We start from the raw sequence: 57,671 nt of genomic DNA on the forward strand, positions 1-57,671 counted from the left end.
AAAGCGGCTGGGCATTCCCTGCTACGACAGCCAGATACTTGCAATGGCTTCGAATTACAGCGGCATAAGCAAGGATCTGTTCGTTCAGGTGGACGAAAAGCTGAGAGGCTATCATCTCCTTAAACGGCTGATGAAAACTCCCAACACCGACGAGGTGGTGCAGCCCACCGACAAAAGCTTCATTTCCGACGTGAACCTCTACAACATTCAGGCGAGGATAATCAAGGAGCTGGGAAAGAACCAGTCCTGCATTATAATCGGCAAATGCGCAAATCACGTTCTCCGTGATTATGACAATGTGGTCAGCGTGTATGTGGAGGCTCCCAGGAAGGACTGTGTGGAGTCTATCGTAAATCTCCTCGGAGTCACTGAGGACGAGGCAAACAAGCTCATCTATCAGACCGACAGATACAGGGCTGATTACTACAAATACTACACAGGCGGCGAGAACTGGACAAATCCCGTTCTCTACGATATGACCCTCAATACCGCCCGTATCGGCAGAGACAAATGCGCCGAGCTTATTGTGGAATACCTTAAAATAAAGCTTGGCAGCGACATTCTCGATAAAAAGGGAACTGTGGAAAATGACAAGGCGCTTGCAGCCCTCAATTTAATTTAATTTCGGCAACGGAGCCGACGGAGATGTGGAAAGAGTCTCCGCCGGCTTTTTTGTATATCTGCAATTTGCATTTATAAGGAGAGGAAAATTTATGAAAAAGTTCAGTATGAAAATGATAGCCGCTTTTGCTGCGGCAGGAATGATGGCTATGAGCCTTGCAGGCTGCGGCGGCAGCGCAGGCACATCGTCGGGCGGCTCGGAAAGCACAGGCGGAGCTGCTTCGGGTGAGGATACCGTTAAGGTGGGACTTCTCCACTCTCTCACAGGCTCCATGGCAATAAGCGAGAAGGCTGTAAGAGACGCAGAGGTGCTTGCGATCGAAGAGATAAATGCCGCAGGAGGCGTTCTCGGCAAGCAGATAGTATATGTTGAAGAGGACGGCGCTTCCGAGCCTTCCACATTCGCAACAAAGGCTGAAAAGCTGGTGGACAGCGAAAAGGTAAAGACAGTTTTCGGCTGCTGGACATCTTCTTCAAGAAAGGCTGTAAAGCCCGTATTCGAGGATTACAACTCCCTGCTCTGGTATCCCGTTCAGTATGAGGGCATGGAGCAGTCGCCCAACATCGTTTACACAGGCGCAGCTCCCAATCAGCAGATAGTTCCCGCTATCGAATATCTCATCGACAAGGGCTACAAGAAATTCTTCCTTTTAGGCTCGGATTACGTATTCCCCAGAACCGCAAATATGATAATCACCGCTCAGGTGAATGCCGCAGGCTGTGAGGTCGTAGGCGAGGAATATGCGGATATGGACCAGACCGATTTCGCCGCTATCATCGGCAAGATAGAAGCCGCTCAGCCCGAGGTCATCATCAACACATTAAACGGCACAGGCAACGTTTCCTTCTTCAAGCAGATGGCTGAGAAGAACTACACCAGCGCAAACTATATGACAATGTCCTTCTCCATTGCGGAGGAAGAGGTTGCGACCATCGGCGCAGATATCCTCAAGGGTCATATGGTCTCCTGGAACTACTACCAGACCACCGAGACCGATGTGAACAAGGCATTTGTTTCCGCTTACAAGGCAAAGTTCGGCGATACAAGAGTTACCTCCGACCCCGCAGAGGCAGCATATGACGCTGTTTACCTCTGGAAGGCAGCCTGCGAAAAGGCAGGAAGCTTTGAGGTAGACGATGTGCTTGCAGCTATCCGCACAGGCGAGATCTCCTTTGACGCTCCCGAAGGCACAGTTACCATCAATGGTGAGAACCAGCACCTTACCAAGCCTGTAAGAATTGGCGAGGTAAAAGAGGACGGTCTTATCTACGAGGTATATTCAACGCCCTCCGCAGTTGACCCCGACCCCTATCTCACCACCTATGATTGGGCTGTTGCAGCAGGCATTCAGCCTATCGAATAAAATCTACCGATAAATGTTCCGGGGGGAGCACACCCTCCTTCGCTCCTCCCGGATATTTCATAAGCTTCGGAATAATATCCGATATTTCGGCGCTTATTCCGAAGCTTATGAATTTCCCCCCGAAAGGATGAGTATTTCTATGGAACAGTTTATCACCACCCTGTTCAACGGACTGAGCCTCAGCTCCATAATACTTCTCACGTCCTTAGGACTTGCTGTTACCTTCGGACTTATGAGAGTTATCAATATGGCTCACGGTGAATTTGTTATGATAGGAGCCTATACGACCTATGTGGTGCAGCAGATATTCGTGAAATTTCTGCCCGAAAGCGTAAGGGATATTTACTACATAGTTTCCATTCCTGCGGCATTCGGTGTGGCGTTTCTGCTGGGAAGTCTCCTTGAGAGATTTGTCATCTCAAGGCTTTACGGCAGAGAGATAGACAGTCTCCTTGCCACCTGGGGAATAAGCCTTATCCTCCAGCAGGCGGCAAGAAGCATTTTCGGCACTCAGGGCGTGAATGTCACCGCTCCCTCCTTCCTTAAAGGCGGCATAGAAATAGGCGGCTGCACATTTTCCTATAACCGCATTTTCATTTTCGTAATGGTGCTGCTCTGCCTGCTTATGGTATGGGTTATAATGTACAAGTCAAACTTCGGCAGACAGATGAGAGCGGTTATGCAGAACAGACCTATGGCGCAGTGTATGGGAATAAATTCCAGACGCGTGGATAATATCACCTTTGCTCTCGGCTCGGGTCTTGCGGGAATTGCAGGCTGCTCGGTGGCTTTACTCGGCTCCATTGACTCCACCGTGGGACAAAGCTACATCGTAAATTCCTTTATGGCTGTAGTTCTGGGCGGCGTGGGCAAGCTTGCGGGCACCGTTTTAGGCTCTGCAATTATCGGCTCGGCAAGTATTTTCACCGAAAATTACACCTCGTCCACCATTGCAAAGGCGATCGTTCTTCTTATAGTTATCGTATTTCTGCAGAAGCGTCCTCAGGGTCTCTTCGTTATCAAGAGCAGAAACCTGGACGAATAACAGGGAAAGGAGTTTTCTCACGTGAAAGATATGCTTAAAAAGCAGGGCAGCAATATCTGCTTTGCATTCATAGTTCTTCTCCTCGCCCTGGTTCCCGTAATGTTTTCGGCAGGGCTGATGAACAGCTCAACGGTGCTGTTTCTGGGCAAATGCATAGCGTTTGCGGTGGTGGCAATGGGTCTTGACCTTATCTGGGGCTACACGGGTATACTGAGCCTCGGTCACGGACTTTACTTCGCTCTTGGCGGCTATGCAATGGCGATGTATTTAAAGCTCCAAAGCACAGGCGGTAAGATAACCGATTTTATGCACACAGGCGGACTTGATGAGCTGCCTCTTGTGTGGAAGCCCTTTCTGAACCTTCCTCTCTCCATTATTATGATAATACTTGTTCCTGCGGTCGTTTCGGGGGTTATCGGGTATTTCATATTCAAGAGCAGAGTCAAGGGCGTTTACTTCTCCATTATTTCACAGGCGCTCACATGGGCGGCGTATTCCATGTTCATTGCTCTCTCGCCCTACACCAACGGAAACGTGGGCATTACCGAGATAAAGTCTGTTTTCGGCAGCATCAAGGGTGACGCCAACAGGGGCAATATGTTCCTGCTGTTTTACATCTCCCTGGGCATAATGGTACTTATCTATGCCCTCTGCAAATTCCTTGTGGGAAGAAAATTCGGCAAGCTCCTTATCGCCATCAGAGACGGTGAGAACCGCACTTATTTCTCGGGCTACAGAGTAAGCCGCTACAAGACCTTTGTATATGTTCTGTCCGCTGTTATCGCAGCTGTTGCAGGTGCGGTATTCGTAAACTTCAACGGCAGCATTACCCCTTCTCAGATGACTATAGCTTATTCCATCACCATGGTAATATGGGTGGCTATCGGCGGCAGAGGAACCATAATCGGCGCAGTCATCGGTGCATTTCTCATCAATCTCTGCGAGTATAATCTCAGCTCGGGAGCAATGGTGGAGGTATGGCAGTACCTTATCGGCGCACTGTTCTGCATTACCATTCTTTTCTTTAAGGGCGGCATTGTGGGATTTGTAAAGGACCATTTCCTCGGCGATAAGAAAGCTGCCCCCGCAAAACAGGCAAAGACGGAGGAAGTAAAAGTATGAGCAGTGAAAATATTCTTGAAATAAAAAACATCTCCGTATGCTTTGACGGCTTCTATGCCCTTACAGATGTGCGTACAAACGTGAAGCGCCACACGGTGCATTTCTTCATCGGTCCCAACGGCGCGGGCAAGACCACTCTCCTTGACATTATCTGCGCAAAGACCAAGCCTACCGCGGGAAATATCATGTATTACCCCGAGGGCAGAGAGCCTGTAAGACTTACGGGTATGAAGGAGTACAAGATAGTGGAGGAGGGTATCGGAAGAAAGTTTCAGGTGCCGTCGGTGTTTGTAAATCTTACGGTGCTTGACAATATGATACTTTCCCTCAAGGGTCACAAGGGAATTTTTGACTCCATTTTCGGCAAGCCCTCAAAGGAGGATATGGAGAATATCGACAGCGTTCTCGAAAGAGTGGGGCTTGCGGATAAAAAGGACGTGAGGGCAGGCAGCCTGGCACATGGTCAGAAGCAATGGCTTGAGATAGGTATGCAGCTTGTGTCAAAGCCCGAGATAATCATGCTTGACGAGCCTGCGGCGGGAATGGGCAAGCCCGAGACCTTCCGCACGGGCGAGATACTCAAGGAGATAAAGAAGGAATGTACCGTTATCGTCATTGAGCACGATATGGATTTCGTAAAGCAGGCGGCGGATATCGTTACCGTTCTCCACGAGGGAAAGATCCTTATGGAGGGCAATATTTCCGATGTGCTGGCGGACAAGACTGTTCAGGCGGTTTATCTGGGCAGAGGTGCGGAGTGATCTCACGAATTAAAGTCAAAGGGTTGATTTTTGATGCTGAAAATTCAGAATGTTGATTCATACTACGGCGAGAGCTGTGTTATAAAGGGGCTTTCCTTTGAGGTGCCTAAGGGGAAGATAGTAAGTCTTATCGGCAGAAACGGCGTTGGCAAGACCACTACGCTCAAAAGCATTATGGGACTTGTGAAAACTCCCTCGGGCAGCATTATGATGGACGGGCAGGAAATGATAAAGCTGCCCGCTTACGAGAGAGTACGTCTCGGTATCGGCTATGTTCCCCAGGGAAGAGACATTTTCCCGCAGATGACGGTGCAGGAGAATATTGAGCTGGGACTCCAGCCAAAGGGCGGCAAGGGGACTGTTCCCGATTACATTTATGACCTGTTCCCCATTCTTCCCAAGTTTGCAAAAAGAAAGGGCGGCGACCTTTCGGGCGGTCAGCAGCAGCAGCTTGCCATTGCAAGGGCGCTGGCGGCAGACCCGAAAATAATCATTCTCGACGAGCCTACAGAAGGCATACAGCCCTCCATCATTCAGGATATCGGTGCTGCCATACGGAAGATAAACGAATGGAAGGGGATCACCGTGCTGCTTGTGGAGCAGTATCTTGATTTTGTTCTCGAGAACGCCGAGCAGATATATGTTATGGAAAAAGGCGAGATAGTTTTCAAGGGCGGCAGGAACGATGCCGACCATGATACTGTAAGGCAGCTTATGACAGAATAATTACCAATGCCTTTCTCATCTCGACAGACTGTGACCCGGGAGAATTTTTCTTCCGGGTCTGTTTTTTTTTCTGAAAAAAATTTTATAAAAGGACTTGACAAAATGGTACAAATGTGCTATAATATATTTCAGAACTAAAGTTTCGAATTTATTCCTCTATCCATATGTTCATATCCACAAGTCCCTCTATCCCGTTAACTACTCCCGAGCAGGAATACTGCCACATTTTGTAGTCATAGGTGAAATTGCAGGTGCGGTTGTAGTCCGCAAGCCAGAGGGGTATGTCCGAAAGCTCGCCCATATCATAGCGGAATATGGCGGTGTTGATGGTGGAATAATACATCGGCTCATAGCCCGCTTCTTTCACTCTGTCGCAGAAGGCACGGCAGCAGGCGGTCTGTATCTCTCCTGCCATGCCGTCGGTGCGTGCAGGGTCCTCGTCGGTGGGGAATTCCCAGTCGAACACCACGGGGAAGGTAAGCTCCGCGCCTGTTTCCGAGATGAGGGATATGACATATTCCGCTTCTTCCAGAGCTTCCTCGGGGGTCAGCGCCTGGGAGAAGAAATACACGCCCGTTTCTATCCCGGCTGCCCTTGCGCCTTCGAGATTTCTTCTGAAATATTTATCCTCGGTCATCTTTCCTGTTTCATAACCTCTGTAGCCTATGCGGAGCATGGCAAATTCCACGCCGTCAGCCTTCACCGCCTGCCAGTCAATGTCACACTGATAGGAGGATACGTCAATGCCGAAGCGGCTGCGCTTGTTTCCGCTTTCGTCATACAGGGTCTTATGCTTCTTTTCGTCCGTTTCAAGGAGGGTCATATCATAATCGTTAAACGCTGCGCCCTTTATTTCGGGGTATTCTATTACGTCTATGCCGTTATCGTATATGTAGACCGTGTTTTCATCGCGGACAGCTGCCGTTTCAAGAATAGCTTCCGTTTCGGGAACAGCAGTCTCAAGAGCCGCATTAAGACGGGATATTTCCGCTTCTGCCACAGTTGCCGACGCTCTGAGGCTTTCATTGTCTTTACTTAGCCCTGAGGCTCTGGCGATAAACAGGCAGGTGGTCCCGAGAGTCAGAACGGTCATTGCCGACAGGATAATGCAGGGGGCTGTAAGGGGATTTTTACTCACTTTTATTCTCCTTTTATTTTGATATGGCGATAAGGGGTATGGTCATTTCGTCCTCGGTAAGTCCTGCATGGCTGCCCTTGAATTTTGATTCGGTGTTCACTATCTCTGTATCTCCGATGGCTATGGCGAGGAAATCTCCAAGCATTCTTTCAAGCTTCGGGTGGTTTTGCCCTGTGCCTAAAAGCTGCTTTTGGAGCAGTTCTTCCTTTGTGAGCAGGATAAATTCGTCTCCGAAATGCTCGTTAAATGCCGATCTGAAGCGATCTTTCATTCCCTCTTTTACAAAGAGATCCAATGCTCGGGGCTCCATTGAGGGCATACGAACAAGACATTCGGTGAGGTCGGGGTAATCGGTCAGGAGCTTGTTTTTTATATTTATATGCCCGTGGTCGGCGGTGACTATGAGCAGGGTATCCTCAAGCTCAGCGGCAAGCTGCCGGGTGGTTTTTTCCATATCCGAAAGAAGCTGCGTTATATCCTCGCCGTCAACGCCGCTTTTATGCATTGTGCAGTCAGGCTCGTCCCAGTAGGCATAGATGTAGGTCCTGTTTGGTTCATGGCAATGCTTTTTTATATTGTTGCACAGCTCGCTGTAGGTCTGGGGACGCTCTCCCCAGAATTTTGCAAGGTAATAAGCGCTCACCCCTGTTTTACTTATCCTGTCACGGATATTTTCATAGGGGACATATGTCCATGCGGGGTCAATATCAAGCTGCTCGCCCGTATCGCCGTCTGTGCCGAAAAAATACACGATGTTCCTGTCAAGCTCCTCAAAATAGCCCGTCCAGCCAAGCCATGCCGACTGATTGGGGAAAAGTCCGCTGTCTATGGCTGTGGTGGCGGCGACGGTTGTGGGCGGAAAGGTGGAGGAGTATTTGGTTATGAGATGCTGACGGAAAAAGCCGTTTTCCGACAGGTGCTTTTCAATTGAGCTTGCGCCCATTCCGTCAAGGAGTATGACAACCACGTTTTTATAGGGCTTGTTTAAAAGCATATCTGCCTTCGGAAGAGTGGGATTGGGCGGCTCTATGCCGTAATATTTAAGCAGCGAACAGGCTAAATTCGCTATGCTGCTTTTGTAGTCGGGATATTTTATGTTCATAGGGCGGTATCTCCTTAAAGCTTCTTTGACAGGTAGAGTACAAGGTCATCGTCATTTGTGTAAATGGTATCATAGGGGGTGCATACTTTATCCTTGTACCAGACTCCCGAGCCGTCGGGGATATAGCCCCTCTTCACGTACATTCTCTGTGCGCTGCCGTATCCGCTGTGCAGTCCCACTCCGAGATATACGGTATGGGAATACTCTGCGGCTATCTTTTCGGCTATGTCCATAAGCTTGCTGCCGATACCCTTTCTGCGGTATTTTTCAAGCACTCCGAAGTCAACTATTTCGGGATATCCCTTTCCTCCGAATGCGCCCCACTGGGAATTGGGATAAACGTTTATATATCCTGCAATTTTTCCCTTATATTCCGCTGCAAGGGCTATGGCTCTGCCCTCAGAACTGTCTTTGAGCCTCATTTCGTATTTTTCGGGAGTACTGTCCCAGCCCTGCGCGATCTCTTCCTCAGTAATTGGCTGAATGTCGCTCTGCATTAAGTCACGTATAGTTATTTCATTATCACGATAATATATCATATTCGTCCTCCCCGTTTCTTTTTTATTTATTATATCAGACAAGCAGGGTTATGTCAACATAACACAAAAACCGCCCTCGTATCCCACATCAAAGTCGGATACAAGAACGGTTTGTCTCAGGGAGATGGCGGACGGGGCTTCAGGGACAAACCCTGTCCGCCTGTGAGTATTTGCACACGTTTGACCGTATGCAGCAGAAAATAGAAGTAAGCGTGGTAATATACGGCTCAAATGCAAACAGCGCTCCCCGTAACGGGCAGCGCTGCCTTTATTGATATTAAACTCTGAACATAAGATCGCCGTATGTGGGGAAGGGCCAGATGGTCTCGGGAGTGATGGTCTCAAGCTCGTCTGCCACTGCTCTCAGGCTCTGCATTGCTGCAAATACTGTTTCTCTGTAGTATCTTGCGGTTGCCTCAGCATCGCCTGCGTCGCCTGCGCCGATAAGCTTTGTATCAAGCTCGTCGATGGCTTCGGAAATGCCTGCGTTAAGTGCGGATACCTTGTCAGCAAGCTTCTTCTCAAGGTCTGCGGATACGCCTGCGGACTTCTTGGAGTTTACGCTGTCGCAAAGCTCCTTGGCAAATTCCATACCTGCGGGCAGGATCTGCTTCTTTGCCATATCAAGCATTGTGAGAGCTTCGATATTGATGACCTTGGAGTAGTTCTCAAGAATGATCTCGGTTCTGGACTCAAGCTCGGTCTTTGTATATACCTTGAACATCTCGAACATCTTGACGTTCTTATCATCTGTGTAATGAGGAACTGCGTCAACGGTGGAAATGTAGTTGGGGAGTCCTCTTCTTGCTGCTTCCTCTACCCAGCTTGCGTCATAGCCGTTGCCGTTGAAGATAACTCTCTTGTGCTTCTTGATGGTCTCAACAAGGAGCTTGTTGAGCTCGGAGGTGAAGTCTGCTGCACCCTCGAGTCTGTCGGCAAATTCCTTGAGGGAGTTTGCTACGATGGTATTGAGTATGCAGTTTGTGCAGGCAATGGTCTCGGAGGAGCCAAGGCTTCTGAACTCGAACTTGTTGCCTGTGAATGCAAAGGGAGATGTTCTGTTGCGGTCGGTGGTATCCTTGGGGAAGTTGGGGAGCGCCTCAACGCCGATAACAAATTCCTCGTTGGCACCGGACTTTATCATTTCGCCTGTCTCAAGGGCATCGAGTATCTGCTGGAGCTCGCTGCCTACAAAGATGGACATAATTGCGGGAGGTGCTTCGTTTGCGCCCAGACGGTGGTCGTTGCCTGCGGAAGCAACGGAAAGTCTCAGCAGGTCAGCGTTTTCATCAACTGCCTTGATGATAGCGGCAAGGAAGGTAAGGAACTGGATATTGTCCTTGGGGTTCTTGCCGGGGTCGAGAAGGTTCTGACCGTCATTTGTGGAAATGGACCAGTTATTGTGCTTACCGGAGCCGTTAACGCCTGCAAAGGGCTTCTCGTGGAGGAGACATACAAGACCGTGCTTGAGAGCTACCTTCTTCATGATCTCCATTGTAAGAGCGTTCTGGTCGGCTGCTACGTTTGATGTTGTAAAGATAGGAGCCATTTCGTGCTGTGCGGGTGCGACCTCGTTATGCTCGGTCTTGGAGTAAATTCCAAGCTTCCACAGCTCCTCGTCCAGCTCGGTCATATAATCATGAACTCTTGTCTTGATATTTCCGAAGTAGTGGTCCTCAAGCTCCTGACCCTTGGGTGCCTTTGCGCCGAAGAGTGTTCTGCCTGTGTAGATAAGGTCCTTACGCTGGTCGTAAAGCTTCTTGTCTACAAGGAAGTATTCCTGCTCGGGTCCTACGGTGGTGGTTACTCTTGTTGCCTTGGAGCCGAAAAACTTCAGAACTCTTACTGCCTGCTCGGAAATTACCTCCATTGAACGGAGAAGAGGTGTTTTCTTATCAAGAGTTTCGCCTGTGTAGGAGCAGAATGCTGTGGGTATGTAGAGGGTCTTATCCTTGATAAAGGCAGGAGATGTGGGGTCCCATGCTGTATAGCCTCTTGCCTCGAAGGTGGCTCTCAGACCGCCTGAGGGGAAGGAAGAAGCGTCGGGCTCGCCCTTGATAAGCTCCTTGCCGGAAAATTCCATTATTACCTTGCCGTCGTCTGTGGGAGAGATAAAGGAATCGTGCTTCTCGGCGGACAGACCGGTCATGGGGTGGAACCAGTGGGTATAGTGGGTAACGCCCTTTTCCACTGCCCAATCCTTCATGGTTGCGGCGATAACGTCCGCTACATCGGGATCGAGAGCTGTTCCCATTGTCTTTGTTTTAAGCAGGGACTTGTACACATTCTTAGGAAGTCTCTGCTTCATTGTTTCCTCGTTAAAAACGTTGCAGCCGAAATAATCGGGCACGTTCTTAATTCCCTGAACTGTTGACTCTGACATATTATATTCCTCCCAATTCATCAAAAACAAAAGACGCCGAAGCACAGCTCACGAAATGAGCTGTTCCTCGGCGCCGTTGCCTTTGAATTATTAACTTGTTTCTGAGTACAGTATTATAATACACTATATCTTCTTGTTTGTCAAGAGCTTTTTTGAAATTTTTGCAAGTTTTATAAATTATCCTGCATTTTATGGCAGATTTTTCATATTTCAGACTATTATTTCAGGCAAAATATGAATTTGCTGCTATGATTTATTTCAAAAAGCTTACGGCAGCAGACGGTTAAGGTCTCTGGGGAACATGGAAGCCTGACGGACATTCTGTGCGCCGATAAGCTTCATTACCAGTCTCTCAAGGCCAATTCCCAGACCGCCGTGAGGGGGGAGTCCGTACTTATGGCTCTCAAGGTAGCTCTTGAAATCGTCGGGGTCAAGTCCCTGAGCCTTCATCTTTTCTATCTGCTCGTTGTAATCGTGGATACGCTGACCGCCTGTGGTTATCTCAAGTCCTCTGAAAAGAAGGTCGAACTTGCAGGCTGTTCTGGGGTCCTCCCTGTCGTTCATTGCATAGAAGGGAGGCTTGGAGGAGGGGAAGTTAGTTACGAAGATGAACTCGGTGCCGTAGTTTTCCTTGGCATAATTGCAGAGGAATACCTCGTCCTCGGGCTCAAGGTCGAACTTGTTCTTTGCCTTGCTGCCCTTGATGAGTGCAACTGCGTCCTCAAACTTTATGGCGGGTATCTCAGTCACCTCGGGGATATCTGCGCCGAGAATGTTTATCTCCTGGGCATAGTTTTCCTTGAGATAATCCATAAGATAACGGAGCATTGCGGTCTCCATATTCATAACGTCGTACATATCGTTTATGAAGCCCATCTCAAAGTCAAGACCGATATATTCGTTAAGGTGACGGGAGGTGGAGTGGCGCTCTGCGCGGTAAACGGGCGCTATTTCGAAAACTCTGTCAAAGAAAGCCACCGCTGCCTGCTTATAGAACTGAGGAGACTGATTGAGGAATGCCTCATTATCAAAATAATCGAGACGGAAAATATTTGCACCGCCCTCTGCGCCCTGGGCTACTATCTTGGGGGTGTGTATCTCGGTGAATTTATTCTTTATCATAAACTCTCTGAAGCCCGAAACTACGCCCTCCTGGAACTTGAAAACCGCTCTCTCGACGGGGTTTCTGAGAGAAACGCTTCTGTTGTCAAGGTTTACGTCAAGGCTGCAGCCAAGCTTTCTTGCGGAAACGTGGAGAGGATAATCATAATCGGGCTTATGGATAAGCTTTATGCCCGTAAGGGAAAGCTCAATACCGTTATAGGCTCTGTCATCGTTTTTCACAATGCCCTTTGCGGTCACAAAGCAGCCTTCCTTGATACCCTCAATGCTGTCGGGGCAGCTGTCGGGGGAATAGACCGTCTGGATAAGATATCTCGCAGTTCTGAGAATTACAAAGGCAAATCCGCCCATCTTCTTTACCTTATGAACGCAGGCGGAAATTTCGATCTCCTTGCCCTCGCTGCTTTTTGCTTCGGCAAGATCAAACTCGTTTATCAGCGTTTTTCCGTCGATTTTCTCCATTTAGAATTACCATCCTTTCTGAGCCTCATAAAAATACGAGACCCGTCCGAAAGTCCTTGCTTTCGGACTTCCCGGCAATGGGCACCGCCCTGCCGTCTTTTCCATAAAAATGATTATATCATACCTTTTGTCGGTTGTCAAGATGCTTATTCCATAAGCTTTTCGGTCACGGGGCCGAATTTTGATACTATATCTATAACATAGACTGTAAGCATTATCCAGAAGCTTACGCAGGATACCATTATCGGCAGGGTCCTTTTCCTGTGATACTCCGTGCTGCGGGGGAGCGATATGCCGCTGCGGGCAAGGAGTATGATGAGCGTTACCAAGCCTATAAGGAAAAATACGCCGAGAACGCACATCCAATAGGTATTTGCTGTCTCATCATCGGTAAGGAATGTGAGTATGCTGCAGGAAACGGCAAAGGTATTGATGAAAATATGTCCCGCTATTGGCAGCAGCAGCGAGCCTGTTTTTACTGCGGCATAGCCGAATACCAGTCCCACGCCGAAGCCCAGTATCGCCTGGATAAGGTTTCCGTGCATCAATCCGAAAATAAGGGCGGAGGCGAATATGGCAAAGTGCTGGCTGACGGTGCAAAGCCGCCTGAGCACAACGCCTCTGAACATAAGCTCCTCGCATATGGGAGCGAGTATGGCGCTGAGTATTATATCACAGACAAGATAGGGGACTGACAGATCCTCCGCCGACAGATACTCCTCCTTGATGGGAGAAAAGCCTGCCGCAAAGCAGCCGCCTATGACCACCTGCTGGAGTACTATGCTGACGGAATAGAACAGCATGACCATTCCGAAAAATGCAAATACTCTGCCTGCGGTTATGTCATCTGTGCGGAAATATTCGGAAAGCTTTTTCCTGCCTGCGCTTTTGTCATAAAGGAATATGCCGAAACAGAAAACGATGGAGGGCAAAGCCCCTGCTATGGCATAGGGAATGTCCACTATCTGGGTATTTTCTTCGTTTACCCTGAACTCATAGCCGAAAAGCATCATCATCACAAATATGATATTTGCAAGGACAACGGCTCCTATGGAGTGGATAATGGCTTCGGAAAATACCGTGCGGTAGTTCTGCCTGAGGGCTCGGCGCTCGTTTGGGGAAACGGGCGTATCGCTTCTGTAATATCCGCCGCCCATGGCATAGGGCTGATATGGGGGATACGGAGCGGGGCTTTGCTCCGGGCGGTTATTCTGATTTTCTTCCATTAAATGCTCCGTTCTCAGCCTACGTAGCGCATTACTCCGACTACCTTTCCGATTATTGTGCATTCATCGGAAATTATAGGCTGCATTGTGTCGTTTTCGGGCTGGAGACGGTAATGTCCGTCCTCCTTGTAAAAACGCTTTACTGTTGCTTCCTCATCGCCTACCATAACGGCTGCTATCTCGCCGTTGTCAACGTATTCGGACTTTTCAACGATAACGAAATCGCCGTCGAGGATGCCTGCGTTTATCATGCTCTCGCCTCTGATCTTGAGGGCGAAAAGCTCGCCTGTGTAGCTCTTGTTGGGCAGGAAGGATATGTATTCCGAAATATCCTCAAAGGCGGTCACAGGCTGACCTGCGGTGATGGTGCCCACAACGGGAAGTCTCATTATGCCGTTGCCCGCAAGCTTTACGGCACGGTTCTTGCCCTCTATCTTCTCAAGATAGCCCTGGTCTACAAGGAAATTTACATATCTTGCGGCTGTGGAGGTGGAGGCGATGTCAAGGTCGCGGCATATCTCTCTGATGGAGGGGGAATAGCCGTCCTCTGTTCTCTGCTTGATGTACTCGTATACCTTCTTGTGGATCTCTTTCATTTTCATAATGATCTTCCTTTCATATTTTGATAAATATTAGTTATACTTAGCCTTCAGCTTATCCAGAATAAGCCGGGCGCATTTATTTACGTCTCCGCAGCCCATTGTGATGATGAGGTCTCCGCTCTCGGCGTGTTCTGCGGCGTATTCGGCGCAAAGCTCAAAGTTTGCGTCATGCTCCTGCTCCCCGAACCACACGGCTCCGGGGACCTTTTCGCCGATGTCCTTGTCGTAAATGTTGTAGGTGTTTTTTTCGCGGGAGCCCATTATGGCTGTGATGATGCACCTTTCGGGAATGGAGAGCACCCGTATGAAATCATCAAGCAGCAGGGCTGTACGTGAGAAGGTGAAGGGCTGGAATACCGCCCAGACCTTATTAAATCCCATTTCTGCGGCGGCTCTCAGGGTGACCTCAAGCTCTGCGGGGTGATGGCCGTAATCGTCACAGACGGTTATGCCGTTTACCTCGCCGTACTTCTCAAACCTGCGCTTTGCTCCGCGGAAGCTGTCAAGACCTGCGGATATCATATCCTTGTCTGCTCCCGACAAATATGCAGCCGCTGCGGCTGCCACAGCGTTCAGGACATTGTGGATACCCGGGATATGGAGCTGTGCATGGGTAAACAGCTCGCCCTTATGATAGATATCAAACTCGGTGAGGAGCCCGCTTGCCTTGGTGACATTCTTCGGGTACCAGTCGTTTTCCTCGGAATTTCCGAAGGTGATTATTTCCTTGTCAAGTCCGCTTATGGCTTTGCGGGTGTTTTCATCGTCCCCGTTGGCGATTATCCTGCCTGCCATGGAGCAGAATTTATTAAAGGAGGCGATAACGTTGTCGAGGGTCTTGAAATAGTCAAGATGGTCGGCATCAACATTCAGCACAACGGCGATATCGGGTGACAGCTTCAGAAAATGGTCCACGAACTCGCAGGCTTCGCATACCATTGTATCGGAGGTGCCTACACAGCCGCTTCCGCCTATTATGGGCAGCTTTCCGCCGATATATGCGGTGATGTCCATACCGCCCTGCTTGAGTATCTGGGTTATCATGGAGGTAACGGTGGTCTTTCCGTGAGTTCCGCTTACGCAGACTGCATTTTTATACCAGGAGGTAACTATACCGAGAAGGTCGCTTCTCTCGAGGACGGGAACTCCGCTCTCCTTTGCTGCAATTAGCTCGGGGTTATCCTGCATAATTGCGGCGGTGTGGATTATAAGGTCAGCGCCCTTAATGTTCTCCGCACGCTGTCCGAGAAACACCTCTATGCCCATTTCGCGGACAGCTTTAAGGGTGTCCGTCTCGTTGTTGTCCGAGCCTGTTATGTGATATCCCTTGGCGTTTAGTATCTGTGCCAGAGGATACATTCCGCTGCCGCCTATGCCTATCATATGAATGTGATGCTTATCCTTTAAAACATCATCATCAAATTTACGCATATAGTTATTCAAAAGTTTCACCTCTGTTTATAAAATTTTAAGAGTCATATATTATAATTGAATTACGGATTGGAAAAACTTTCATTTTCCAATATTCTGAATATTGCAGCGCAGCGGAAACATACTACTATTATCCGAATGCCGCAGATTTTAAGGAGGACATATAAAATGACGATCACCGATATCAAGATCCGCAAGATCATTCCCGAGGGACGTCTGAGAGCTGTTATTTCCATCACTATCGACGACCAGATCGCTATCCACGACATCAAGGTAGTTCAAGGCGACGCAAGACTTTTCGTTGCAATGCCCAGCAGAAAGGACGAAAACGGCGTTTTCAGAGATATCGTTCACCCCATCTCTCCCGATGCAAGACAGTCCATTGAGGGTCAGATCCTTGACGCTTACACCCGCCACATCGAAATGATGCAGGCTGAGGCTGAAGCAGAGCAGGCAGGTCTTATCTGATTTTTAGGATATCATATGTCTCTCCCCCGTTTCTTATCGGAAACGGGGCTTTTTATTTGCCCTCGTCAATGAGCATTTTTGTTTTGAGCAGGGCTATCTGGGTCTTTGCGTCGGGTATTTCTCCACGCATGACCATCTGCACAGCCTCGTCAAGGGGTATGCGGAGCACGTCAAGATACTCGCCCTCGTCGGTATGGGCTTTCCCGAAGCTGAGCCCTCTCGCAAGATACATATGTATCTTTTCCGTAAGATATGCCACAGAGGGGTAGCAGACGCCCAGATAATCAAAGCTTTGGCACTTTGCCCCTGTTTCCTCCTCAAGCTCTCTGAGGGCGGCAGAACGGTGCTCTTCGCCTATCTCAAGCTTGCCTGCGGGTATCTCAAGAAGAGGCTCGCCGAAAGCGTATCTGAACTGGCGGACCATTATTACCTCATTTTCATCGGTAAGAGGAACAACGCATACGCCGCCCGAATGGATAACAAGCTCTCTGGGGGCTGTGGTGCCGTCCTCAAGCTCAACCATGTCCTTGCGGACGGTGATGATGCGTCCCTCGAACACGACTTCCTTTTCTATAGTTTTCTCACTTAAATGCATTTTTAAGCAAACCTCCGTAAATTTGAACGAAAAATCGCCCGATACAGCGAAAATCTGTTTCACTAAATTTATTATATCACATATTGAACAATTTAACAAGTCAAAATTCAGAATTTTTTTTATTTATTTCTGCTGATTTTTCTTGTTTTTTATTAGTAAAAATATTATAATAGTATATGTATATGTATTTTGAACGTACAGCCACACTTTTTGAGTAGGAGACTTTAAAGATATGGAAGAAAATTTAAACATTCAGGGTCAGCCCGATAATATCGGCTCAGAAGCAGAGCTGTCCTCCAATGGAGAACAGCCCTCGGGTGAGATGGACGTGAAAAAGATAAACGTGAACATCATCGACGGGGGACGGGACGGCTCAAATCTCAATGAGCCCAAGAAGAAAAACGAGTTTTGGAGCAAAACAGGCAGCTTTATCAGGTCAAAGAGAAGCTATATTTTTGCCTTTTTCATTCCCGTTGTGCTGCTTTTCGCCGCATATGCCTGCTTCGGCGTTCACCCCTTCGGGGATATGTCCGTGCTGGTGCTTGACCTGAACGGTCAGTATGTTTATTATTTTGAAAATCTCCGTGATATCCTCCACGGAAACGGCAGCCCCTTTATCTCCTGGAGCAGAAACCTTACGGGAGAGATAATGGGTATATTCGCATATTATCTGGCAAGTCCATTTACCCTCATTCCAATGCTGCTCCCCCGCTCCATGATGACCGAGTCTTTGCTTATAATGCAGCTTTGCAAGGTGGGCGCTGCTTCTGTGACCTTCAACTATTACCTCAGGCGCTCAAAGGGGAGCAAGGGCTCCACGGCTATGCTTTTCGGCATACTTTACTCTCTCATGGGCTATATGATAGTGCAGCTTATGAACCCCATGTGGCTGGACGGTCTTATCTATCTGCCTCTTATCGTCTACGGCATTGAAAAGATAATCGACGACAACAGCTGGCTCCGCTTTATCATTCCTCTTGCGCTTATGTATATGGCGCATTTCTACATCGGATGGATGATAACCTTCTTTTCTATTATCTATTTCCTCTATTACTATTTTGCAGGCAAGAAAAATTATACCCATTCCTTTAAGTCGTTTTTCTTTTCGGGTGTGAAATTTGCCGTGGGCGGCGTTATTGCGGCAATGTCCGCAGCCTGGGTGCTGCTGCCCCTTTATAACTCCCTGAAGCTTGGCAAATTTGAGTTTTCAAACCCCAGCTATGATCTCAAGACCCAGTTCGATTTCATTGATTTCTTTAAAAATCTCCTGCCCAATGTGTACGACACCTGCCGTCCCGAGGGCTCACCCGTTGTTTACTGCGGCGTGCTTACGGTCATACTTATCCCCCTGTTTTTCCTCAACAGCAAGATACGCTTCAGGCAGAAAATGGGTATGGGCGCTGTGCTTATGTCCGTTCTTCTGTCAATGTATCTCTCCACTGCCGACCTTGCTTGGCACGGATTTCAGGTGCCAAACTGGCTCCCATACCGCTACAGCTTCACCTTCAGCTTCATTCTCCTTGTGATGGCGGCTATGACCTTCGAGCGCCTTGAGGGCATTTCCGTAAAGGAAATAGGCGTTACGGGCTTCGGGCTTATGCTATATGCCTTCTATGTGGGCAGGCAGGACTTCAAGGGCGTTGACCTTGTTATGTCCGTATGGTATACGGTGATCTTTACACTTATTTACTGCATCGTTCTCAGAAGCATAAAAATGTCCGATAAGACAAAAAGAGCGGTCCTCACCTTTGTTATAGGCATTTTCACGGCAGGCGAGCTTTTCGGCTCCACCCTTTCCACTATGGAGGCTATCAACAAGGACGTTGTTTATTCAAAATACTCCTCATACAACAGATATATAACTCTCGGACGGGACACCGTAAAGAAGATACTCGATCAGGACAGCTTTGATGAGGGCGGCGTTTACAGGATTGAGAAGAATTTTCACAGAACGGTAAATGACGCTATGGCAATGGGCAGCTTCGGCGTTTCCCACTCAAGCTCCACCCTCAATTCCGCTCCCATTCAGTTCCTGCGCCGTCTGGGCTTCTCCTACGGCGGTCACTACATCAAATACAAGGGCTCTACCTATGTTACCGACTCCATTCTCGGTATCAAATACGTAATGGAAAAGGATACCATTTCTAAGGACGAGGGCGACGAGACCATTGTCGATGCAGAGGAAAAAATTCCCGAGAACAAGCACTATGACAAGCTTGTCCTCACAAACAAGGACGATAAGGAGATAATGGCGGTCTACGAAAATCCCAATGCCCTGCCCGTGGCATTCATGGCGGACAGCTCCATTCTCGATGTACAGTTCGGAACGGACAACCCCTTTGAAAATCAGAACAAGCTCCTCAGCCACCTTGTTTCCGATGAATACACTCAGTATTTCAAGCAGATATCCATAGACAGGACCGTTCCCGAAAATGCAAAGCAGACAAGCTATGGGGCGCACACCAAATATGTTCCCATTGAGCAGGGAAAAAATTCTCACATTGAGTTCCTTTTTGACGCTCCCACCGAGGATATGATATATCTGTATCTCCCCTCCAGCTATGAGAGAAAGGTAAATCTCTGGCTCAACAAGGAGTTCCTGGATTACTATTTCGAGGGCGGAAATATGGTGATACAGACCCTGGGCAGATTTGAGAAGGGCGAGGAGATATCCCTTATCGTCACCATCACCGAGGACAAAAACGAGGTGCTTTTCAAGGACAAGCTTTTATATTATCTTGACGAGGAAAAGTTTACCGAGGACATAAGCAGGCTGAAAGAACACGGTCTTAAAATGACTCACTTTGAAGAGGACCACATCAAGGGCGAGATAACCGCCGAAAAGGACGGTGTAATGTTCACCACCATAAGCTGGGAGCCGGGCTGGACTGTCAAGGTGGACGGCGAAAAGGTGGAGCCTGTGAAGGTATGTGACGCTCTTATCGGCGTGGAGCTTACCGCAGGCACTCACGAGATAGAAATGACCTTCTTCCCCGCAGGACTTAGCGCAGGCATAATCCTCTCTCTCTGCGGAATTATCGCGATCATCATAATCGCCGTTACCGAAAAGAAGAGCGATAAGATACTTCTGGACAGGCTGAACGATTAAGGAAAGGCGGCATTATGGCTCAGACAGTTATTATAACAGGCGCGTCCCGTGGGATAGGCAGAGAATGTGCAAAGCAGTTTGCAAAGGCAGGCTACAATGTTGCCGCTGTATATCACAAAAGCGAAGCGGAAGCACAAAGTCTCAAGGCGGAAACAGGCTGTGAGATATTTAAATGCGACTGCGCCGTTTACAGCGAGGTATGCGAGGCTGTTGCAGAAATAAGCTCAGTTTTCGGCGGCGCCGATGTGCTCATAAACAATGCAGGCATTGCCGAACAGGCTTTGTTTTCGGATATTACCGAGGCAATGTGGGACAATATGTTTAACGTGAATGTAAAGAGCGTTTACAGCTTCACCCATGCCGCCCTGCCCTATATGATACACAACAAGTACGGCAGGATAATAAACATTTCCTCTATGTGGGGACAGGTGGGCGCCTCCTGCGAGGTGCATTACAGCGCGGCAAAGGCGGCTGTCATTGGCTTTACAAAGGCTCTGGCAAAGGAAGTGGGACTGTCGGGAGTTACGGTAAACTGCATTGCCCCGGGGGTCATTGACACGGATATGAACGCTCATCTTGACGATGAGACAATGGCTTATCTCAGGGAAGAAACGCCCATGAACCGCATAGGCACTCCCGAGGATATTGCACGTGCCGCCCTTTTCCTTGCGGAAAAAGGCTCCGATTTTATAACGGGACAGATAATAGGCGTAAACGGCGGATTTATTATCTGAGCATTATTATGGAGGAATGAAATGAACGAGATACAGCTTACGGGCATATGCGCAGAGATAGCCCGTCTGATGATAATTTACGGCGCTGAGATATACCGAGTGGAGGACACCATTGCCCGTATCTGCCATGCCTACAAGCATGACGAGGCTGAGATATACGCGACCCCCGCAAACTTCATGATCACTGTCAAGGACAAAAACAGCGTGCCCTATACTGACTCCAAGAGCATTTCGGGACGGGACACAAATCTTGACAGGGTGGGAAAAATTAACGAGCTTTCCCGCTTTATCTGCACCGAAAAGCCGGAAGCGGAGGTCATTCTTCATAAGCTTGAGCAGATAAAGGAAAGAAAGACCTACAGCCCTGCGGTCATATATCTGAGCTATTTCATTACGGGTGCGGCATTCACCCTTTTTTTTAAGGGCGAGCCTCTTGAAGCGCTGTTCGGCGGACTCTTAGGTCTTGTCATAAATTTCATTACCGTAAGGCTTCGGAAGGTAAACGCCAGCGCATTTCTGAATGCTGTGGTCTGCTCCATGGCAGTGTCCCTTTTGGCGGTGATAATAAGCTCGATAGGCTTTGTGCCCAGATTTGACAAGATGATAATCGGCGCTTCAATGGCTCTTGTCCCGGGAGTTGCCCTTACAAACTGTATGAGGGACTTTATCTCGGGCGACTTCATCTCGGGGATATACACCCTTACCGAAGCGCTCCTTATTGCCGTTGGAATGGCGGTGGGGGCAGGCTCGGCGGTGGCTGCCGTAATTAAATTCTGAAAGACGGTCATAATTTATGGATATCACAAAAGATATTATTATTCCCTGCCTTTGCAGCTTTGTGGCGTGCGCCGCGTTCGGTGTGCAGTTCAATATACGCTTTAAGCATCTGATAGCTGCCTCGGTAGGGTCGCTGGTGAGCCAGCTTATCTACACCCTGCTGAGCATGAACGAGTTCGGGGAGATACAGACCTGCTTTATCTCGGCGGCGGCGGTGGCGCTTTTTTCCGAGGTAATGGCAAAGATAATCAAAGCTCCCGTTAATATGTATCTTATCGTGGGCATAATCCCCCTTGTTCCGGGCGGACTGACCTATTATGCAATGCTCGCTCTTGTTATGGGTGATAACGACACCTTCCTTGACAGGGCAATTGACGCCTTCGGAGCGGCGGGAGCCATTGCAATGGGAATATTCTTCATTTCCTCGGCGGTAAGGCTCTACAAGGATTTCAGGCGGCATTACAGGCGCAATCTTAAAAAGGCATACAAGAAGCTGTCGGCAAAGGACGGAAGAAGCGTAAAGAAATTTTAATGCGGGTGACGACCCGCGGCGGCGGGGGACACCCCACAGCGGCGGGGGTCGCCCCGCGGCGAGGTCGCGCTGTTAGTTTTGCGGATCATTTAGCTTTGTCTCCGCGCCGACAGGTATGTTAACTGCTTTAATAATTTAGTGCTGCAGCTTACTTCTACCGTTACCGAGCGTCCCAAATAAATTACAGAACGATTGGCTGCAGGTTCAACCTGCCCTGCTGAAAGGATAATCATAATGAACATTAAAAGAGATTTTCCAAGAGTAACAGTTACCGAAAAGTGCCGCAAGCGCACCTCGGGCGGTCACCCCTGGATATATGACAATGAAATAACCGCCGCCGATGATATCAAAGACGGCGCACTTGCCGATGTTGTTTCCGAAAAGGGACGGTACATGGGCACAGGCTTTTTTAACTCAAACTCAAAGATACGTGTAAGGATAATTTCCCGAAACGCCAACGATACCTTTGACGAAAGCTTCTGGAAGCGCCGCCTGGAGTATGCCTACAGCTACAGAAAGACGGTAATGACCGAGGTGGATATGAACGCCTGCCGCCTTATTTTCGGAGAAGCGGACGGTTTCCCGGGGCTTACGGTGGATAAATTCAACGACCTGCTCTCTGTTCAGATACTTTCTCTGGGAATAGAGCAGCGGCGGGACATTATTCTCCCCGCACTTATGGAGATACTCAGAGCCGACGGGGCAAGGATAAGGGGCATTTACCTCAGAAACGATGTGAATATCCGCACGCTGGAAGGAATGAGCGAGGAAAAGGGCTGGTATTTCCGAGAGGAAAACACCTCTCCCCTGACCGAAATTGTTGAAAACGGAATACGCTACAGCGTTGATGTTGAAAACGGACAGAAAACGGGATTTTTCCTTGACCAGAAATACAACCGCCGTGCTGCCGCTTCCATAGCAAAGGGCAAAACCGTTATCGACTGCTGCACCCATACAGGCTCATTTGCACTTAACTGCGCAAAAGCAGGTGCGGCTCACGTAACGGCGGTGGACGTTTCCGCACAGGCGGTGGAGATGGCACGCTCAAACGCAGTGCTGAACGGTCTCGAGGGGAATATGACCTTTGTGCAGAGCGATGTTTTCGATTTTCTGAAAGCCCGTATCGAAGCTCATGACAGGAGTGCGGATTACATAATTCTGGACCCTCCTGCCTTCACAAAATCCCGAAAGACCGTGGGAAACGCCCGAAACGGCTATCTTGAGCTTAACACCCTTGCCATGAGGCTATTGCCCAGGGGCGGTTATCTTGCCACAGCCTCCTGCTCCCATTTTATGACCGAGGAGCTTTTCTCTCAGATGCTGAAAGATGCGGCTAAGGCGGCAGGTGTGGATCTCAGGCTCATTGAGCTTCGCCGTCAGGCTCCCGACCACCCCATTCTAATGGCGGTCGATGAAACTGAATATCTGAAATTCTTCCTTTTACAGATAATATAGGCGGGTGACGACCCGCTAAAGAACGGAGCTGCCAAAATTTCGGCAGCTCCGTTCTTTTATACCTTTCTGAAAGCCTGGAAAAGGAAATAAAGCATTACAAAAACGAAATTGTAAAGCAGTATGTTAGTTACCGTAAGCTCTGCCATTGAGCGTAATAACACAAGGGCAAGGGTGAGGAGAATTCCAAGCAGTATTTCCGCCGCCTGCATTGCAATGCCTGCGGAAATGGTTCCTCTCAGACGGTTTGCGCCCAGGATAAGCTGGGCAAAGGAAGCAAATCTGCCCGAGCAGGCAAGGGTGGCAGGACGTCTTGCGGCATATTCGGTGGTCTTTTCAAAATCGGGGTGAAGTCTGAAAGGGATAAGCTTGAACAGCGCAGGCGTCACCTCGAACATCTCAGACAGCCTGCTTACCGAAAGCATGGAGTCCACCGAGCGGAGCATTACCGCAACGCCGCCCCTCTCCAGCTCCTTGAGAGCCGATTTTATCTGATAGGAGGGGGTAAGCTCTATGATGAACATAGCGGAAAGCTGTCCCGAAATTGAGAGATAGACCGCTATCTTGTCGCCGTCGGTGTATTCGCTTTCCTTGGCGATGGAGGGAAGCCCCTCGATGCTGTGATTTTGCATAAGCTCTCTGTTTCCGAGAAGCACACGCTTGTTGTTTATCCAGCCGCAAAGACCCATGGAGTCCTCGTAGATGTAGCTCTCCACAGGCTCAAGCATTTCCGTTTTGCCCACGATTATGTCGTAGAACATATTTCGGAGAATGCTGCCCGACTGGCTTGTAAGGCTTGCCGCCTCAACGATAGCCTCGTCAATGCTGGAGTCGGGGAAGGACTTTATGTTTCTGAGGATAATGCTTCCGGGAGGAAAGAGGGAAGCGGCGTCTATCATAACGCTGTTAACGTCGCCGAACTCGTCAATGCTGTCAAATCCGATTATTGCGCCCTGCTTTGAGTCGTACTTTGCCGAAGCCTTTTCCATGGGCAGATTTACCACCAGCATCATTCCGAAGCAGGAGCAGATGGAGGCGCAGGCGGAGAAGGTGGAAAGTCCCACGCAGAATGCGCCCATTGTGCCGTGCTCAGCTCTCGAGAGCAGTCCTGCGATAACGCCGATAACAAGCCCTGCTATGGCGATTATGGGGGATACCATTTTGCAGAAGCGGTCGGTGCTGTCTCCTGTGTAGGAGGTCTTCAGAAAATCGGTGATGACCTCGGTCTTCTGCATACCTGCAAGGACGGGGAAATCCGACAGGGAGCCGCGGGTGAAATTCTGAGCTTTTTCCTCATCATTCACCACAAAAAGGGCATATCTGTCATTGTCACCCGATATAAATGAGAAGCTTCGCTGTGTACGGCTGATTATCAGCAGCTTGCCGATGGTGTTGAATATGAGCGCGCCTATAGCAACGGGGGTGTAGATATACACAAAGCTGCCGCGGACCATATTTGAGTCTGCCAGGGATATCATTGATGTGAGAAGGCTTGAGATAAGCGCCATTGCCGACAGGGAGTCGCAGTCAGCCTTGCCCGACAGGAGCTTTGATATACCTCCCGAAATGGTCTGAGAAGCCACAAAGCCTGCAACCACGCCGATAACGCTGTTTATGAACAGGAAAACATCGGGCTGGTTTCTCTTGTCGATAAGGGAGAAGGAGTCGAGAACGGGCAGCTTGAAATCATTTGCCACAGCCATATAGGTGGTGACAGCAAAGCAGGCGAAAAGAATTATCAGTCTGAAAACCAGCTTGCTTTTCTGTCCTGCGATGTGGTTCTGAATGTCGGGGGCATCCTCAAGGCTCTCAAAGTCCTCAAGCTCCTCGGCTTCGGCGGACTGAGCCGCTTCGTCGGGAGTGTTTTCCTCCTCGTCGCCCACAAGGACGAAATCCTTTATTTTCTTGCTTCTGCGCTCTTTTAGAGCGTTCAGCTTTTCAATTTCCGAATTGGTTTTGTCGGTGTTTATCTGAGAGGTGTCCTGTATCATCTTGTCGGAAAGATCAAGACCGATATCGGATATCTTTTTCCTCTCGATAGCCCCCTCGGAGCGCTTTATTTTCCTGCTGTCCTCAAGAAGCTCGGAGCCTTCGCTGTTTGCCTCCTCCTTTGCCATAAGCTTGTTGAAAATATCGGTAAAGCCTTTCAGGGGAGAGGTCTCGGAGCGCTTTAAGGTCAGGGGCTGCTCTGTTTTCTCGTACTGTCCGAGAATACTGTCAAGGTCGTCTATAGCGGCATATTTGTCAAAGGGGTCGCTTTTACGCTCGTGCAGAGGATCTGAAGCGCCCTCACGCTTCGGCGTTACCTTTTCGGGCTTCACCTTATGCTCGTGCTTGGGTGCGGGGGAGGGTGAGTCATTGTATTTCTCGGCAAATTCCGCTTCTCTTTCAAGCTTTTCCGACAGGCTTGTGCCTGCGGGTGGCTTTATTTCAAAGGGTATCTCATGTTCCTCGGCGCCGATAAGCTCGTCACGGTCGGCGGCGGTGAAAAGGGGAGCGCTGCCATATTTTTTATCGAAATCATCGTCATCAAAGGAATGTATGCCCTTGAGACCCTCGTCAAGGTCAAGCCCGAATTTCTTCTTTGCAGGCTTTACCTTCACCTTTTTCTTTGAAGTCCTGTCCTTTCCGGACTGAGTCTCATCGGTTGAGAGCTTTCCCTCAGCTTTCAGCTCTGCCTCGGTTTTAAGCTCATCGGGCATATATTTGCGGTCATAATCGCCGCTTATTATCTCATAGTCTATCTGCTTGCTTTTCTTTATCCGTTCTTCCTCGGTGAGCTGGTCCTCGGGGATATCGTGAACGGATACGGGAGCGTTTTTCTTCCTTATCTCCTCGGGAGAGGGGTAATCACCCGGCATGGAGATGTTTATTCCGCTCAGATCTATGTCCGTGGTGGAGCTTCTGCTGTTAAAGATCTCCGCAAGCCCCGAATCCTCGTAATTTTTGGTGGCGGGATAGCTGTTCAGGATATCGTCTAAGGACTGATCCGATGAGCCGCTGCCGCCGCCCGAGTATTCGTTCAGTATTTCGTCAAGGGAAAATTTATCAGACAAATTTATTACCCTGCCTTTCTCGGGAGCTTTATTTTTCCTGTGTTATGACCGAAAAACAAAGCCCTGTTCGTTTTCGGCGTGACGGCTTATTTTCCTGCCGCCGTTCTCTGCCTTACCGCCTCGTACATAAATATTCCTGCGGCAACAGAGGCGTTGAGAGATGTTATCTTTCCGAACATGGGAAGCTTAACAAGAAAATCGCATTTATCCTTAACAAGCCTGCCTATGCCGAAGCCCTCGGAGCCGATGACGAACGCCGCAGGACCCGTGAAGTCCGCTTCGGTGTAGTCGCTGCCCGACGCGTCGGTGCCGTATATCCATACGCCGTTTTTCTTGAGCTCGTCCATAGCCGCGCCCAGATTTGCCACCCTCGCAACGGGAAGCCAGCTTGCGGCTCCTGCGGAGGTCTTGTAAACGGTTGCGTTAAGGGAGGCGCTCCTGCGCTTGGGGATTATGACCCCGTCTGCGCCGGCGGTCTCGGCGGTACGGATTATTGCGCCGAGATTATGAGGGTCCTCGATCTCGTCGCAGATTATGATAAAGGGAGCCTTGCCCTTTTTCTTTGAAATGTTCAGGATGTCCTCCACGGAAACATATTCCGCACAGGCTCCCGAGGCGATTATGCCCTGATGGGAGGCGCCTGCGCACATCTGAGTGAGCTTCTGGTCGCTGACATTTTTTATAACAATGCCCTTTTCACGTGCGATGCGGGTGATGGCGCCGATGCTGCCCCCTGCCTCGCTGTTGACATAGATGGTGTCGATAGCCTTGCCCGATTTGAGAGCCTCCATTACGGGGTTCCTGCCCACGATAAGACCTGCGGTCTCTTCTCTGTCGGCAGCATCGGGAATGTTTCTCTCGGGCTCGTCAAAGCTTCTTTCGGGCTTTGTGAAGCTGCGGGGCTTGGAAAAGTCCTTTCTGCCGCCGCTTCTTCCTTTATTTTTATCATAACGCTGATATGCCATAAATTATCTCCGATCCTCCGCAAGAAACTTGCGGCAAATAAGCATATTTTCCTATACTAATATATTATACATCATACGCTGTCGTTTTTCAATAGGGATATTAACAAAATTACCGCATATCAGCGGGGCGATTGTATGGCAATATAACGCAAAAGGGGCTGTTTCCGTATAACGGCAGGGCTTGACAAATGGCGGCGGGAGTGGTATGATAAAGGTGGAAAGTGACGGAATGCTGAAAGTAATACTAATAACCAATTGTTCTATGGATAAAGACGGTGGATAGAATACGACAAATCAAGGAAAACGACCGCAGGCGGGCTGTCGCCCGGCAAGGGAGTTTGACGCAGAGTTGGCGTATTATAGCCGCCGTATTTTGTCCATAGGTTAATTGGTTATTAGTATAAATACCGGCGGTCGAAGAAATGAAGCGCCGCTGACAGAAGAACAATTTGCAGAAGTAAAACAATATGCAGTTTCTTTGGGTATGCCCGAGGAGAGAATTTATTATGTGGATTATGACTGCACAGGCTATGGCTGTTCTTTTGATCTGCTCAGGATAGGTACTGATGTTTTTCCGTCAAGTGAACGTCAGAAAAATGCAAACAGCAATATTTCAATGCATGGAGCAATAGCTCATGAGCTGATCGGACACAGAAAGGCTGCATTAGCCGGTAAAACCCATCCTGACGAAGTACTCGAAGAAGCACAAGCCAGTATTCGTGCAGCAAAATTTACTCCCGAACTGAGTGCCCTCGAACGAATAATCTTATACCGTGATGCAGTTTCGAGACTGAAAAATATCGGCATTAAGCTTAAAGAAGTAAAAAATGATTTGTATATTTTCAAGGAGTGATAATTATGTGTATGATACTTAATGCAACAAAAATCGGAAACGATACTATATTAGATTGTTCCGAATATAACGGAAACTTCCTTGATTCAAAAATACTTAAAATAATTGATTCGGAGCACAGGCTTTTTTCCACCTCTGACTTTGTGGTTGAAAAGACCCGTAATTGTTTCGGAAACGGAGGAATGCCTTGGATAATGATACACGGTGACATTCCTGTTAATTTTAAAGAAAAAGGTAATACTATCGTTTTTGAAAGCTGAACTAAAAGCACCCTGCCCAAAAGCAAGGTGCTTTTTTATGTCAAAATAAAATGTGTTTTTGTTACCTTCCAACCCTTCTTTTCCGTCTCACCTTCACCTTAACAGGCTTTTTCAGAGCCGCAGCAGACGCAGCTTCGGCTGCCTCGTCAATGAAATACTGCTGGGCGGTCAGAGGCTCTTCGCCCTCCTTGGGGGATATCCGCTCATAGCTTCCGTCAGGGAGCTGTATCCTTGCCTTTATGTTGTCACGAAGCATTATATCAAAAATGTGGAGCACTCTTTTTCTCAGCTCGGGGGAATTTACGGGAGCCGCAACCTCCACGCGTCTAAGGGTGTTTCGGGTCATAAAGTCCGCCGAGGAGATGTATATCCGCTGCCTGCTGCCCTGACCGAATATGTATATCCTCGAATGCTCAAGATATCTGCCCACAATGCTTCTTACGGTGATGTTTTCGGTCATGCCGGGAACTCCCGCAACGAGACAGCATATACCGCGTATCACCATTTCTATCTTTACTCCCGCGCAGCTTGCTTCGATAAGCTTGTCGATAAGTATCTTATCCGTAAGAGAGTTGAGCTTGAGACCGATATATCCGCCCTCACCGCTCCTTGCAGCGGCAATTTCTCCGTCAATAAAGTCGATTATCTTGTTCTGGAGCGACAGGGGAGCAACTAAGAGGTGAGAGGTGTTTTCCACAAGATTGCCGATAGACAGGGCGTTGAATACCGTTCCCGCCTCCTCGCCTATGGCAGGGTCGGCGGTCATGAGGGAAAGGTCGGTGTACAGCTCGGAGGTCTTTTCATTGTAGTTGCCCGTTCCTATCTGGGTGATGTGCTGAAGCTCGGAGCCGTTTTTGCGTGTGATGAGCATAAGCTTGGAGTGTACCTTCAGATTTTCGGGACCGTACATTACCTTGCAGCCCGCTCTTTCCAGACGCTTTGACCATTCGATGTTGTTTTCCTCGTCAAATCTGGCTCTCAGCTCCACAAGGACGAAAACCTCCTTGCCGTTTTCGGCGGCATTTATGAGAGCCTCAACTATCTTGGAGTTTGAAGCCACACGGTAGAGGGTTATTTTTATGGAAATAACATCGGGGTCGTTTCCTGCCTCGATAAGAAGCTGAATAAAGGGGCGTATGCTCTCATAGGGGTATGAAAGCAGGATATCCCTTCGGAGTATCTGGCTTATCATCGGCACATTCCGGGATATGGAGGCGCTGTGACGGGGAGAAACAGGCTCAAAGAACATTTCGGGGTGAGCCTTTTCTATCCTGTTTCTGAGGGAGAATACAAAGCTCATATCAAGGGGAGCGGTGCAGCTGCTTATCTGGTGGCTGTCAAGCTCCAGCTGACGGCAGAGAAATTCCGCTGCTTCCTTTCCCAGGTCTCCGGAGATCTCCAGACGGACGGGAGCAAGCTTTCTCCGCTTTTTGAGAAGCTCCTCCATGACCTGTCTCAGGTCCACCTCGTGGTCGTAAAGCCCCTCCTCCATATTGATGTCCGCATTTCGGGTTATGCGGATAAGAGCCTTGTCAAGGAGACGGTAATTCTCAAAAACGCTGCCGCAGTAATGGAGAATTACATCTTCCGCAAGCAAAAATCTGAATCTGCTCTTGTCGGGCAGGGGGATCATGCGGGGAAAGCTGCCGCCTGCGGGGATAATTCCCAGCTTAACGGAGTTTTTGGACTCAAGATGGGTAACGGCGTAAATTTCCTTGTTTTTAAGGAATGGGAAGGGGTGCCGCTTATCCACCACCTGCGGGGAAATAAGGGGACGTATCTCGGAATTGAAATAGGCTCTCAGATACCCTTCCTCCTCGGCGGTGAGAGAGGATATTTTTACGTGCTCGATGCCTATTTCCTCAAGCTCCTTTATGGTGGCAAAATAAGCCTCGTCCTTTACGGGCACAAGCTCTTTCACGCGCTTGTAGATGGCTCTCAGCTGCTCCTCGGGGGTCATGCCCGTTTTGTTGTCCTCCTTGTTGTCGTCAACCAGGACTCGGTCGCAGAGGGAGCCTACTCTTATCATGAAAAATTCGTCTAAATTCGACTGGAATATCTGTGAAAACAGCAGCCTTTCGCAGAGGGGGACAGACTTATCCCTTGCCTCCTCAAGCACTCTGACGTTGAATTTAAGCCAGCTCAGCTCTCTGTTATCGTAGCAGCTTGTCATTGTGTATAACCTCACTTTTTATATTTTTCTGCACTTAAATGAAAGTTATGAATCCTAAAGACCGAAATTACATGCTAATGTCTGAAAATTAAATATGTCATTATATTCTGCTTTCCAATAATGCGGATCATCAATATTACGGAAAACAACTCCTTCTAAATCATTTCTGATAGGTGTCTTGAAAGGATATTTTAACCATATATACAAATGATCTTCTTTATCTTCGGAAAAACGACCTAAAAATGTTTCATGAATTGAATTTCCGACTTTTAATTCATCATCAAGTATTTGTTTTAAATTAGGACTTAATGTGTTGATCAAATCATAATTTATCATTTCATTGTTTCCTTTCAGAAATCCGATTTATCGCGCTGTTGCCGTACCCATCGGCGCGGAGACAAAGCTGACCGCCCCACACAGACTAACAGCGCGACCTCGCCGCGGGGCGACCCCCGCCGCCGCGGGTCGTCACCCGCCCCGCTATTCGCAGTAGTAAAGCAGATGTGTCCTTACCGCCGAGAGCATTTCCCTGTAAAGCTCGGTGGCTTCGGTAAGTCCGCAGGTCATAAGCGGGTCGTTAAGGAACGCATTGAAGGCAATGTCAAGGTCACGCTCCTCGAACGCCTTTACCACAGCGGCTCTGTTGTAAACGTGGCGGACGGACAGCCCTGCAATGCTGTCGGGAAGCCTGCCTGCGCATACGGCTCTTACGCTGCCGCAGCTTATGAGTGCGTTTGTCTCTACCACCGCACCCTCGGGGAGATTTTCCACCTGTCCCTTGTTTAAAAGGGAAACCGCAGATATGAGATTTCCGCCGCCGCAGAGTGCGCGTATCATTTCGGGGACCTCGGTGGAGTCAACGGACTTGGGCAGGACCTCGCCGTTCATATATTTTTTCACCTTTGCGGTTTTGTCACCCAGTATTCTCTTTTTGTAATTCACGGTCATGGGAGAGAATTTCCACGCCGCCATTTCCTTGCTGTCCTTTGTGTACCAGGGGGGACAGAACTCCGCAGCGGAGCGGTCATTTACCGCAGGGATAAGTCCGAAACGGAGAAAAAGGTCAAACTTTACCCGATGAGCGTCTGCGTCGGGATTTGTCTTGAATTCGTTTATGCGAAACTCATATCCCGAGTCGCCGTATTTCCGGGCATATTCCCCGAACATGGGCATAAGGCTCTCGCCGTTGTAGGAAAGCTCGTCAAACCAGGAAAATCCGCTTATTCCCAGCAGATTTGTCTTTATATCACGCCTGCGCACGCCGCTAATGCCCTTGCTCTCGCAGACCATTGTGGCGATAAGCTCCCTTGCGGCAAAGGTGTCCGAGGAAGCGCCCACAAGCTTCATTTCCGGAAATTCGTTGTGGAGAACGGTCATACACTCCGCCATGGGGGTGCAGAGATTTATTACCCAGGCATTTGGGCAGAGGTGCTCTATCATATGGGAATACTCGGCGCAGAGGGGCATTATTTTAAGCGCTCTTATGACCGAGGAAAGCCCCGAATTATCTCCTCCCGTCTGGAAGATACCGTAGGTCTCGGGCAAATGGAGCTGGCTCACCTGCTCGTCAAGTCCTCCCGGCTCGAAGGCGAGAATGACGAAATCCGCGTCTCTGAGAGCCTCCTCCGCCTCGTCGCAGGCGAGATACACTATGTCTCCCTTTGTATTTCCCCTGTCATGGATATTGTTTCCTATCACCTCGTTGGCGAGGGAGCAGGTTTTGTCCGTATCGTAAAGCTTTACCATTGCGCACAGATCTATGTCCGCAAGCTCGGGGATAAGCTTCCAGCCATAGTTGCAGGAGCCTCCTCCGATATACGCGATATTAAGCCTGTCACCGTTCATTATCCGCAGTTCCTTTCGTTGTTTTTAGCATACATTTATCTATGTTATATTATCCTACAAACGGGCGGATTTGTCAAGAGGGTTGAGAGCCTATGCCGCAGTTTTTCGTGTACATTTGTATTTTATATATGAAAAGCCGGCGGGGGACGGCGGGTGACGACCCGCGGCGAGACGTTCTGTAATTTATTCGTACATCATACTGTCGGCTCGGTAACGATACAAATATGCTGACCGATATATCGGGCTGATATTGTATCTATCGGCGCGGAGACAAAGCAGCCCTTCCGTACAAACTAACAGCGCGACCTCGCCGCGGGGCGACCCCCGCCGAATGAAAAGCCGCTTCCGAAGCGTCAGAAGCGGCTTTTAGCTTTATATGCAGGGGAGTGTCCTTATCTTATGCCGTATTTTTCGATGATGTAGTCCATATCCTTGTCGCCTCTGCCCGAGAGGTTGATGAGGATAGAGCCCTTTTCCATCTTCTTTGCAAGCTTCATGGCATATGCAACAGCATGGGAGCTTTCGATGGCGGGGATAATGCCTTCCATTCTCGAAAGAGTGAAGAATGCGTCAATGGTCTCCTCGTCGTTGACCACATCATACTTTACTCTGCCCAGGTCGCGGAGGAATGCGTGCTCGGGACCCGAAGAGGGATAGTCAAGTCCGCTGGCAACGGAGTAAACGGGAGCGGGGTCGCCCTTCTCGTCCTTGAGCATAATGCTGTTGAAGCCGTGCATCACGCCCTCCTCGCCGTAGGTAAGGCTTGCGGCATGGTCGCCCAGAGCAGTGCCTCTGCCTAAAGGCTCAACGCCGTAAATGTCAACGGGGTCATTCAAAAAGCCCGAGAACATTCCCATTGCATTGGAGCCGCCGCCCACGCAGGCAACAACTGCGTCGGGAAGCTCGCCTGTCATTTCGATAAACTGCTCTCTCGCTTCAATTCCCACCACGCTCTGGAAATCCCTTACCATCATGGGGAAGGGGTGAGGACCTACAACAGAGCCTATGCAGTAAATGCAGTCCTTGTACTCCTTCATATATGCGGCAAATGCTGCGTCAACGGCTTCCTTGAGGGTAGCAAGACCGTCTGTTACCTCTACCACGTTTGCGCCGAGTATCTTCATTCTCGCAACATTGGGAGCCTGCTTCTTTATATCCACAGCGCCCATATAGATATCGCACTCAAGACCGAAATATGCGGCTGCGGTGGCAAGGGCAACGCCGTGCTGACCTGCGCCTGTCTCGGCAATGACCTTTTTCTTGCCCATATATTTTGCAAGGAGCGCCTCGCCCATGCAGTGATTGAGCTTGTGAGCGCCTGTGTGGTTAAGGTCCTCACGCTTTACATAGAGCTGAACGTTTCCCAGGCTGTTTGACAGACGCTCAAGGTAGGAAACGGGAGTGGGTCTGCCCTGAAATTCCTTTCTTATCCTGCGCAGCTCGCCGATGAATTTGCTGGATTTGCAGATGGTGAAATATGCCTCGGTGATCTCGTCCATTGCCTTTTTCAGCTCGTCGGGGATATATGCTCCGCCGTATTTGCCGAAATAGCCGTTGTTGTCGGGGTGGTTCTTGAAGTAGGTGTCGAAATCTGTTCCATTGAAGTTCATAGCTTTTTCCTCCGTTTGATAAATTTTATCTGCCGATCTCTGTCAGAAAACAAAAACGCCCCTGACAGAAAATGATTTCCGTCAAGGACGAATAATTACTTATCCGCGGTACCACCTTGATTCGCAGCCCGGCTGCGCTCTTAGCAGGATACTGACATATCCCCGGCAACTAACGTATGCCAACACGTCCGGGAATACTGAGGCAAACTTGTTTTGCCGGTTCCTCCCGACCCTCGGCGGTCCATTTGACAAGCTGTATACTGCACGGTTCCCAGCGCCCCGTACTCTCTGTGAGTTCATACCTGCCGTTATCTCCGCTTCTGCGGTTTAGGTTATTTGATTTATTTCAGTATATCACGATAACCGTCATTTGTCAAGGACTTTTTATAATTTTTTCGGAAAGCCTGTCTGCTGTAACGATTATTACACAGGTCATATCATATAATTAAAAAAAGGGAAAATTTTCCCCGAAAGGAGCGATATATTACATATACTGTCACGACAGGAAATATATGCGGACAAGGTGCGGATCATGAACGGGAGGCGATGGCTCATGAGCGAAAATTATTCCTTCTTTGCGGTAAAAAACAGAGCGGTTTTTCATCGCCCGGAGTGCAGGTTTATTTCGGGAAAGTCCCCAAAGGAACTGATGGGGCTTTTTGATTACGATGAAGGGCGAATGATGGGTATGACCCCCTGCAACTGCTGTGCGCCTCAGAGAGAAGCTCGTTCCGAGGGGCGGCGCTGGGACGCGCTTGCCATTGAGAGCCTTTGCGAAAGGCTGGGCATAGGCTGCGATGTGGGCGAAAAGGCGGTATGCATAACCACAGGGGCGGCGGAGTGGCGGGTTTATCCCGGCAGCGATAAAATTGTCCTCCACCACGAAAGCTGGCTTTACAAAAACAGGAAATACGGCAAGCGGGCAGGCTTTGAAATTCGGGACAAGCTTTTTGCCGAGCCGCTGGAGGCGGTGTTTTATGTTTACTGCCATGATAAGAGGTATATGGGAAAGAGAAAAGGTCCGTCCTTTGCAGCTCTGAACGAAAATACTCCATAAAAGATCCCCTGCTTCTCCAAGCGGAAAAGCAGGGGATAAACTGCTGTTAAGTTAGATCATTCGCCCTTTGTAAAAGCCTTGCGTATCATGTTGATGGGAATTACCATAAATGCAAGTGCGATGCATACGAGCCATGTGAGGGGGCTGAGTGCCTCAACGCTCAGAACTTCGCCGCCGAAGGTGACAAAGATGAACTGGAGGAGGAAGATGGACAGCATTACATAGATGAAATTCTTGTTTCTGCCCAGTCCCTCAAAGGGGTTCATATGAGATGTTCTCGCATTGAAGCCGTTGAAGGTTATAGCCATCATAAAGGTTGCGAAAACTGCGGACTTGAGGTAGGTGTCGTCCACGCCGCCGAAAAGTGTGCGGATAGCGGGAACAAATCTGATGCACAGACATACTGCGGTGATGTAAAGTGCGGAGATGATTATTTCCGTCATCATATTCTTGCTTACGATGCTTGCGGAACGGGGAACGGGCTGTTCCTTCATATATTCCTGAAGAGCGGGCTCGCTGCCGAATGCGATAGCTGCAAGGGTGTCCATTGCAAGGTTTACGAGAAGGAGCTGGATGACCGTCATCATCACGTTTTCGCCCATAAGAGGACCTATAAAGCAGGTGAGAACGGCTGCAACGTTTACGGTGAGCTGGAAGATAAGGAACTTGCGTATGCTCTTGAACATTGTTCTGCCGTAAAGGATAGCCTTTTCAATGGAGGAGAAGTTGTCGTCGAGAATGGTGATGTCTCCCGCTTCCTTTGCAACTTCCGTACCGCTGCCCATTGCGAAGCCAACGTCTGCCTTTTTGAGGGCAGGGGAGTCGTTTACGCCGTCGCCTGTCATACCTACAACAAGGTTAAGCTCCTGTGCGGCTCTTACAAGGCGGCTCTTGTCGGTGGGGAGGGCTCTGGAAACTACTCTCAGGTCAGGAAGAAGTGCCTTGAGCTCATCATCGGTCTTTTCCGCAAGCTCTGCGCTGGTGAGAGCAATGTCGGTGTCAGAGGTAAGAAGTCCTGCTTCCTTGGCAATGGCAACGGCAGTTTCCTTTCTGTCTCCTGTTACCATAACGACCTGAATGCCTGCGTTCTGAACCTCCTTGATAGCGTCAACGGCTTCCTTACGTACATTGTCGCGGATACTGAGGAGACATACGAGAGTTACCGTACCCTCGTCGGACTCGCCGTTTTTCTTGGCAACGCCTAAGAGTCTCATTGACCTTGAAGCCTGAGTATCGATATAGTCCATAAGTGCTTTCTTGTCCGCAAGGGGTTTTGCTTCGCCATTTGTGTCAATGTAAGAATCACATCTTTCGAGAAGTCTTTCGGGTGCGCCCTTGATGTATGTAACCGCATTTCCGTTCTCGGAAACCGTTACGCTGGAGCATTTCTTGTTGGAGTCGAAGGCGCTGAAATTCAGCACGTTGTCCTTTGTAATGCTCTCTGCCTTGCCTGCCTCCATAAGATATGTCATAAGAGCGCGGTCGGTGCTGTTTCCGCCGATGACCTTGCCGTCAGCGGCAGATGCGCTGTTGTTAACGCCTGCGCCGATGATGATGTCATTTGCAAGGGGAGCGGGTATTTTGTCAAAGCTGTCGTAAAGGCTGCCGTCGCCGGAAGAAAGCTCAACTACTGAAAGCTTGCCCTCGGTGATGGTGCCTGTCTTGTCGCTGAAAAGAATGCTGAGGCTTCCTGCGGTCTCAAGACCGTTTATCTTTCTTACAAGGACGTTATCCTTTGCCATTCGGAGACTCTGGAAGGAGAGGAGAATGGAGGTGAGCATAGGAAGTCCCTCGGGAACGGCGCATACGATAATGGTAACGGCTACGGTAACAGCGTCCATGATAAGACGTACCCAGCCGAATAGATCCTGGGGTATCTCGCCTGTGATAAGGGTCTTTGCCATAATGCCCACAACGATGCATATAGCGCCTACATAGCCGAAGGTTGATATCTGCTTTGCAAGGTGGCTGAGCTTTACCTGGAGAGGAGTTTCTCTTGTGTCCTCCTGGACCTCGAGAGCAAGCTCGCCGAAGAGGGTCTTGTCGCCTACTACCTTTATCTCCATATAGCCCTCGCCGCCGCAGACAACGGTGCCGCGGTATGCGTAATGCTTATTGAGAAGGTCCTTTGTATCATAGCCCTCGCCCTTTTCATCGGGGAGCTTTTCGGCTTCCTCGGTCTCGCCGTTAAGGGCAGCCTGATCGACCTTTATTGCGCCCATTACCAGCTCGCCGTCGGCAGGGAGCTTGTCTCCTGCCTGGAGATATACGATATCGCCCACTACAACGTCGCTTACGTGTATCTCGGTGAGCTTTCCGTCACGAATGACCTTTGCGGTCTCCTTGGCTTCTTCCTCTGCCTTGAGGGCTGACGCCTTGCCCTCCTGCTTGCTTTCGCTGACAGCGGAAACGCCGTTTGCTATCATTATGGCGACAAGTATTCCCGCAGGCTCGAACCATTCAGCCTGTCCCAGGAAGAAAAGCACCACCTGCACCACAAGGGCTACAAGCAGTATCATTATCATGGGGTCTTTAAATCCCTCGAGAATTTTTTTCCAAAGGGGGTCGGGGGGTATCTGAGTAAGGGTGTTGGCGCCGTTTTTCTTACGGCTTTCCTCTGCTTCGCTCTGAGTCAGTCCCTTGGGGACGGCGCTCAAAGGCTTTTCTTTAACTTGCATACAAAGCGTCCTTTCTTATTATGACTTTTTCGCATTTCAGCCGTCAGAGCCGATATGCGCTTATTTTGAATTATACTCCAAAAGGGTGATTTTGTCAATAGCAAAGGAGGGCGGGTACGTTATATTTATCATTATATTTAGGTTAAAATCAGATTAAAAAAATATCGCGCCGGATATAGGGGATCATGTTTCGTCCTTGACAAATCCCATTTGTATGGTATAATAGAATTATGCACTTGACTGCTTTAATGAAATGAGGTACTAAAATGGGGAGAAACGTTCGCATACCAAAGGAAAAGCTTTTGCAGACGGGGCTTAAAATGCTCATACGGGACGGATATTCCTCCATTAACATAACCTCTCTCGCAAAGGAGGCAGGCTGCTCAACTCAGCCTGTGGCGTGGCATTTCGGAAATATGGAAAGCTTCCGCACCGAGCTTGCAGGGTATGCACTTGAATACGTCAACAGCAAAATGAGCCGCGGTTCGGACAATCCGCTGAATGATTTTCTGAAAAACGGCAGCGTGTATGTTGATATGGCATTTGACGAGCCTAAGCTGGTGCGCTTTTTGCAGCTCGACGAGGGAGGCTGCCGTTCCTCAAAGGGACTGGGCTTTCTTTTTGAGGATAAGTCAAATGCCGTGCTGGCTGAAAGAATAGCGGAAAAATATAGTTTTGATATCCCGACTGCGCGCAGGCTGATGCAGTCTGCGGTGATATACACTCAGGGACTTGTTTCTCTTATTTCCTCGGGGATAGTTAAATGCACCAGGGAAGAGGCAAAGCGGCTGCTTATGGATTTCGGCATAACCTTTCTTATTGGCGTCGGCGTCCCGAAGGATAAGGCGGAGAGGGCGTTTGACTGACGAAGGCACATATCAAAATGCAGGGTCTGTCCAATTCGGGCAGACCCTGCTTATACTAATAACCTATTAAATTTATCAGCTCTGATTTTCCTTTTCGATCATATTGTCGCCGCAGTACATTTTTCTGAGCTTGGGCTTTTCTATCTTGCCCGTGGCGTTTCGGGGAACGGGGGCGAAGATTATCTTCTTGGGGCGCTTGTATCTGGGCATACCGAGACAGAACTCGTTTATCTCCTCCTCGGTGCACTCTGCTCCGTCTTTAAGCTCCACGATCGCCGCCGCTATCTCGCCCAGGCGCTTGTCGGGAAGTCCGATGACCGCAACGTCCTTTATCTTGTCGAATTTGCTCATAAAATTCTCTATCTCAACGGGGTAGAGGTTTTCGCCGCCGCTTATGACAACGTCCTTTTTGCGGTCAACGAGGAAGTAGAAGCCGTCCTCGTCCTGCCTTGCCATATCGCCTGTCCAGAGCCAGCCGTCATGAAGCACCTCAGCGGTCGCCTGAGGATTGTTGTAGTAGCATTTCATAACGCCGGGACCCTTGACCGCAAGCTCGCCGACCTCGCCCCGGTTTACCTCATTGCCCTTTTCGTCGATGATCTTTACCTGCCAGCCGTAGCCGGGAACGCCGATGGCGCCCACCTTATGTATATTCTCAATTCCGAGATGAACACAGCCGGGACCGATGGACTCGCTGAGACCATAGTTCGTGTCATACTGATGGTCTGGGAAGTACTGCTTCCAGCGGTTGATAAGGCTCTGGGGAACGGGCTGTGCGCCTATGTGCATAAGTCTCCACTGAGAAAGCTCGTAGTCTGCGGGGTCGATTTTGCCCGTATCTATCGCCTCAAGAATGTCCAGTGCCCAGGGCACAAGGAGCCACACGATGGTGCATTTCTCCTTTGAAACGGTATCGAGTATCGTTTCGGGGCTGACTCCCTTTAACAGCACTGCCTTGCTGCCCGAAATAAGGCTGCCGAACCAGTGCATTTTCGCGCCTGTGTGATAGAGAGGGGGAATGCAGAGGAATACATCGTCCTTGGTCTGGTGATGGTGCTGCTGCTCCACAACGCAGGAATGCATAAGGCTGCGGTGGGAATGGAGTATTGCCTTGGGGAAGCCTGTTGTTCCCGATGAGAAGTATATTGCCGCGTCATCGTCATCACTGAGTGCGATACCGGGGGAAACGCTGGCACAGTTTGATGTGAGCTTGTCATAATCCTCGGCAAAGGAGGGGCAGTCGCCGCCTACATAGAAAAGTATGCGGTTTTTGCTGATGTCCTCGGCAATGGTCTCAACTCTGCCGATAAACTCGGGGCCGAACACCAAAACATCAGCCTCCGCCAGGTCGAGACAGTACTTTATCTCCTCGGAGCTGTAGCGGAAGTTCATGGGAACGGCAAGTGCGCCTGTTTTCAGTATGCCGAAGTAAATGGGCAGCCACTCCAGGCAGTTCATAAGGAGAATTGCCACCTTGTCCCCCTTTTTCACTCCTCGGCTTATGAGAAGCTGGGCAAATCGATTGGCTTTTTCGTTGAACACGTGCCAGGTTATCTCACGGCGGTAGCTGAGGTCGGAGGTGGGCTGGATAAGGTCGAAATCCTTCCACAGCATACGTCTGGTCTCCTGTATCTGAGGATTTATCTCCACGAGGCATACGTCATTGCCGTATTTGCGTGCGTTTTCTTCAAGAAGCTCTGTAATGGGCATTATGTTTTTCCACCTTTCGAGAATTTTCACCTTTTTCGGGAAAATTTCAGAAGTTTTATGCTTTAAATATTCTGTGCTTTAAAACCCTGAATTGAAATATAGTAATACTCTTTATATTGTAATATTTTTTTCCTCCAATTACAAGCTTTTTTTACAGCTTTTTGCATAATATACAATTATTTTATGAAATTTTAAGCATAACTGACATAAGTTTTGCCGTCTTGTTAATGCTTTTATCGGATTTTACCAAAGTAAAGCGGCAAAATTGATTATATTGTCTAATTGACAAAATTCCCTCTATCTGATATAATTATATGGAATTTATTGCTTTAACGCTTATACGCTTTTATCTGATGAAGCGATAAACGGACAAAGGCGTGAAAGGACGGTATATTTTAAGTGTTATATGTTATTCTGGCGATCTACCTTGCGGTTATGATCGGTATCGGCATTTACTGCCACAAAAAGACCTCCTCGGTTTCGGATTTCGTGCTGGGAGGCAGAAACGTGGGCGGCTGGATAACCGCCTTCGCATACGGCACCTCCTACTTTTCGGCGGTGGTATTCATCGGCTATGCAGGTCAGTTCGGCTGGAGCTACGGCGTTTCGGCGGCGTGGATAGGCATCGGCAACGCTGTTATCGGCTCAATGCTCGCCTGGATGATCCTTGGCAGGCGCACTCGTATCATGACCAAGCAGATGGGCGCCTCCACCATGCCCGAATATTTCGAGAAGCGCTATAATTCAAAGAGTCTGAAGGTCGTTTCGGCTGTTATCGTGTTCCTTTTCCTTATCCCTTATACCGCGTCGGTATACAACGGTCTTTCAAGGCTTTTCGGAATGGCGTTCAACATTCCCTATTCCGCCTGCATTATCGGTATGGCGGTGCTTACGGCGGTGTACGTAATTCTCGGCGGCTACAAGGCTACGGCAATAAACGACTTTATCCAGGGCATCATTATGCTGGGCGGCATTTCGGCAGTTGTGTTCTGCATTATTTCCAAAAAGGGCGGCTTCTCCTCCGCACTCGCTCAGCTGGGCGCTATTTCCGATAAGGGAGTTCCCGAAAATACCCTCAATTCCCTTTTCGGCCCCGACCCCATTAACCTTATCGGCGTTGTTATCCTTACATCTCTCGGAACCTGGGGTCTGCCTCAGATGGTGCAGAAGTTCTACGCTATCAAGGACGACCAGGCTATCAAGAGAGGAACTATTATTTCCACCCTCTTTGCTGTAGTTGTTGCAGGCGGCTCTTATCTGATGGGCGGCTTCGGCAGACTTTACGGCTCCGCTGACGAGGCTGTGGCTGCCGAGACGGGCAGGACATTCATTGAGGCGGGCGCAAACGGCAAGCTCAAGTATGACTCCATCGTTCCTGCAATGCTTCACGACGCTCTTCCCGAGATACTTATCGGTATCGTTGTGGTGCTGGTGCTTTCGGCTTCCATGTCCACCCTTTCCTCGCTGGTGCTCACATCAAGCTCCACCCTCACCATCGACCTTATCAAGCCTGCTGTAAAGGGCGGCATGGACGACAAGAAGCAGGTGCTTACCATGCGCGTGCTTATTGCAGCATTCCTTGTTCTTTCAGTTGTCATAGCTCTTAACCCCAACACCTACATAAGCACACTGATGTCCATCTCCTGGGGCGCGCTGGCAGGTGCATTCCTTGCTCCCTTTATGTACGGTCTTTTCTCAAAGAAGATAACAAAGGCGGCTGTCTGGACGAGCTTTGTTACGGGCGTGGGCATTACCGTTATACATATGGTGATTTTCAGTCTGGGTCTTTTCCCCGAGGCTACAAAGGCTGCGGCTTCCTTAAAGCTCAATATGGCTTCGCCTATCAATGCAGGCGCTATTGCTATGATAGTGGGTCTTATCGTTGTTCCTCTTGTAAGCTCCTTTACCAAGGTGAAGGACACAGAATATGTGGACAAGCTCTTTGAGGAATGCGGCAAGGACGCAGGCTGAGCCTGCGTGCACTCGTTCTGCAGTGTGTTTTTGTGTCTTGCTATAGATGTGGGGATATAAAGATGTTTTCACGATCGTGTTAATTACAAATACAGCGGATAAATGATAAAGCTGCCACAGGAAATCGCTCAAAGCGATACTGCGGCAGCTTTTTGTATGGCAGGCTGATAAGCCGCGATACGGGAAGCGATGATATTCGTCGGGTCCATTCCGTTCGTCCGTGGTACGAGTAGCCGTCAGAGGCAAGCAGACTTATTTCGCATCGATCCGCTCAAACATAACCGTTGTAGCAAGCATTCCTCTTGTCAGAGGAAGCAGCCATCCGCTTTCGCAGAGTTCTCGCATAACGTCAGAGGTTTCCCGGAGTATTTCCCCCGGTGCGACCTTTTCAGCATATTCAAGCAGATGATTTGGGGTATGCTCCGCCATAATACGCCTGATCCCGTCAAGTCTGACAAGAGCCTGACTGCATATTTCCTGCGCCACAGGAACGATCAGATCACCCAACCCGGAAGTCTGTTCCGCGGTGAGACACGGGAAATTGGGCTTTATTCCTGTATCTGTTTTGATCGCAAAATTATTATTCAGAAGCTCCGCACAAATCAGCTTGTCACTTTCGGAAACCGGCTGCTCTGTCAGCAGATCGATGAGCATAGTTTCGTGCAGCTTGTTCATTTTCAGACAAACAGGGTCCCCGTTCACATCAACATCCCACAGTACAATATCCGCCTTTTCGGAGTCATCACGTCTTCCGGTGCGGAACATATAGATATCATGATACTCGCTTTTCTCCGAAAGCCAGCGATAGCCCTTTTGTCCGAATTTATCCTCGGGATAGCTGTCCCAGTCACCGAAGGGAAGCTTTTCCTGCAAAAAATCAATATATGCAAGGTGCAAAAGCTGCGAAACAAGAAACCACTTCATGGAATTGAGCGGCATATCACTGCCGTAAAAGCCGACAGCACGCACATCATCAATTGAACTGTCAATAAAACTCCTTATCAACTCAGCTGTTTCATGTATCGAAGCCTTATGATCTTCATATATTTCATTCATCATTTTCTGCGTCACAATGACAACATTGCTGAGGTAATATCCGTTTTTCTCAAGCAGAAGCTCATGTTCCAGAAGCTGTGCGATCTCATTTTCAAGATATGCTGTGGGAACACCTGTTTGCAGGCTTATCTGCTCCTCTGTCTGTTTTTCATAATAGCACGCCATCATGATATTCTGCTTCACCCTGCTTCTGAACATATCATGAAAGACGTTAAATTTTCCCCACGAACGTGATATCAGTTCTACGGGACGGTAGCTTAATTCCCCGAAATTTCTCTCCATAGTTATGCCCTCCTTGATTCGGTTTCTTGATTGGAATAACAGGTATTTCACCATACTTTGCGTCAGCGAAAAGCGAGCCGAAATAGCCTTGACCGAAAGCCCCTCGATATAGTATGCAACCATGACACGGCGGTAATTGGAACTGAGCAGTGACAGTTCTCTTGTAAGAAGTGCGAGCTGTTCGTTCTCCTGTGCCTGCTCTGCAAGACGTTCCCATAGATCGTCCGGCAGACCATCGTCCAGCCGGACAGTATTGTGCTTGTCTTTATTCCGATACCAGCCTTTGAGGATATTGTCGGCGGTGCGCCAGACAAATGCGTAGAATGCCCTTTCATCACGCAGATCTTCAATGCTCTCGCAAAGCGTCAGCAAAATTTCCTGTGACAAGTCCTCGGACTCCTGATAGGAGCTTGTTCGGGACAGACAGTACTGAAAGATCGACTTCGACATCTGAGCAACCTTTTCACGGCGTTCATGGGTATTCATATTCGGCTCTCCTTTCTATGATCTCAGAAGCTTCTGTATATATAGTGCAGAAAATTTCGTTTGGTTAGGGCTTTGGCAAAATTTTTTTTGAAAAGTTTTCCCCAAATGATCATACTATACATCATGCAAGCTGTCAATAAGCAGGCAGATGACAAAAAAGCAAAGACAGCACAGTCGGCTTGACGGTGCTGTCTTTTTGCAGGCTGAGCCTGCGTGCGCTCGTATAGTTTGCTTGGGCGGCAGGCAGATGGCTCGGTAACGTAAGGAATATGTCCGATTTATATGTGCGGCAATATTTTTATAGGATAAAGAATAACGAATAAATTATAAAGTCGGTCAGCTTCGGGGGCGAGCGCCGGGATTGCCCCGTCTGCTGCCCTTGCCCCGGGTGTTTGCTCCTCTGCGGGAATTGTTCTGACGGCGGGGGGCTCTGTCGTCCTCAAAACGCTCGTTTCGTCCCTCATAGGGCTTGACGGTTATTTTCTGACCGTTTATCTTGGTGCCTGCCATTGAATCGAGGATATGCTCCTTGTCGGCTTCGGGCACTTCTACGGTGGTGAAGCGGTCATAGATATCTATCTTGCCGAAGCTCTTTCCGGGCATTCCCGTTGCGTCCACAAGGGCGCCCAGGACGAAATTGGGGGCAAGGCGGTTGGCTCTGCCTGCGGATATTTCAAGCTTGACGGTTTTTGATCGTTCCTTTCCGCTCTTTGGAGCGCTGTCCCTGGGGGCGGTGAAGGCGATATCGGGGATATTTCTTGTCTCGGCGGACAGCTTCATTCCCAGAAGTGCGGCGGCGATCTCCTCGGCGGAGAGGTCGTTTTCGCGCATAAGCCTTGTGACCTCGGAAATGTACTTATCATATTTTCCGCTTTCGCAGCATGAGATTATCTTCTCGCTGACGTGCTCCGACTTGCGCTTTACGATCTCCTCCCTGGTGGGAAGGTCGGCTCTTACGATTTCCGTTTTGATGAACCTGGAAATGTCCCTCAGCTCGTAAAACTGCTTCCTGCCGCTGATTATGGTATAGGCAGCGCCGCTTTTGCCTGCTCTGCCCGTTCTGCCGATACGGTGGATATAATACTCATTATCCTGGGGGAGGTCGTAGTTGAATACTGCGTCTACGTCGTCCACGTCAATTCCTCTTGCGGCTACGTCTGTGGCGATGAGGACGTTTATGGCTCCCGATTTGAAGGCATTGAGGACCTGTGTGCGGCTCTGCTGCTTCATATCTCCGTGAAGTCCCGATGCCTTGAAGCCCTTTGACACAAGTGCGTCGGTAAGCTCGTCCACCATTTTCTTGGTGTTGCAGAATACCATTGACAGGCGGGGCTCATAGGCGATGAGGAGCATTCTCAGGGCATCGGTCTTTCTGCCCATGGGCACCTCGAAATATTTCTGCTCGATGCTGTCTACTGTGCGAGCCTTGCTCTCTACCTTGATGACAACGGGGTCGGTCTGGTACTGCTTTGTGATAGCCATTATGGGAGGGGGCATTGTGGCGGAGAAAAGCACGGTCTGCCGCTCCTCGGGGACGTATTGCAGAATTGTCTCGATATCCTCGCGGAAGCCCATATTGAGCATTTCGTCCGCTTCATCGAGGATTATTGTGCGAAGGTTTTCAAGGCGGAGGGTCTTTCTGCCGATGTGGTCCATCACTCTTCCCGGAGTGCCCACAACGATGTTTGCGCCACGCCTTAATTCGCCTATCTGTCTGTCCATTGCTGCGCCGCCGTACACTGCGCAGGGGCGCACCCAGGGCATATATGCGGCAAATTTCTTTATCTCGTCGCACGCCTGCATCGCAAGCTCTCTGGTGGGGCAGAGAACAAGCACCTGCACGCCCTTGCTGCCCTTTTCAAGCGCTGCTATGGCGGGTATGCCGAAGGCGGCGGTCTTTCCTGTGCCTGTGTTGGACTTTCCTACAAGGTCCCGTCCCTCAAGCATTACGGGAATGGCTTTTGACTGTATTTCTGTGGCTTCGGTAAAGCCCATTTCGGTGACTGCCCGTACTATCTCTTCGGGCAGGTCAAGTTCTGTAAAAAGCATTAAACTATCCTTTCGTTATAACAGTAATTTTTTGATTTATCATACTAAAATATTATTATATCACACAGGATTATGCGATGTCAACAAAGAATAAGGCGGCAAATTGTTAATTTTGTAAAAATTTAGTCGGAATATTTTTAGGCTACAATTGAAATGCGGTGGCTATGCGGGTTTCGGGGAGGATGTAAACAAAATGTTAATTAAATCGATTTCTCCTTGAAAACACTATATATTGTGGTATAATTAAATAGTCGGCACTAAATATTGTGGCGAATTTGCTTAAAAGTTAAGGGAGTAATGAAAATGAACGTTAACGTTACGGGCGGAGAAATTTCCAATGAGGAGCTTGAGGCTTACATCAGGCACGGCGAGGAGAATTACCCCGGGAAAAAGATCGTGGGCATTGATATCGCTCTTGACGGCGATTTCGTCGATCTGAATTATTATTTTGAAAGCGTTCCCTTTGACCGAATAAGAAGAATTACGGGCTATCTTGTGGGCACTCTTGACCGCTTCAACGACGCTAAGCGAGCTGAGGTCATGGACAGGGTCAAGCACGGAAGCTGCTGAATTTGAATATATTTTTATGAGCCGGTGCGGTTTTATGCATCGGCTCTTTTATTTTTGGAATATATGTGCTGATTTTACAAATCGGGCTGCTTGTTTTTGGTTATTCAGATGAATTTGTATTGAAATGGCACTTTTGTGCTGAAATGTATTGACAAATTGAGACAAATGTGCTATAATATGAATACTGATATGGCTATGGGGAAAAATATAAGGAGATGTTTTAGCACTCGTATCTTGCAAGTGTTAGCACTCATACAACGAGACTGCTAAATTTCACCGTTTTTTCACAATACGGATATTGTATTATCATAATAGGGGGGTATTATTATACTCGTAAACGGAAGATACCGAGATGATGCGGTACAGATACCCCGTTTATACAAATCACACCATCTCGAAGCAGCTCCTTTCAGAAGCAGGCTTCCTATATTTTGAAAGAAGGTAATTTTATGTACGGTTTAACTCCCTTTGAAAGAGCTTTTGGCATTTTTGATCCCTTTGCTGATCTTGACAGCGGCTTTGTAAAGGACGGTCAGAGGTTCAGCGCCTGCCGCACGGATATCCGCGAGGACGATGACAAGTTCGTTATGGAGTCCGAGCTTCCCGGCTTTGACAAGAAGGATATCTCCATTGACATCTCCGGTTCGAGCCTGACATTGAAAGCCGAACATTCCGAGAATACTGACGAGAAGAACGGCAAGTATATCCGCCGCGAACGCACCTTCGGCTCATATCAGAGAAGCTTCGACATTTCGGGCATCGACACCGAGCACATCACCGCCGATTACAAGAACGGTATCCTTATCATGACCCTGCCCAAGAAGAAGCCCGATGTTCCTGTTACACGCAGGCTGGAAATTCAGTAATGCGCATCGCGGTCGTAAGGAGAACATCTCCACAGGTTAAAAACAGGCGGAGCGCACAGGCTCCCCATTATCGGAAAGAGGGTAATTTTATGTATGGTTTAACTCCTTTTGAAAAAGCTTTTGGCGTTTTTGACCCCTTTGCAGACTTTGAGAAGGACGGCAAGCGGATAAGCGCCTGCCGCACCGATATCCGCGAGGAGGACGACAGGTACGTTATGGAATCCGAGCTTCCCGGCTTCGACAAGCAGGATATCTCCATTGATATCACAGGTTCGAGCCTGACATTGAAAGCCGAGCATTCCGAAAATAATGACGAGAAGGACAAAAACGGCAGGTATATCCGCCGCGAGCGCACCTTCGGCTCATATCAGAGAAGCTTCGACATTTCGGGCATCGACGCAGACCACATCAGCGCCGATTACAAGAACGGTATCCTTATTATGATACTGCCCAAGAAGCAGCCCGATGTTCCCGTTTCACGGAGGCTTGAGATACAATAATTCGCTTTTCGGGAGGGGATATCCTCTCTAGTATAAAATTGAATTCCCGGAAAGACGTTCGGCTTCGTCGGACAGCTTCTGCCCCATGGGTCGGACGCCTTTCTGTTTACATATATTATATATTTTACCTGCTCATTCCAATGCGAATTGTGCATTATGATGAAAATACAGTGATTTACGCAAAAACACTTGATTTTTTTAGTGAACGTGGTAAAATATATTTAGCACTCAATAAATAAGAGTGCTAACACATCAAGCGTTTGACTGCTAAATTTGCTTAGCAGCTACTTATAGGAAGGAGTTTTTTAGTTATGAAAATCAAGCCACTTGCAGACAGAGTTGTTATTAAGATGACTGAGGCTGAGGAGACCACCAAGAGCGGTATCATTCTCACAGGCAATGCCAAGGAGAAGCCCCAGATCGCTGAGATCGTTGAGGTTGGCCCCGGCGGTATGGTTGACGGCAATGAGGTAAAGATGGAGCTTAAAGTCGGTCAGAAGGTCCTCGCTTCCAAGTATGCGGGCACTGAGGTAAAGCTTGACGGCGTTGAGTACACTATTCTCCGTCAGTCCGACATTCTCGCAGTTGTTGAATAAGAAACATTCTAAATTTATTGGAGGTACATTACAATGGCTAAGGATATTATTTACGGCGAAGACGCCCGCAAGTCTTTACAGGCAGGCATTGACAAGCTTGCAAATACAGTTAAGATAACTCTCGGTCCCAAGGGCAGAAATGTTGTTCTTGACAGAAAGTTCGGCGCTCCTCTTATCACCAACGACGGCGTTACAATTGCCAAGGAGATCGAGCTTGACGACGCTTTCGAGAATATGGGCGCTCAGCTGGTCAAGGAGGTTGCTACCAAGACAAATGACGCTGCAGGCGACGGTACAACTACCGCTACTCTTCTCGCTCAGGCTCTTATCAGAGAGGGTATGAAGAACATCGCTGCAGGCGCTAATCCCATGATAGTTAAGAAGGGCATGGCTAAGGCTGTTGATGCTGCTGTTGAGGCTATCAAGACAAACTCCAAGGATATTGAAGGCTCTGCTGATATCGAGAGAGTTGCTACCGTTTCTTCCGCTGATGAGAAGGTGGGCAAGCTCATTGCAGAGGCTATGGAGAAGGTCACTTCCGACGGCGTTATCACTATTGAGGAGTCCAAGACTGCTGAGACTTACTCCGAGGTAGTTGAGGGTATGCAGTTCGACAGAGGCTACATCACTCCTTACATGGTTACAGATACCGACAAGATGGAAGCTGTTATTGACGACGCTTACATTCTTATCACCGACAAGAAGATATCCTCCATTCAGGAGCTCCTTCCTCTTCTTGAGCAGATCGTTAAGAGCGGCAAGAAGCTTGTGATCATTGCTGAGGACATCGAGGGCGAGGCTCTCTCCACTCTTATCGTTAACAAGCTCCGCGGCACATTCACCTGTGTTGCTGTTAAGGCTCCCGGCTTCGGCGACAGAAGAAAGGAAATGCTCCAGGATATCGCTATCCTCACAGGCGGTCAGGTAATTTCCGAGGAGATCGGTCTTGAGCTCAAGGATACTGAGGTTTCTCAGCTGGGTCGTGCTAAGCAGGTCAAGGTTACAAAGGAAAACACCATTATCGTTGACGGTCAGGGCAGCAAGTCCGAGATCAAGGACAGAATAAATCAGATCAAGTCTCAGATAGAGGTAACTACCTCCGAGTTCGACAAGGAAAAGCTCCAGGAGAGACTTGCTAAGCTTTCCGGCGGCGTTGCTGTTATCAAGGTAGGCGCTGCTACTGAGGTTGAGATGAAGGAGAAGAAGCTCCGCATCGAGGACGCTCTTGCTGCTACCAAGGCTGCTGTTGAAGAGGGTATCGTTGCAGGCGGCGGAACTGCTCTTATCAATGCTATGCCCGCTGTTTCCAAGCTCACTGCTTCGCTTTCCGGCGATGAAAAGACAGGCGCTCAGATAGTTCTCAAGGCTCTTGAGGAACCTGTTCGCCAGATCGCTGCAAATGCAGGTCTTGAAGGCTCTGTTATCATTGATAAGATCGTTCGCTCCAGAAAGGTCGGCTACGGCTTCGACGCTTACAGCGAGACTTATGTTGATATGATCCCTGCAGGTATCGTTGATCCTACCAAGGTTACACGCTCTGCTCTCCAGAATGCTGCTTCCGTTGCTGCTATGGTTCTTACCACAGAGTCTCTGGTTGCTGACATCAAGGAGCCCGCTACTGCTCCTGCTCCCGGTGCCGGTATGGACGGCGGTATGTACTAATACCGATATTCTTTATAATAAATGTTTTTCGCCGTACAGGAGGTTTCCTGTACGGCGATTTTGTATTTATTGGAAAAAGTTTGAGGGTATCAAGTGATATATGGGGACACAAAAAGTTAGCGGGGGCGGAAGCTTCGTCTTCGAAATGCTGTCGTGAAAAAAATCGGGGCTTTTCGCCCCGATAATTTATACTCTTTTTGTAGGTCTTGTGGCTGCCTTTACCTCCATAATGCCGTCCTCGCTGTAGAAGAATACTGTTCTGCCGAAATTCAGACCCGTTTCTTCGGCGATTATGGGGATATTATATGTCCCGAGCACCTTCTTTACCGCTTCGATATTTCGCTCGCCGATGTTGAATACGGAGGAGGTGGTGCTGAACATCTGGGCGCCTCCTGCTATTTTTGCGGTGAGACGGTATTTTTTTGCGCCCATTGCCACCATTTTCTGTATAAGCTCGGTTATGCCTGTGTCGGCGTATCTTCTCATATTGTCTGCGGCTGCTCCTGCGTCCTTGCTCCAGGGCAGCATTATATGAGCCAAGCCCGCAATTTTCAGCTCTGCGTCATAGAGGCAGATGCCTATGCAGGAGCCTAATGCATATGTCGCCAGAACTTCGGGACTTTTTACCACATTAAGATCTGCTATACCAATGTTTACCATTTTACGTTACACTCCCCACAGCGGTATTTCCGCATGATTTCATTTTCCCGAAAAAAGCCTTTATCACGCTTTATACTTCTATTCCAAGCTTGGAAAACAGTGTTTCGAGAGATGAAAGCTCGGGAACGAGGATCATATTGCTCTTGATCTCGCTGCTGTCGCCGCCTGAGGGGGAGTCGCCGAAGATGAAGCTGTCGTCGATAAACAGCACGCTGTTGCCTATCTGGGCAAATTCTACGGCGGGCACTGCAAGTATGGCTCCTGCCATATCTATGCTTATGGTGGGAACGGAAATGTCTATCGTAAGCCCTGTGAGGGAGGATATGGCGTTTACATAGGAGCCTGCAAGGATATTTCCTATCTCCTGGATAAAGGAGATGTCCATTTCGTCAAGCTCGGTAAGGTCATTTATCTGCTTGCCGAAAACGGAGTTCAGCATTGAATTTGCAAAGTTTTTCTGGAGCACATAGAGCATCATTCCGTTGATGTCACCTTTAAGTCCCACGAGCATTCCCAGAACTACGTTTTCGGGGCCGCCCAGGTACTCCACGGACTCGTTGAAGTCAAGGAGCTTTACGGTGGGGACGGATATATCTATTGCCTGGCTAAGCATCTGGGAAAGTGAGCTGGCTGCGTTTCCCTGACCGATGTTGCCTATTTCTCTGAGCACGTCAAAATGCATTGCGCTCAGCTGTTCCATATTCTGAAGTGACATAATATCACTGCCTTTCTATCGGTTTTATGCGGTTATCCTCTCAGATTGTTGACAAGGTTATTCAGCTCATCGTGGAGCTTTACCATATTTACATTAAGCTGGAAGGCTCTCTGATACTCGATGACCTTTGTCATTTCGGTCGCCACGCTGGTTCCCGAGGCTTCCATATAGCCCTGCTTTTTCTTGATGGTATCGTCTGCGATGGCTTCGCCGCTGGAGCCTGTATTTATGTAATAATTGTCTCCGAACTGGTCGAGTCCGTAGGGGTTTTCAAAGCGGTAGGTGCCTATCTGAGGGATAAGCTCCGTATATTCTATCTGCATATCCTCGTTAAAGGGGACGGTTATGCGGTTGCCCTCGTAATCGAGGACAAAGCTGCCCTTGCTGTCGCAGAGCTGCCAGGTGCCGTTTCCGTCGATATCGGTGATGTAGAATGCGCCGTCCTTGGTATAGGCGGTATTGCCCGAGGGGGTCTCTACGGCGAAAAAGCCTTCGTCAAGGGCTGCAAAATCAAGGTCGCGCTCGGTATGTCTCAGGGTGGACTGCTCAAACATAAGGTCGGTCTTATCCACCTTTACGCCGTGTCCTGTCTGGACTTCCTCGATATTATTGTTGCGCTTTGTATATACAAGGTCTGCAAAGGAGGGGCGGGACGCCTTGAAACCGTAGGTATTTACGTTTGCAAGGTTATTTCCCGTTATGTCCATGCCCATCTGATTGCTTATTACGCCTGTGGTGGCGGTGAAAAATCCTATCCTGCCCATTTATTTATCATTCCTTTCAGAAAGGTATCACACCTTCATAAGATTGTTTGCGGCAAGCTGATTTACGGAGTTTATTATCTGCAGAGCCTGTGAATTTGCTCTGAAAAGGGCATTGGCGTCTATTGCCTTCGCCATTTCTGCGGCAACGTTCACATTGGAGCGCTCGTACCAGCCCTGTCTTATGCGGTAGACCATTCCCTCGGGGATATTGCCCCAGGGGGTGTCCTCGTAGGGGCGGATAAGGTTGGTATCCACCTTTTCGACGTCCGAGTCATCGGGGAGAAATGTAAGCGCAAGCTGTATCTCTCTGCCGTCCTCTACCTGTATAAGACCGTCCTCTCTGACGGTGAAGTTTGCAGTGCCCAGCTGTATCGGGTCGCCGTTATCGTCTATAACTCTGCCTGCGGAGCCCAGGGCAAGGTATCCCTCGTTGTCGATATTGAACTGACCGTTTCGGGTGAGAAGCACTTCTCCCGAGTTTCTCCGCTGAATGTTGAAATACACAGAGCCCATCACAGCCATATCAAGACGGGAATTTGTCTGCTCGAAGGTGCCCGACTCAAGGGAGGTCTTGGTCTCAAGCAGGGTCCTGTAACGGATAGTGCCCGTTTTGCTGCGCTCTCCGTTTGCAAGGAGCAGGAGATTATCGTGGAATGTGGTGGGGATAGCTGCGTCGGACTTGTAGCCTGCTGTATTTACATTCGAGAGATTGTTGGTTATTACGTTTAATATTCTTTCCTCGTTCAGTATTCCGTTGACGGAGGTGTAATATCCTCTGAGCATTGCTTTTACCGCCTTTCCGATGGTATGTCCATCATATATGATGGTCAGTCCATCATATATCCGGAAATTTTTTCTCTGAGCTTGTCCACCGCTTTGGTGTGTATCTGGCATACTCTTGACTCGGATATGCCAAGCACCTTTGCGATCTCGGAATATTTAAGCTTTTCGTAGTAATAAAGGGTTATGACCGTTCTTTCCTTGTCCTTGAGGCTGTCTATCGCCTGCACGAGCTGGGACCTTCTTTCCGAGAGAATGAGCTGTGCTTCTGCCTCGCTTTCTCCCGTATCGTCTGCCATATCAAAGCCGTCGAAGAGAAGCTCTTCAAAGGAAAGGGTTGACGCTGCTGCCGATCTGGACAGGAAGCTGTCAAGCTTTTCGGTGGTTATACCCAGCCTTGCGGCGATCTCCTCACGGGTGGGCTCGCGGTCAAGCTCGGTATACAGCACCGAATATACGCTGTCATAGTCACGTATGAATTTCCGCACGCCTCTCGGAACGCTGTCCTGCCTGCGGATATAATCTATTATCGCACCCCGCACCTTTATGGAGGCGTAGGTGTCGAATTTGACGTTCTTTTTGGGGTCGAAGCTGTCCACTGCGTTCATAAGGGCAAGGACTGCCTCGTTTGAGATGTCGTCATCATCTGCGTAGCGGCGGTACATATTTCTTGTGGAGAGCACCGCATAGCGGACGATATGCATACTCCGCATTACTATCTCGTTGCGGAGAGCTTTGTCGGGGGTCTGCTTGTATCTGTCAAACAGCTCCGATATATCGGTTTTTATCTCCGCCGTATTTTCAGCATACACATCAGACACCGCCTTTCGTTATATGCTAATGTTGCCCACAGCCTGTATCTGGACGGTGTTGTCTATCTCATTGAAGGAAAGCACCGTTACATTGGGGATAAACTGGTCTACAAGCTTTTTGAAGTAGATGCGGACAATGGGAGAGGTGAGCACGATGGGGGAGGGCACCACGTCCTTTATCTTTTCTATCTGGGCGTTCAGGGAAGCGATAAGCGCCTGGATGGACTGGGGGTCCATTGCAAGATAGGAGCCCTGCTCGGACTTCTTTACCGAGGAAACTATCTTATTTTCGGTCTCGGTGTCGAGAGTTATGACTCTTATCTGACCGCCGTCGGAAAAGCGTCTGGTGATGGTCCTCTTGAGCGCCTGACGGACGTACTCGTTGGTTATATCAAGGTCCTTCATATTGTGCTGGTTGTCCGCAAGGGTCTCGAGAATGGTCTGGAGGTCTCTTATGGGCACGTTTTCCTTGAGGAGCATACAAAGCTCCTTCTGGAGATATGCCACAGGCACAACGTTCGGGACGATGTCCTCAACAATGGAGGGGTTTGTCTCCTTCAGCTTGTCAAGCATTGTTTTAACGTCCTGACGGCTGAGAAGCTCGTGGGCGTGGTTTTTGATGACCTCGGAAAGGTGGGTTATCATTACCGAGGTGGGGTCTATGAGGGTGTAGCCCGCTATCTCGGCACGGAGCTTGTTCTCCTCGCTTATCCACTTGGCAGGGATATTGAAGGCAGGCTCGATGGTGTCGATGCCGTCCACCTCACGGGTAACGTTTCCGCTGTCGAGAGCAAGGTAATGGTCCATAAGTATCTCGCCCTCGGCGACGGTCTCGCCCTTTATCTTTATAACATACTGATTTGGGTTGATGTGCTGGTTGTCCCTCATTCGGATAGAGGGGAAGACCATACCCATATCAATGGCAAACTGCTTTCGGAAGATGACAACTCGCTCGATGAAGGTTCCGCCTGCGGACTCGTCTGCAAGGGGGATAAGTGAATAGCCGAACTCCATTTCGATAGGCTCAACATTCAGAAGCTTATAAACGTTGTCAATGTCCTTGTAGTATTCCATTTCGGAAATAGCGTCCTGATTTTCAGCCATTTCCTTTGCCTGCTCCTCTGCCTCCTGCTCCTCGGTTTTCATGGAGCGTGAAAGTCCCACGCTCAGAGCGATGAGAGCACTGCCCAGCACGAAAAGGGTGATGGTGGGGAAGCCGGGGATAAAGCCCATTACGAACATTACAAGACCTGCAATGAAGGGAACTCTGGGCTGGGAAGTAAACTGACCGATAACGTCGCTGTTGAGGGATTCCTCGGAAGCGGCGCGGGTAACTATCATACCCATTGAAATGGATATGAGAAGGGAGGGTATCTGTGAGCAGAGACCGTCTCCCACGGTGGCGATGGAGTAGGTGGAAAGGACGGTCATGAAGTCCATTCCGCCGAACACGAGACCCATTACCGCTCCGCCCAGCAGGTTCACGATAGCTGCAACGATGGAGAAGGTTGCGTCTCCCTTGACGAACTTGGCAGCACCGTCCATTGCTCCGAAGAAGTCAGACTCCCTCTGGACCTTGTCGCGGCGTTTTTTGGCTTCCTTGTCGTCAATTATGCCCTGATTAAGGTCGGCGTCTATAGCCATCTGCTTACCGGGCATAGCGTCAAGGGTAAATCGGGCTGTTACCTCGGCAACTCGCTCCGCGCCCTTGGTGATGACCACCATCTGCACTACAGTAATGAGGATAAACACGATAAATCCCACTACTGCATTGCCGCCCATTACAAAGGTGCCGAAGGCTTTTACTATCTCGCCCGCATAGCCCTTGTTCATAAGGATAGAACGGGTGGAGGATATGTTAAGTCCCAGTCGGAATACTGTTGTTATGAGCAGCAGCGACGGGAATATGGAAAACTCAAGTGATTCCTTTATGTACATCGTTGTGAGGAGAATGTACACCGACAGGGCGATGTTTACCGCAAAAAGCAGGTCAAGGAGCCATGTGGGAAGAGGAATAACGATGAGAAATACAGCGAGAATGACAAATACCGTTACGATATTCTTGCCTACTATTTTCTTCAAAAAATCCACTTAGGTATTGCCGCCCTCCTTAGTAAAGTCCTTTAATAATTAAAAGGCGCCGACGATTTATTTTCGGGTAATATCCCCTTGGGGACAGGTTTCTTTTTAAGGTTATACACGAACCAGAGGACATCTGCCGCCGCCTGATAAAATTCTGCGGGTATCTCTCTGCCCACCTCCACCTTTTCGTAGATACCTCTTGCCAGAGGCTTGTTTTCCACGGTGGGGACGTCGTGTTCTGCGGCAACGTCCGCAATGCGGAGAGCCGCTAAGTCCTTTCCCTTGGCAATGACCACGGGAGCGGAGTTTTTCTCGGGATCGTATTTCAGAGCCACAGCAAAGTGGGTAGGGTTACGGATAATAACGTCCGCCTCGGGGACTGCCTGCATCATTCGCTGAGTTGCCAGCTGCTGCTGAATTGCACGGCGTTTTCCCTTGATCTTGGGATCTCCTTCCATCTGCTTGTACTCGTCCTTGACCTCCTGCTTTGTCATTTTCAGGTCATTTTCAAAGGAATAGCGCTGGAACATAAAGTCCACAGCCGCCACCGCCACGAAGATCATTCCCAGAGTCATTACGATGGAGAATATAGTCTCAGCGATGTAAACAACGCTGCTTATGGGCTCAACATTCATCAGTCTGACTATCTCGGGCAGCCTGTCCTTTATTTCGCTGTAGACCACCACGATAAGCAGTATCATTTTTATGAGAGATTTGGCAAGCTCGAAAAGTCCCTTGAGGGAGAACATTTTCTTTATGCCGTTTATGGGATTTAGCTTATCCAGCTTGAATTTCAGATTTTCAAAGGTAATGAGAAATTTAGTCTGGATACCTGTTGAAGCAATGGCAGTAAGAAAGGAAACTGCCAGAAGAGCGCCTGTTGTGACAAAGAATATCACTGCCACATCAATTATAAGCCCTCTTGCAAAGCTTTCGGCGCCGATATATTTTACATCACCGATGCCCTCTCCCGCCATAGAAAAATACTTTTTCATAAAGTCTCCCAGACGGGAAAAAGCGCTTGGAGCGGTGATCCTCAGCACGAAAAATGAAAGAAACAGGGAGCATACCACAGCCACGTCCTGACTTTTAAGGACCTGACCCTTTTTACGGGCGTCACGCCGCTTTTTTTCGGTGGCTTCTTCGGTTTTCTCCTCGCCGTTTTCGTTCTCAGCCATTTAACCACCAGCCTTTTTAACGAGAACAGGTTTATGTGAAAATAAGTGGAAGCATTTCCCGGCAGGTGCCCAGCATTTTGTCGGTATAGTCCGCGATAAACTCGCTCATGGGGGAGGTTATGGCAAAAAGGACTATGAAGCCAACTATTGTCTTGAGCTGGATATTGACCACGATGATCTGTATCTGCGGAACGGTCTTCATCAGTATGCCTATACAAAATTCCACGATAAGCTCGGCGGCTATCACGGGCATTGCAA

General features: G+C 49.0%; 49 protein-coding genes (2 of these 49 running past the window's edge). 22 read left to right on the plus strand and 27 right to left on the minus strand.

Annotated elements, in window-relative coordinates:
- The 6 genes from ACI4J0_RS12770 to urtE form a co-directional block, all read left to right on the plus strand.
- A protein-coding gene (locus ACI4J0_RS12770) for an AAA family ATPase (protein WP_439766201.1) crosses the window boundary here: on the plus strand, positions 1-622 show its 3' portion. It extends 71 nt beyond the left edge of the window; 622 of the gene's 693 nt are visible here — the last part of the coding sequence; its start codon lies beyond the left edge, outside the window; its stop codon occupies positions 620-622.
- Positions 623-713: 91 nt separating this feature from the next.
- Complete coding sequence (gene urtA, locus ACI4J0_RS12775) at positions 714-1,985, plus strand: urea ABC transporter substrate-binding protein (RefSeq protein WP_439766202.1); 1,272 nt, start codon at positions 714-716, stop codon at positions 1,983-1,985.
- 139 nt (positions 1,986-2,124) lie between these two features.
- The gene (gene urtB / locus ACI4J0_RS12780) at positions 2,125-3,030 is read left to right on the plus strand and encodes an urea ABC transporter permease subunit UrtB (protein ID WP_439766203.1); all 906 of its coding nucleotides are present in this window, start codon (positions 2,125-2,127) and stop codon (positions 3,028-3,030) included.
- Positions 3,031-3,060: 30 nt separating this feature from the next.
- Entirely contained in the window at positions 3,061-4,152 is a 1,092-nt protein-coding gene (gene urtC, locus ACI4J0_RS12785; RefSeq protein WP_439766272.1) for an urea ABC transporter permease subunit UrtC, read from the plus strand.
- The gene (urtD, locus tag ACI4J0_RS12790) at positions 4,149-4,913 is read left to right on the plus strand and encodes an urea ABC transporter ATP-binding protein UrtD (protein ID WP_439766204.1); all 765 of its coding nucleotides are present in this window, start codon (positions 4,149-4,151) and stop codon (positions 4,911-4,913) included. The genes urtC and urtD overlap by 4 nt, the downstream gene beginning before the upstream one ends.
- A gap of 33 nt (positions 4,914-4,946) precedes the next feature.
- Positions 4,947-5,639 (plus strand): urea ABC transporter ATP-binding subunit UrtE, encoded by a 693-nt coding sequence (urtE, locus tag ACI4J0_RS12795; RefSeq protein WP_439766205.1) that lies wholly within the window; start codon positions 4,947-4,949, stop codon positions 5,637-5,639.
- Positions 5,640-5,787: 148 nt separating this feature from the next.
- On the opposite strand, the gene ACI4J0_RS12800 is transcribed toward urtE, so the two are convergent.
- From ACI4J0_RS12800 to murC, 8 genes are all read right to left on the minus strand, one after another.
- Positions 5,788-6,777 carry a glycoside hydrolase family 25 protein gene (locus tag ACI4J0_RS12800; RefSeq protein ID WP_439766206.1) on the minus strand — a complete coding sequence of 330 codons (990 nt, stop codon included), beginning with the start codon at positions 6,775-6,777 and terminating at the stop codon, positions 5,788-5,790.
- 13 nt (positions 6,778-6,790) lie between these two features.
- Positions 6,791-7,879 carry an alkaline phosphatase family protein gene (locus tag ACI4J0_RS12805; RefSeq protein ID WP_439766207.1) on the minus strand — a complete coding sequence of 363 codons (1,089 nt, stop codon included), beginning with the start codon at positions 7,877-7,879 and terminating at the stop codon, positions 6,791-6,793.
- Positions 7,880-7,893: 14 nt separating this feature from the next.
- Positions 7,894-8,418: a GNAT family N-acetyltransferase gene (locus tag ACI4J0_RS12810; RefSeq protein ID WP_439766208.1), complete on the minus strand. Its 525-nt coding sequence runs from the start codon at positions 8,416-8,418 to the stop codon at positions 7,894-7,896.
- A 277-nt stretch (positions 8,419-8,695) separates the two neighbouring features.
- Positions 8,696-10,801, minus strand: a complete 2,106-nt coding sequence (locus ACI4J0_RS12815) for a glutamine synthetase III family protein (protein ID WP_439766209.1) — start codon at positions 10,799-10,801, stop codon at positions 8,696-8,698.
- 267 nt (positions 10,802-11,068) lie between these two features.
- Positions 11,069-12,385: an aspartate--tRNA(Asn) ligase gene (gene aspS, locus ACI4J0_RS12820; RefSeq protein ID WP_439766210.1), complete on the minus strand. Its 1,317-nt coding sequence runs from the start codon at positions 12,383-12,385 to the stop codon at positions 11,069-11,071.
- Between the two features lie 146 nt (positions 12,386-12,531).
- A complete protein-coding gene (locus tag ACI4J0_RS12825) occupies positions 12,532-13,611 on the minus strand; it encodes a lysostaphin resistance A-like protein (RefSeq protein ID WP_439766211.1) in 1,080 nt (359 codons plus the stop codon).
- 14 nt (positions 13,612-13,625) lie between these two features.
- The gene (gene lexA / locus ACI4J0_RS12830) at positions 13,626-14,213 is read right to left on the minus strand and encodes a transcriptional repressor LexA (protein ID WP_439766212.1); all 588 of its coding nucleotides are present in this window, start codon (positions 14,211-14,213) and stop codon (positions 13,626-13,628) included.
- 30 nt (positions 14,214-14,243) lie between these two features.
- On the minus strand, positions 14,244-15,644 hold the full coding sequence (murC, locus tag ACI4J0_RS12835; protein WP_439766273.1) for a UDP-N-acetylmuramate--L-alanine ligase: 1,401 nt from the start codon (positions 15,642-15,644) through the stop codon (positions 14,244-14,246).
- Between the two features lie 168 nt (positions 15,645-15,812).
- On the opposite strand from murC, the gene spoVG reads away from it, so the two are divergent.
- Entirely contained in the window at positions 15,813-16,112 is a 300-nt protein-coding gene (gene spoVG, locus ACI4J0_RS12840) for a septation regulator SpoVG (protein WP_432649569.1), read from the plus strand.
- A gap of 52 nt (positions 16,113-16,164) precedes the next feature.
- Here the strand turns inward: spoVG and ACI4J0_RS12845 are convergent, their stop codons facing one another.
- Positions 16,165-16,707: an NUDIX domain-containing protein gene (locus tag ACI4J0_RS12845; protein ID WP_439766213.1), complete on the minus strand. Its 543-nt coding sequence runs from the start codon at positions 16,705-16,707 to the stop codon at positions 16,165-16,167.
- 232 nt (positions 16,708-16,939) lie between these two features.
- On the opposite strand from ACI4J0_RS12845, the gene ACI4J0_RS12850 reads away from it, so the two are divergent.
- The 5 genes from ACI4J0_RS12850 (at position 16,940) to ACI4J0_RS12870 (ending at position 23,314) form a co-directional block, all read left to right on the plus strand.
- Positions 16,940-19,816 (plus strand): YfhO family protein, encoded by a 2,877-nt coding sequence (locus tag ACI4J0_RS12850; protein WP_439766214.1) that lies wholly within the window; start codon positions 16,940-16,942, stop codon positions 19,814-19,816.
- A gap of 14 nt (positions 19,817-19,830) precedes the next feature.
- On the plus strand, positions 19,831-20,550 hold the full coding sequence (ymfI, locus tag ACI4J0_RS12855; protein ID WP_439766215.1) for an elongation factor P 5-aminopentanone reductase: 720 nt from the start codon (positions 19,831-19,833) through the stop codon (positions 20,548-20,550).
- 21 nt (positions 20,551-20,571) lie between these two features.
- Positions 20,572-21,327, plus strand: a complete 756-nt coding sequence (locus ACI4J0_RS12860) for a threonine/serine ThrE exporter family protein (protein WP_439766216.1) — start codon at positions 20,572-20,574, stop codon at positions 21,325-21,327.
- A gap of 16 nt (positions 21,328-21,343) precedes the next feature.
- Positions 21,344-21,859, plus strand: a complete 516-nt coding sequence (locus ACI4J0_RS12865) for a threonine/serine exporter family protein (protein ID WP_439766217.1) — start codon at positions 21,344-21,346, stop codon at positions 21,857-21,859.
- A gap of 234 nt (positions 21,860-22,093) precedes the next feature.
- Positions 22,094-23,314 carry a class I SAM-dependent rRNA methyltransferase gene (locus tag ACI4J0_RS12870; protein ID WP_439766218.1) on the plus strand — a complete coding sequence of 407 codons (1,221 nt, stop codon included), beginning with the start codon at positions 22,094-22,096 and terminating at the stop codon, positions 23,312-23,314.
- A 56-nt stretch (positions 23,315-23,370) separates the two neighbouring features.
- Here ACI4J0_RS12870 and ACI4J0_RS12875 read toward each other — a convergent pair whose 3' ends face one another.
- The gene (locus ACI4J0_RS12875; protein WP_439766219.1) at positions 23,371-26,367 is read right to left on the minus strand and encodes a hypothetical protein; all 2,997 of its coding nucleotides are present in this window, start codon (positions 26,365-26,367) and stop codon (positions 23,371-23,373) included.
- A gap of 86 nt (positions 26,368-26,453) precedes the next feature.
- Positions 26,454-27,332 (minus strand): 23S rRNA (guanosine(2251)-2'-O)-methyltransferase RlmB, encoded by an 879-nt coding sequence (gene rlmB / locus ACI4J0_RS12880; protein ID WP_439766220.1) that lies wholly within the window; start codon positions 27,330-27,332, stop codon positions 26,454-26,456.
- A gap of 484 nt (positions 27,333-27,816) precedes the next feature.
- Here rlmB and ACI4J0_RS12885 point away from each other — a divergent pair, with 484 nt between their 5' ends.
- On the plus strand, positions 27,817-28,185 hold the full coding sequence (locus ACI4J0_RS12885; protein WP_439766221.1) for a hypothetical protein: 369 nt from the start codon (positions 27,817-27,819) through the stop codon (positions 28,183-28,185).
- 11 nt (positions 28,186-28,196) lie between these two features.
- Positions 28,197-28,445 (plus strand): hypothetical protein, encoded by a 249-nt coding sequence (locus tag ACI4J0_RS12890; protein ID WP_439766222.1) that lies wholly within the window; start codon positions 28,197-28,199, stop codon positions 28,443-28,445.
- Positions 28,446-28,506: 61 nt separating this feature from the next.
- Here the strand turns inward: ACI4J0_RS12890 and ppk1 are convergent, their stop codons facing one another.
- From ppk1 to trpB, 4 genes are all read right to left on the minus strand, one after another.
- Positions 28,507-30,618 carry a polyphosphate kinase 1 gene (gene ppk1 / locus ACI4J0_RS12895; protein WP_439766223.1) on the minus strand — a complete coding sequence of 704 codons (2,112 nt, stop codon included), beginning with the start codon at positions 30,616-30,618 and terminating at the stop codon, positions 28,507-28,509.
- A gap of 54 nt (positions 30,619-30,672) precedes the next feature.
- Positions 30,673-30,954 carry a hypothetical protein gene (locus ACI4J0_RS12900; RefSeq protein ID WP_439766224.1) on the minus strand — a complete coding sequence of 94 codons (282 nt, stop codon included), beginning with the start codon at positions 30,952-30,954 and terminating at the stop codon, positions 30,673-30,675.
- Between the two features lie 144 nt (positions 30,955-31,098).
- Entirely contained in the window at positions 31,099-32,463 is a 1,365-nt protein-coding gene (locus ACI4J0_RS12905; protein ID WP_439766225.1) for an alpha-glucosidase/alpha-galactosidase, read from the minus strand.
- A gap of 392 nt (positions 32,464-32,855) precedes the next feature.
- Positions 32,856-34,073 carry a tryptophan synthase subunit beta gene (gene trpB / locus ACI4J0_RS12910; protein ID WP_439766226.1) on the minus strand — a complete coding sequence of 406 codons (1,218 nt, stop codon included), beginning with the start codon at positions 34,071-34,073 and terminating at the stop codon, positions 32,856-32,858.
- Positions 34,074-34,626: 553 nt separating this feature from the next.
- Between trpB and ACI4J0_RS12915 the strand changes: the two genes are divergently transcribed.
- The gene (locus tag ACI4J0_RS12915) at positions 34,627-35,130 is read left to right on the plus strand and encodes a hypothetical protein (RefSeq protein WP_439766227.1); all 504 of its coding nucleotides are present in this window, start codon (positions 34,627-34,629) and stop codon (positions 35,128-35,130) included.
- 56 nt (positions 35,131-35,186) lie between these two features.
- Here the strand turns inward: ACI4J0_RS12915 and ACI4J0_RS12920 are convergent, their stop codons facing one another.
- Positions 35,187-37,808: a calcium-translocating P-type ATPase, PMCA-type gene (locus ACI4J0_RS12920; RefSeq protein ID WP_439766228.1), complete on the minus strand. Its 2,622-nt coding sequence runs from the start codon at positions 37,806-37,808 to the stop codon at positions 35,187-35,189.
- Between the two features lie 266 nt (positions 37,809-38,074).
- Here ACI4J0_RS12920 and ACI4J0_RS12925 point away from each other — a divergent pair, with 266 nt between their 5' ends.
- On the plus strand, positions 38,075-38,674 hold the full coding sequence (locus ACI4J0_RS12925) for a TetR/AcrR family transcriptional regulator (protein WP_439766229.1): 600 nt from the start codon (positions 38,075-38,077) through the stop codon (positions 38,672-38,674).
- A gap of 75 nt (positions 38,675-38,749) precedes the next feature.
- Here ACI4J0_RS12925 and ACI4J0_RS12930 read toward each other — a convergent pair whose 3' ends face one another.
- Positions 38,750-40,384 (minus strand): class I adenylate-forming enzyme family protein, encoded by a 1,635-nt coding sequence (locus tag ACI4J0_RS12930; RefSeq protein WP_439766230.1) that lies wholly within the window; start codon positions 40,382-40,384, stop codon positions 38,750-38,752.
- Between the two features lie 435 nt (positions 40,385-40,819).
- Here ACI4J0_RS12930 and ACI4J0_RS12935 point away from each other — a divergent pair, with 435 nt between their 5' ends.
- Entirely contained in the window at positions 40,820-42,355 is a 1,536-nt protein-coding gene (locus ACI4J0_RS12935) for a sodium:solute symporter family protein (protein ID WP_439766274.1), read from the plus strand.
- A 252-nt stretch (positions 42,356-42,607) separates the two neighbouring features.
- Here the strand turns inward: ACI4J0_RS12935 and ACI4J0_RS12940 are convergent, their stop codons facing one another.
- Both ACI4J0_RS12940 and ACI4J0_RS12945 read right to left on the minus strand, forming a co-directional pair.
- Positions 42,608-44,179 carry an RNA polymerase sigma factor gene (locus ACI4J0_RS12940; protein WP_439766231.1) on the minus strand — a complete coding sequence of 524 codons (1,572 nt, stop codon included), beginning with the start codon at positions 44,177-44,179 and terminating at the stop codon, positions 42,608-42,610.
- 336 nt (positions 44,180-44,515) lie between these two features.
- Entirely contained in the window at positions 44,516-46,228 is a 1,713-nt protein-coding gene (locus ACI4J0_RS12945) for a DEAD/DEAH box helicase (protein ID WP_439766232.1), read from the minus strand.
- A gap of 303 nt (positions 46,229-46,531) precedes the next feature.
- On the opposite strand from ACI4J0_RS12945, the gene nrdD reads away from it, so the two are divergent.
- The 5 genes from nrdD to groL all read left to right on the plus strand — a co-directional run bounded on the left by nrdD (position 46,532) and on the right by groL (position 50,422).
- The gene (nrdD, locus tag ACI4J0_RS12950; protein WP_439766233.1) at positions 46,532-46,798 is read left to right on the plus strand and encodes an anaerobic ribonucleoside-triphosphate reductase; all 267 of its coding nucleotides are present in this window, start codon (positions 46,532-46,534) and stop codon (positions 46,796-46,798) included.
- Positions 46,799-47,247: 449 nt separating this feature from the next.
- Entirely contained in the window at positions 47,248-47,664 is a 417-nt protein-coding gene (locus ACI4J0_RS12955) for an Hsp20/alpha crystallin family protein (protein ID WP_439766234.1), read from the plus strand.
- Positions 47,665-47,753: 89 nt separating this feature from the next.
- Positions 47,754-48,164, plus strand: a complete 411-nt coding sequence (locus ACI4J0_RS12960; protein WP_439766235.1) for an Hsp20/alpha crystallin family protein — start codon at positions 47,754-47,756, stop codon at positions 48,162-48,164.
- 311 nt (positions 48,165-48,475) lie between these two features.
- Positions 48,476-48,760 (plus strand): co-chaperone GroES, encoded by a 285-nt coding sequence (locus tag ACI4J0_RS12965; protein ID WP_439766236.1) that lies wholly within the window; start codon positions 48,476-48,478, stop codon positions 48,758-48,760.
- 33 nt (positions 48,761-48,793) lie between these two features.
- A complete protein-coding gene (gene groL / locus ACI4J0_RS12970) occupies positions 48,794-50,422 on the plus strand; it encodes a chaperonin GroEL (protein WP_439766237.1) in 1,629 nt (542 codons plus the stop codon).
- Between the two features lie 186 nt (positions 50,423-50,608).
- On the opposite strand, the gene ACI4J0_RS12975 is transcribed toward groL, so the two are convergent.
- From ACI4J0_RS12975 to fliR, 8 genes are all read right to left on the minus strand, one after another.
- Entirely contained in the window at positions 50,609-51,082 is a 474-nt protein-coding gene (locus ACI4J0_RS12975; RefSeq protein WP_439766238.1) for a chemotaxis protein CheD, read from the minus strand.
- 70 nt (positions 51,083-51,152) lie between these two features.
- On the minus strand, positions 51,153-51,797 hold the full coding sequence (locus ACI4J0_RS12980; RefSeq protein ID WP_439766239.1) for a chemotaxis protein CheC: 645 nt from the start codon (positions 51,795-51,797) through the stop codon (positions 51,153-51,155).
- 32 nt (positions 51,798-51,829) lie between these two features.
- On the minus strand, positions 51,830-52,561 hold the full coding sequence (locus ACI4J0_RS12985; protein ID WP_439766240.1) for a flagellar hook-basal body protein: 732 nt from the start codon (positions 52,559-52,561) through the stop codon (positions 51,830-51,832).
- Positions 52,562-52,588: 27 nt separating this feature from the next.
- Positions 52,589-53,344 carry a flagellar hook-basal body protein gene (locus ACI4J0_RS12990; protein ID WP_439766241.1) on the minus strand — a complete coding sequence of 252 codons (756 nt, stop codon included), beginning with the start codon at positions 53,342-53,344 and terminating at the stop codon, positions 52,589-52,591.
- Positions 53,345-53,388: 44 nt separating this feature from the next.
- Entirely contained in the window at positions 53,389-54,153 is a 765-nt protein-coding gene (locus ACI4J0_RS12995) for a sigma-70 family RNA polymerase sigma factor (protein WP_439766242.1), read from the minus strand.
- A gap of 18 nt (positions 54,154-54,171) precedes the next feature.
- Positions 54,172-56,235 (minus strand): flagellar biosynthesis protein FlhA, encoded by a 2,064-nt coding sequence (gene flhA, locus ACI4J0_RS13000; RefSeq protein WP_439766275.1) that lies wholly within the window; start codon positions 56,233-56,235, stop codon positions 54,172-54,174.
- 41 nt (positions 56,236-56,276) lie between these two features.
- Positions 56,277-57,413, minus strand: coding sequence for a flagellar biosynthesis protein FlhB (gene flhB, locus ACI4J0_RS13005; RefSeq protein WP_439766243.1), 1,137 nt, complete (start codon positions 57,411-57,413; stop codon positions 56,277-56,279).
- 31 nt (positions 57,414-57,444) lie between these two features.
- Positions 57,445-57,671, minus strand: the 3' end of a protein-coding gene (gene fliR, locus ACI4J0_RS13010; protein ID WP_439766244.1) for a flagellar biosynthetic protein FliR. It continues 556 nt past the right edge of the window; the window shows 227 of its 783 coding nt (coding positions 557-783); its start codon lies beyond the right edge, outside the window — the gene reads right to left on this strand; the stop codon is at positions 57,445-57,447.

It is taken from the genome of Huintestinicola sp., from assembly GCF_051882455.1.
Taxonomy (GTDB): Bacteria; Bacillota; Clostridia; order Oscillospirales; family Ruminococcaceae; genus Huintestinicola.

Bases quoted from the DNA above. Each gene is read 5' to 3' on its own strand.
- urtC (WP_439766272.1), top strand. From the start codon at position 3,061: ATGCTTAAAAAGCAGGGCAGCAATATCTGCTTTGCATTCATAGTTCTT.
- ACI4J0_RS12960 (WP_439766235.1), top strand. From the start codon at position 47,754: ATGTATGGTTTAACTCCTTTTGAAAAAGCTTTTGGCGTTTTTGACCCC.
- ACI4J0_RS12810 (WP_439766208.1), bottom strand. From the start codon at position 8,418: ATGATATATTATCGTGATAATGAAATAACTATACGTGACTTAATGCAG.
- ACI4J0_RS12870 (WP_439766218.1), top strand. From the start codon at position 22,094: ATGAACATTAAAAGAGATTTTCCAAGAGTAACAGTTACCGAAAAGTGC.
- ACI4J0_RS12945 (WP_439766232.1), bottom strand. From the start codon at position 46,228: ATGCTTTTTACAGAACTTGACCTGCCCGAAGAGATAGTACGGGCAGTC.
- ACI4J0_RS12885 (WP_439766221.1), top strand. From the start codon at position 27,817: ATGCCCGAGGAGAGAATTTATTATGTGGATTATGACTGCACAGGCTAT.
- trpB (WP_439766226.1), bottom strand. From the start codon at position 34,073: ATGAACTTCAATGGAACAGATTTCGACACCTACTTCAAGAACCACCCC.
- ACI4J0_RS12955 (WP_439766234.1), top strand. From the start codon at position 47,248: ATGTACGGTTTAACTCCCTTTGAAAGAGCTTTTGGCATTTTTGATCCC.
- ACI4J0_RS12900 (WP_439766224.1), bottom strand. From the start codon at position 30,954: ATGATAAATTATGATTTGATCAACACATTAAGTCCTAATTTAAAACAA.
- ACI4J0_RS12985 (WP_439766240.1), bottom strand. From the start codon at position 52,561: ATGGGCAGGATAGGATTTTTCACCGCCACCACAGGCGTAATAAGCAAT.
- spoVG (WP_432649569.1), top strand. From the start codon at position 15,813: ATGACGATCACCGATATCAAGATCCGCAAGATCATTCCCGAGGGACGT.
- ACI4J0_RS12865 (WP_439766217.1), top strand. From the start codon at position 21,344: ATGGATATCACAAAAGATATTATTATTCCCTGCCTTTGCAGCTTTGTG.
- ACI4J0_RS12940 (WP_439766231.1), bottom strand. From the start codon at position 44,179: ATGAATACCCATGAACGCCGTGAAAAGGTTGCTCAGATGTCGAAGTCG.
- urtB (WP_439766203.1), top strand. From the start codon at position 2,125: ATGGAACAGTTTATCACCACCCTGTTCAACGGACTGAGCCTCAGCTCC.
- murC (WP_439766273.1), bottom strand. From the start codon at position 15,644: ATGCGTAAATTTGATGATGATGTTTTAAAGGATAAGCATCACATTCAT.
- nrdD (WP_439766233.1), top strand. From the start codon at position 46,532: ATGAACGTTAACGTTACGGGCGGAGAAATTTCCAATGAGGAGCTTGAG.
- ACI4J0_RS12860 (WP_439766216.1), top strand. From the start codon at position 20,572: ATGAACGAGATACAGCTTACGGGCATATGCGCAGAGATAGCCCGTCTG.
- ACI4J0_RS12930 (WP_439766230.1), bottom strand. From the start codon at position 40,384: ATGCCCATTACAGAGCTTCTTGAAGAAAACGCACGCAAATACGGCAAT.
- ACI4J0_RS12825 (WP_439766211.1), bottom strand. From the start codon at position 13,611: ATGGAAGAAAATCAGAATAACCGCCCGGAGCAAAGCCCCGCTCCGTAT.
- ACI4J0_RS12975 (WP_439766238.1), bottom strand. From the start codon at position 51,082: ATGGTAAACATTGGTATAGCAGATCTTAATGTGGTAAAAAGTCCCGAA.
- urtA (WP_439766202.1), top strand. From the start codon at position 714: ATGAAAAAGTTCAGTATGAAAATGATAGCCGCTTTTGCTGCGGCAGGA.
- ACI4J0_RS12850 (WP_439766214.1), top strand. From the start codon at position 16,940: ATGGAAGAAAATTTAAACATTCAGGGTCAGCCCGATAATATCGGCTCA.
- ACI4J0_RS12920 (WP_439766228.1), bottom strand. From the start codon at position 37,808: ATGCAAGTTAAAGAAAAGCCTTTGAGCGCCGTCCCCAAGGGACTGACT.
- ACI4J0_RS12890 (WP_439766222.1), top strand. From the start codon at position 28,197: ATGATACTTAATGCAACAAAAATCGGAAACGATACTATATTAGATTGT.
- ACI4J0_RS12915 (WP_439766227.1), top strand. From the start codon at position 34,627: ATGAGCGAAAATTATTCCTTCTTTGCGGTAAAAAACAGAGCGGTTTTT.
- urtE (WP_439766205.1), top strand. From the start codon at position 4,947: ATGCTGAAAATTCAGAATGTTGATTCATACTACGGCGAGAGCTGTGTT.
- ACI4J0_RS12815 (WP_439766209.1), bottom strand. From the start codon at position 10,801: ATGTCAGAGTCAACAGTTCAGGGAATTAAGAACGTGCCCGATTATTTC.
- ACI4J0_RS12845 (WP_439766213.1), bottom strand. From the start codon at position 16,707: ATGCATTTAAGTGAGAAAACTATAGAAAAGGAAGTCGTGTTCGAGGGA.
- ACI4J0_RS12805 (WP_439766207.1), bottom strand. From the start codon at position 7,879: ATGAACATAAAATATCCCGACTACAAAAGCAGCATAGCGAATTTAGCC.
- ACI4J0_RS12925 (WP_439766229.1), top strand. From the start codon at position 38,075: ATGGGGAGAAACGTTCGCATACCAAAGGAAAAGCTTTTGCAGACGGGG.
- aspS (WP_439766210.1), bottom strand. From the start codon at position 12,385: ATGGAGAAAATCGACGGAAAAACGCTGATAAACGAGTTTGATCTTGCC.
- flhB (WP_439766243.1), bottom strand. From the start codon at position 57,413: ATGGCTGAGAACGAAAACGGCGAGGAGAAAACCGAAGAAGCCACCGAA.
- ACI4J0_RS12935 (WP_439766274.1), top strand. From the start codon at position 40,820: ATGATCGGTATCGGCATTTACTGCCACAAAAAGACCTCCTCGGTTTCG.
- rlmB (WP_439766220.1), bottom strand. From the start codon at position 27,332: ATGGCATATCAGCGTTATGATAAAAATAAAGGAAGAAGCGGCGGCAGA.
- urtD (WP_439766204.1), top strand. From the start codon at position 4,149: ATGAGCAGTGAAAATATTCTTGAAATAAAAAACATCTCCGTATGCTTT.
- groL (WP_439766237.1), top strand. From the start codon at position 48,794: ATGGCTAAGGATATTATTTACGGCGAAGACGCCCGCAAGTCTTTACAG.
- ppk1 (WP_439766223.1), bottom strand. From the start codon at position 30,618: ATGACAAGCTGCTACGATAACAGAGAGCTGAGCTGGCTTAAATTCAAC.
- ACI4J0_RS12905 (WP_439766225.1), bottom strand. From the start codon at position 32,463: ATGAACGGTGACAGGCTTAATATCGCGTATATCGGAGGAGGCTCCTGC.
- ACI4J0_RS12965 (WP_439766236.1), top strand. From the start codon at position 48,476: ATGAAAATCAAGCCACTTGCAGACAGAGTTGTTATTAAGATGACTGAG.
- ACI4J0_RS12990 (WP_439766241.1), bottom strand. From the start codon at position 53,344: ATGCTCAGAGGATATTACACCTCCGTCAACGGAATACTGAACGAGGAA.
- ymfI (WP_439766215.1), top strand. From the start codon at position 19,831: ATGGCTCAGACAGTTATTATAACAGGCGCGTCCCGTGGGATAGGCAGA.
- lexA (WP_439766212.1), bottom strand. From the start codon at position 14,213: ATGAAAATGAAAGAGATCCACAAGAAGGTATACGAGTACATCAAGCAG.
- ACI4J0_RS12980 (WP_439766239.1), bottom strand. From the start codon at position 51,797: ATGTCACTTCAGAATATGGAACAGCTGAGCGCAATGCATTTTGACGTG.